The sequence below is a fragment of the Nocardioides marmoribigeumensis genome (assembly GCF_031458325.1).
GTDB lineage: Bacteria > Actinomycetota > Actinomycetes > Propionibacteriales > Nocardioidaceae > Marmoricola_A > Marmoricola_A marmoribigeumensis.
On sequence record NZ_JAVDYG010000001.1, the window covers coordinates 1,408,357 to 1,466,027 of the forward strand.

Here is a 57,671-nt window from a genome sequence, read left to right on the forward strand (position 1 = left end):
CACGACCTCGTCAGGGTGGGGGTCGCGCACCTGTCCCCCGACGCCCGGCAGCGCGTCGAGACGACCGCGCTCTGGGCCCAGTCGGCCGACTACTGGCGGCTGGCCGACCTGCTGCGCCGCGTCGAGGACCAGGCCGAGCTGCTGCTGACCCGGTCCTCCCGCGGCGACGAGCGGACCCTGCTCGACCTGGTCGCCCTGGCGGCTGCGCTCGTCGACGCGCTCGACGCCTCCCCCGACGAGCCCCGGCTGGTCGGCAGCGCCCGGCAGCGCTACGAGCCGGTGTCGGGCATCGACCTGGTCGGGCTCGGCGGCATGGCGTGGGCGCGCACCGGCTACGTCGGGCTCACGTGCCTCTTCTGGCAGCCCGACGAGCTGCGCTTCCTGTCCTGGACCGACGCCCGTCCCGACTCGATGTGGGGCTTCGACGCCCGCAAGAGGTATGACGCCTACGGCCCGTGGACGGGTCTGGGCAGCCCCCGCCGGGCCACGGGCCGCGGGGTGTTCCTCGAGGACGCCCGGATCAGCGAGCAGGGCCGCATCTCGGGGGTCGAGGCCACCCAGGCCCGGATGGGGCCGGGCCGCGGCCGGCTCCGCACCCTCGACGTCGTGTCGCGGTGGGCCGAGCTCGGCCGCCGCGAGCACCGGTCGCTGCTCGACCCCGGCAACCCCCTGCTGGAGTGGGCCGTCCTCCGGCCCGACGAGGTCGGTCCGGCCCGCTTCGACCCCGTGCGCCAGGTGGTGCGCCGCGAGCTGGTCGACGAGGCCGGCGACGTGCTGCCGCTCGAGCTGCGATGGACCCCGGCGACCGCGCACGCCGTGGCCCGGGTGGAGGGGCTCGACCTCCCCGAGGGCGCGTGGCTGGTCTGCCGGGTCCCCCGCACCTCGGCCGGGTTCGTGGCCGAGCCGCTGTCCGTCGTACTCCCCGACGAGGGGCGGGTCGACTGCCTGCACTTCGACGACGCACCAGGCGCCGAGCAGGTGCGCGAGCGCCGCAGCCAGGTCGGCCCGGACCCGGACGACGAGCCGGAGACCGAGGTCGAGGCGCGTGACCGGCTGCGTTCGGGGCTGCCCCGGCCCGCCCAGGTGCTCGACGCCTGGCTGGTGCGCCAGCTCGAGCGGGGCACGGGCGCGACCGCGGCCGGCCTGCTCCGGGCGACGCTCGACGCCCACCACCGGGAGTGCCGCGCGGTCGGCCTGTCGGTCTACCCGGTCGTGGGCGCGGACGCCGACCCCGCGCAGGCGCTGCTGCGCTCGCTGCACGTGACCCGCCAGCTGGCCCAGGTCCTGGCCTGAGCGCACCGGACCTGATCGGTCCGTGGCGGAAAAGGTGACCCCGGGCCCTTGACGCGGTGTGGTCCGCACCACAGACTCAGTGCATCGTCACCGGGCAGATGAATATTTATCACTCATCGCCCCCGCCAGTGCCAGGAGGACCCATGCCGGAGTACAACGTCGAGCCCTTCACCATCCACATCCCCGACGAGGACCTCGCCGACCTGCGGGAGCGCCTGGAGCGGACCCGCTTCCCCGACGACTTCGCCAACGACGACTGGTCCTACGGCTACAACACCGACTACCACCGCGAGATGGTGCGCTACTGGCTCGAGGAGTACGACTGGCGTGACGTCGAGCGCCGGATGAACGAGCTCCCCCACTTCAAGGTCGACCTGATGGGGGTCCCGCTGCACTTCATCCACGTCAAGGGCAAGGGCGACAACCCGATGCCGCTGCTGCTGCACCACGGCTGGCCCTGGACCTTCTGGGACGTCCGCAAGATCATCGGCCCCCTGACCGACCCCGAGGCCCACGGCCTCGACGGGGCCGACTCCTTCGACGTCGTGCTCATCTCGCTGCCCGGCTACGGCTTCTCCTCGCCGCTGCGCGAGACCGGCTGGAACTGGTGGCGCACCGCCGACCTCGAGAACACCCTGATGAAGGACGTCCTCGGCTACGAGAAGTACGCCACCGCCGGCGGCGACTGGGGCGCGCTGGTCGCCCAGCAGCACGGCCACAAGTACGAGGACGACGTCATCGGCGTCTACACCCACTTCCCCGCGCAGATGAGCCACTACCTGCCGACCCACCCCGACCAGCCGCCGGGCGTCGAGTTCGACCCGCACCTCGGTCTCCCTGCCGAGAGCGAGTACGGCGAGGGCGAGGAGGGCTGGTTCGAGCGCGGCAAGCTCTTCGTGGAGAACGAGAGCGGCTACGGCGAGATCCAGCTGACCAAGCCGCAGACCCTCGCGGCCCTGGTCGCGGACTCCCCCGCCGGCCAGCTGGCCTGGATCACCGAGAAGCGCTACTTCTGGGGCCTCGCCGAGCGGGGCACCGGCACCGAGGCCTTCGAGAAGGTCTGGCCCAAGGAGGACCTGGTCACCACGGCGGCGGTCTACTTCCTCACCGGCACCGGCGGCACGTCCTCGCGCTACTACTACGAGTGCCGCAACAACCCCTGGAAGCCCTCGCACGACCGGTTCCCGGTGGTGGGCGTGCCCACGGCCATCGGCATCTACCCCGGCGAGATCTACAAGCCGCCGATGAGCTGGACCGAGAAGTACTTCAACCTCCACCAGTACCGCGTGCACGACGACGGCGGTCACTTCGCCCCGCTCGAGGTGCCGAAGACCTACGTCGACGACGTCTCGACGTTCTTCCGCCAGTTCCGCTGACCGCCCCCACAAGGAGCACCCCCGTGCCTGCCTCCTCCCCCGCGGTCGAGTCCGTCGACGTCGGGACCCTGCTCGCCGAGGTCGACCCCGACGGCACCACCGCGCCGTGCCGCCTGCGCAGCCTGCTGCTCGGCGACGTCGTCGACGAGGTCGTCGCCACCGTCGGCGAGCTGCTCGGCGGGGTCACGTCCGGGGCCCGGGTCGTGCTGCTCGTCGACGCGGTCCCCATCCTGCGCGACGGGACGGACCTCAAGGAGGCCGTCGCCGCGCGGTTGGGGCAGGACCACGACGTGGTCGTCAGGGTCCTCGACGACGGCTCCCCGGAGCTGCACGTCGTGGACGAGGTCCTCGATCGCGCGACGTCGGCGGTCACCGGCGCCGATGCCGTGGTCGCCCTCGGGGGCGGCACGATCAGCGACATCGGCAAGGTGGCGGTCGCCCGCGCTCGCGGCGAGGGCGCGCGCCCGGTGCTGCTGACCCTGCAGACCGCCGCCTCGGTCGACGGCTACACCGACGACGTCTCGGTGGTCCTCCGGGGCGGGGTCAAGCGCACCGTCCCGTCGTGCTGGCCGGACGCCGTCCTCGCCGACTCGGTGACCATCGCCGGGGCGCCCGCGCGCATGAACAGCGCCGGGTTCGGCGAGATGACCTCGATGCTCGTCGCCCCCGCCGACTGGCGCCTGGCGGCCCTGGTCGGGGTCGACCCGACCTTCCAGGAGGGACCCGTCCGGCTCCTGGGCCGCCTCGGCGCCGACCTCGGGTCCTTCAGCCACGGCGTGGCCGCGGCCGACCCCGACGCCGTCGCGCAGCTCACCCGCGCCCTCGCGCTGCGGGGCATCGCCACCGGGATCGCCGGCACCACCGCCGTGCTGTCCGGCATGGAGCACCTGGTCAGCCACATGCTCGACCAGCACCACAGCCAGCACCACCTGCCGATGGGGCTGCACGGCGCCCAGGTGGGGGTCGCCTCCGTCGTCGCCGCCGCGGCCTGGGAGATGCTCGTCGAGCGGCTCGACGCGGGCCGACCGGCCGACGTGCGGGTCGACCACCTGCAGCCCGACGCCGCTCGCGCTCGGGTCGAGAGCGCCTTCGGCCACCTCGACGAGGAGGGCCGGGTCGCCGCGGAGTGCCTGGCCGACTACGGCAAGAAGGCCACCACGATCACCGCGCACCTGGACGACGTACGCCGGCTGCTGGCCGCCTGGTCCGACCACCGCGCCGACCTGACCCGGCTGCTCACGCCGTCCTCCGAGATCGCCGCCGGGCTCCGCGCCGCGGGCACCGCGGTGACGTTCGAGGAGCTCGACCCCCGGGTCGGGCCGGAGCTCGCACGCTGGGCGGTGGAGAGCTGCGCCCTGATGCGCAACCGCTTCACGGTCGTCGACCTGCTCGACCTCCTCGGCTGGTGGGAGTCCGCCGACGTCGACGAGGTGATGGACCGTGCGGAGCGCGCCGTCGCGGCCGCCGACGCCATGGACAGGGTGGAGGCCTGAGATGAGCTACGACTACGTCATCGGCATCGACTGCTCGACGACCGCCGCCAAGGCCGTGGTGTGGAACGCCTGGGGCGAGGCGCTGTCTGAGGCCCGCGTCACCTTCGAGCTGATGCAGCCGCGACCCGGCTGGGGGGAGCAGAACGCCGAGGACTGGTGGGCCGCCACCGCCGGCGCCGTGCGCCGTGCGGTGCAGACCGTGGACGCCTCGCGCATCGGCGCGCTGTGCATCACCCACCAGCGCGAGTCCTTCGTGTGCGTCGACGACTCCGGGCACCCGCTGCGCCCGGCCATGCTGTGGCTGGACACCCGCGCGACGGCCGAGGTGGAGAAGCACGGCACCTCGGAGGTCCACCGGATCACCGGCAAGCCGCCGAACCCCACGCCGGCCTGGTACAAGCTGCTCTGGCTGCTCGAGCACGAGCCCGACCTGTTCGACCGCCTCGACAAGGTCGTCGACGTGGCGGGCTTCCTGGCCCACCGCATGACGGGTCGGTGGGCCACGTCGTGGGCCAGCGCCGACCCGCTCGGCCTGGTCGACATGGCCACCTTCGACTACGACGACGGGTTGCTGGAGGCAGCGGGGCTGTCCCGCAGCCAGGTGCCCGAGCTGTGCGCCCCGGGCAGCGTCCTGGGCGAGCTCCGGCCCGAGGTGACCGCCCAGCTCGGGCTGCCCGCCGGCCTCCCGGTGGTCGCCGGCGTCGGTGACGGGCAGTCCGCGCAGCTCGGCACCGGCATCACCGAGCCCGGCCGCGCCTACCTCAACCTGGGCACCGGCATCGTGTCGGGCACGTTCAGCGAGACCTACTGCTACGGGAGGGAGTACCGCACCCTGGCGGCCGCCGTGCCCGGGGCCTACACGCTCGAGACGTTCATCGGCGGTGGGACGCACAACCTCAACTGGTTCGTCCAGAAGTTCAGCGGCGTGGACACACGTGCGCTCGGCCTCGACCTCACCCCCGAGCAGGTCCTCGAGACGGCGGCGGCCCAGCTCCCACCGGGCTCGGAGGGGCTGCTGGCGCTGCCCTACTGGACCGGCGCCCTCACGCCGTACTGGGACCACAACGCGCGCGGCGTGCTGCTGGGCCTGACCGGTGCGCACGGCAAGTCCCACGTCTACCGGGCGCTGCTGGAGGGCATCGCCTTCGAGCAGCGGTTCCTCACCTCGGGCGCCGAGGAGGCGCTGGGGGCGCCGGTCACCGACGTGATCGCGCTGGGTGGCGGGACCCGCAGCAGGGTGTGGTGCAAGATCATCGCCGACGTCATGCAACGCCGCGTCACCGTCGTCAAGGAGCCGGAGAGCACCTGCCTGGGATCGGGGATGCTCGCGGCGGCCGCCGTGGGCATCCACGAGTCGATCCCGGCCGCGGCGGCCGCGATGAGCGGCACGGCGAAGTCCTACGAGCCGGACCCGGTCAGGGCGCGCACCTACGACCGCCTCTACGAGGTCTACCGCGACATCTACCCCTCGACCCGCGACCTGTTCGCCCGTCTCGCCGAGGCGACCTCATGACCGCGACCCCGGTGCGCCCCGGCGTACGACGGCGTGCCGAGCGGCTCTACGACGGCTACCTGTTCGACCTCGACGGCACGATCTACCTCGGCGACACGCTCCTGCCGGGCGCCTTCGAGCTGGTCACGCGGCTGCGCGAGGCGGGCCGGGAGACGCTCTTCCTCAGCAACAACCCCACGCGCGACCCGCAGATGTACGCCGACAAGCTCGGCCGACTGGGCCTGCCCACCCCCGTGGATCGCATCGTCAACCCGGTCGTCACCATGGCGGCCTGGATCTCGCAGGAGATGCCCGGGGCGACGGTGTTCGTCATCGGCGAGGAGCCGCTGACCCGCGCGATCCGGGCGACCGGCTGCCGGATCTCGGAGGACCCTGCGGAGATCGACCTGGTCGTGGCCAGTTATGACCGCGGGTTCGACTACCGCAAGCTCCAGATCGCCTTCGACGCGCTCTGGCAGCACGGCCGGGCGCGCCTGGTCGCGACCAACCCGGACGCCTACTGCCCGTTCCCAGGAGGCCGGGGAGAGCCGGACGCGGCGGCGATCATCGCGGCCGTCGAGGCGTGCACCGGCAGACGGTGCGAGATCAACGTCGGCAAGCCCGACCCCCTCATGCTGCACACCGCGCTGGGCGCCATCGGGCTGCCCGGCGAGTCGTGCGTCATGGTCGGCGACCGCCTCTACACCGACATCGCCATGGCCGTCGACGCCGGCATCCCGTCGGCCCTGGTCCTGACCGGGGAGAGCACGCCCGAGATGGTCGAGCAGCTCCCCGAGGACCGCCGTCCCACGCTTGTGCTGGATCGCATCGACCACCTGCTCCCACCCGTCTGAGCCCTCCCCCGAGCACCCGGCCGTCCCGCGAGGACCGCCGGGTGCTCGGCGTGCTCCGAGGCCGGGTCCCCGAGGCCCGGGACCCAGGTCACCACTTCGATTCAGGTCTTGAATAAATCCGCACGTGACCCTTGACACATCGGATGACGCGGGCGAACACTAGGTGACATCCCGATTCGGCATCTGAATATTGATGCAAAGGCTCCTCAGGAGCCCGACCCCCAGGAGTCCTCATGTCCCTCACCAAGAGCCGCCGGCGCACGCTGGCCGCCGCGGTCGCGGCGAGCACGGTGCTCGCCCTGACCAGCGCCTGCTCCACCACCTCGAGCGGGGGTGCGGCCGGCAAGCCCATCGACAAGAAGGACCTCGTGATCGTCGCCTCGGTGATCAACACGACGAACCCCTACTTCGCCTCCAACATCGAGGGCGCCAAGCTGCTCGGCAAGAAGCTCGACATCCCGGTCAAGATCGTCGACTCCGAGGGCTCCTCGCAGAAGGAGATCTCGAAGATCCAGGCCATCCTGGCGCAGGGCAAGAAGGCCATCGTCTTCGTCAACACCGTCGCCAGCTCCGACGTCCCGCCGATCATCAACTCCTGCAAGCAGGCCGGCGCCTACTGCACGATCTGGTGGAACAAGCCCGACGACTACGAGCCCTGGGACCAGGGCAACAACTTCGTCGCCTTCCAGAAGCACGGCGGCGTCGACAGCGGCCGCTGCACCGCCAGCACGCTGGCCGAGGCCATCGGCACCGGCGGCATCCTCGCCCTGGGCGGCGTCCAGGACAGCACCACCAGCCAGACCCGCGTCGCCGGGCTCAAGGACGAGCTCAAGAAGTACCCGAACGTCGACCTGCTCGAGGTGCGCCCGGCCAACTGGGACCCGCAGCTGGCCTTCCAGGAGACCCAGAGCGCGATCGCGAAGTACGGCGACAAGATCAAGGGCATCTGGGCCGCCGACGACGGCATGATCATCGGCGCCAAGGAGGCCGTCGACAAGTCCGAGCTCAAGGGCAAGGTCAAGTTCTCCTCCGACGGCCTCTACCCGCCGGTCATCGACGTCATGAAGCAGAAGGACAACCCGATCGTCGGCGAGACCTTCCACCGCGGCTACATGGCCTCCTCCATCGGTCTCTACACCGCCTACCTCGCCGCCACCGGCAAGATCGACCCCTCGAAGCTGCCGCACGAGAAGCGGGACAGCCTCTTCAAGATCAGCTGTGTCACCCCGGAGAACCTGGCCGACTACACGAAGTACGACACCCAGGCCTACAAGGACCAGTTCATCGACGGCCTGATCAAGAACGGCCCCTGGGACGCCCAGCCCGTCCCGCTCGTGGGCGGCGGCCCCGAGAAGCTGCCCAACAGCTGACCACACGTCGGCTGGTCGCACGTCCCCCTCGACGTGCGGCCAGCCGGCCCCTCCCCCTCCACTCGCCACCAAGGGAAAGCCATGACCGACACCAACACCAGGCTCGCGCCGCCGCCGCGGCAGGAGACGAGCCACACCACTGCCCAGCCACGCAGGAGGTTCGACCTCCGTCAGGGCGGCGAGGTCTTCGCCCTGGTCCTGCTCGTCGTGGTCTTCACCCTGATCAACCCCGACTCGTTCCTCACCGTCGTCAACGTGCAGACGATGCTGGACCAGGCCTCGACCCCGCTGATCATCGGCGTGGGAGCGACCCTGGTGATCCTGCTCGGCTGCATCGACCTGTCGGTCGAGGGCCTGATGAGCGCCTGCGGCCTCGCCTTCGTCCTCCTGTCGGCCAACAGCCGTGACACCGCCGACCTCGGCGCCTGGGCCATCCTCATCGGCGTCCTCCTCGGCGCGGCCCTCGGCCTGGCCAACGGTCTCGTGCACACCGTGCTCAAGATCCCCTCGTTCATCGTCACGCTCGGCATGGGCTTCGTCGGCTTCGGCATCGCGACCCTGCTCTTCGGCGACTCCCAGCTGCCCTTCCTCAAGAGCAACGGCCTCAAGGACTGGCCCACCGACAAGCTGCTCGGCCTGACCCACTCCTTCTGGCTCGCCGCCCTCGTCGTGGCGGTCGGCCTGGTCGTCACCCGCTTCACCAAGCTGGGCCGCTACACCTACGCGATCGGCAACAGCGAGCCGATCGCCCGCGACAACGGTGTCGCCGTGGCGCGCTACAAGGTGGCGGTGTTCACCATCGCGGGCGCCTGCAGCGGCCTGGCCGGCGTGCTCACCACCATGCAGCTCGGATCGGCACCCGCCCGCATCGGCATCGGGATGCTCTTCCTCACCATCGCCGCCGTCGTGATCGGTGGCACCTCCCTCGGAGGCGGCAAGGGCGGCATCTTCCGCACCACCATCGGCGTCCTGATGCTCACCGTCATCAACAACGGGCTCATCCAGTCCGACGTCAGCCCCAACGTCCAGACCGCCGTGTCCGGCGGGGTCCTCGTGCTCGCGATCGTCGCGGCGTCGTGGCCCCACCGCAGTCGCCTGAGGATCATGAAATGACCACGCAGCTCTTCGCCCACGGGACCCGCCCCGACCAGGACGCCCCGGCCCTCCGTCTCACCGGCGTCTCCAAGTCCTTCAGCCGCGTGACCGCGGTCCAGGACATCACCCTGGAGATCAAGCGCAACCAGGTCGTCGGCCTGATCGGCGAGAACGGCGCCGGCAAGTCCAGCCTCCTCAAGATCCTGACCGGCATCTACCAGCCCGACTCCGGCACCATCGAGGTCCTGGGCAAGGCCGTGAAGTTCCGCCGCCCGCAGGACTCGGTCGCCGCCGGCATCGGCGTGGTGCACCAGGAGCAGTCGCTGCTGACCAACCTGTCGGTCGCCGAGAACATCGCGATGAACGCGGTGGCGAGCAAGGACGCCGCGGTCAAGCTCGGCTGGTACCGCTGGAAGCGCCTCAACCAGGAGGCGGCCGAGGTCCTGTCCAAGGTCGGCTCGACCGTCGACCCCCGCACCGTCGTGGGCGACCTGCCGTTCGTCGACCGCCAGATGGTCGAGATCGCCCGGGCCCTGCGGGTCGACGAGCACACCCACGCCTCCCCCCTCGTCATCCTCGACGAGCCCACCGCGGTGCTCGAGCGCGACGAGACCGCGATCCTCGAGCGGGAGATCCGGGCGCTCCGCGAGCTGGGCTCGGTGATCTTCGTGTCCCACCGCCTCGACGAGGTCATGCGTGTCTGCGACCGCATCCTGGTGATGCGCCAGGGCCGGCTCGTCGCCGACCGGGCCACCTCCGACGTCACCCAGGAGGAGCTGTTCCAGCTCATGGTCGGCCACGCGCAGCGGTCGCCCCAGCGGTCCGCTCCGCAGCACGAGTCCGAGACCCCCGCCCTCGAGATCGAGGGGCTCGGCCTGACCGGCACCTTCCGCGACGTGTCGCTGACCGTCCACCCCGGCCAGTGCGTCGCCCTCGTGGGGACGATCGGGTCGGGCCGCGAGGAGGTGTGCCGCGCCGTGTTCGGTGCCGGCGACTACGACACCGGCACGGTCCGGGTCGACGGCAAGGAGATCCGCCACTGGCGGATGGGCAAGGCCGTCCGCAGCGGTGTCGCCTACGTGCCGGCCGAGCGCAAGACCGAGGGCATGGTCGGCGGCCTGTCCGGCGCCGAGAACCTGACCCTCGCCAAGCCGGGAGCCGCGGTCTCCGGACCGCTGCTCCGGCCGCGTGCGCGCAAGCGGCTCGCGGAGGAGTGGTTCGAGACCCTCGACGTCCGCCCGCGCGACCCCGATCTGCACCTCGAGCGCTTCTCCGGCGGCAACCAGCAGAAGGTCGTCATGGCCAAGTGGCTGATGGACGAGGACCTCAAGGTCCTGGTCCTCGACCACCCGCTGCGCGGCCTCGACGCCGGCGCCGCGGAGACCGTGAACGAGCAGATCCAGGCAGCCTGCGCCCGCGGCACCGCCGTCCTCCTGATCGCCGACACGATCGAGGACGCGCTGGAGTCGGCCCACGTCGTCGTCGTCATGCGCGACGGCGAGGTGACCGCCACCTACGACCTCTCCGTCGAGTCCGCCACCTCGCTCGACCTCCTCGAAAGGATGGTGTGACCTCCATGAGCACCGACACCAAGCAGCCCGGCACCACCGACACCGGTCAGTCCGGCGCGACCGCGCCCTCCGCGGCCGGCCGTTCCGGGCGGACCGCCCAGGTCTGGCGCACGGCCGGCCCGGTGGCCGTCACCGCGCTGATGATCGTCGTGGTCCTGGTCAGCAACCCGCGGTTCTTCAGCGGTGGTGGCCCCGGCATCCTCGCGATCCAGGCGACCTTCATCCTGCTGGCCGCGCTCGGCCAGTCCTGCGTGCTCAACATCGGCAGCATCGACCTGTCCAACGCCGCGCTCGCGGTGCTCGCGGCCATGATCCTGGCGATGACGCTGGGCAGCATGGGTCCCCTGGCCCTCGTGGTCGCCATCGGGCTGTCCACGGTCATCGGCATGGTCAACGGCTTCGTCATCGCCTATGCCCAGGTGCCGTCCTTCGCCCTCACCCTCGGCACCCTCGGCATCCTGCAGGCGGCCTCGCTGGTGATCAGCAAGGCCACGACGGTCTACGTCAAGGGCAGCTCCGACGTCCTGACGCCGCTGTTCGGCTCGGCCATGGCCGGCCTGCCGACCGCGTTCTGGCTCTCCGTGGTCCTCGCGGTCGCTCTGTGGTTCGTCACCAAGCGCACCCGCTTCGGGCAGTCGATGACCGCGGTCGGGATCAACGAGACCGGGGCGATCTTCTCCGGCCTCTCCAACCGTCGGGTCAAGATCCTCGCCTTCGGCATCTCCGGCTTCTTCTCCGGGGTCGCCGGCGTCATGATCATCGCCCAGGGCGGCGCGGCGTCGTCCTTCGGTCTCGGCAGCGACCTGCTGCTCCCCGGCATCGCCGCGGCCATCGTGGGAGGCACCGCCATCACCGGCGGCGTCACCAACCCGCTGCTGGTCGTGTTCGGCGCCCTCACGATCGCACTGATCCCCATCGCCGCTGCGGTGCTCGGGGTGCCCGCGTCCGCCCAGAGCCTGGTCTACGGCCTGGTGATCATCGTCGCCGCCGCGCTGACCATGCAGCGCAGGTCCAGCCGCACCGTCAAGTAGCGCTCCCCGCTCCACCCACACCTCCTCACACCCGAACGAAGGAAGAAACCGTCATGTCCGTCCTGGAGAACCTGGAGCCCCGCGAGGTGCTGCAGTACTTCGAGATCCTGTCCGACATCCCCCGCGGCTCGTGCAACGAGAAGCAGGCCGCCGAGTGGGTGGTCGACTTCGCCACCAAGCGTGGGCTCGAGGCCGTCAAGGACGACCTGCACTGCGTGCTGGTCCGCAAGCCCGGCCAGGGCGGCCTGGAGGACGCGGAGCCGCTGATCCTCCACGGCCACCTCGACATGGTGTGCGAGAAGTCCGAGGGCGTCGAGATCGACTTCGAGACCGAGCCGATCACGCTCGTCGTCGACGGCGACTTCATCAAGGCCGACGGCACCTCGCTGGGTGCCGACAACGGCATCGGCGTCTCCTACATCCTCGCCCTGCTGGCCTCGGAGGACATCCCCCACCCGCCGCTCGAGGCCGTCCTCACCGCGATGGAGGAGAAGGGCAAGGTCGGCGCGGCCAACTTCGACACCACGCAGCTCAAGGGCCGCCGGATGATCGACTTCAACTGGATCACCGACAAGGAGATCCTGGCCGGCTGCAGCGGCGACGTCACCTTCACCGTCGACGTGCCCGCCGAGTGGGAGGACGTCCCGGCGACCCATTCCGAGACCCGTCTGCTCAAGGTGCGCGGCCTGTCCGGCGGGCACTGCGAGTTCGACATCCAGCTCGAGCGGGCCAACGCGGTCCAGGTGCTCGCCCGTGTGCTCAACGCCGTCGCCGCGCGCGCCGACGTACGCATCAGCGAGCCGCACGGGGGCGCGCAGAACAACGCGATCCCGGCCGACGCCCAGGTGGTGCTCGCGATCCGGCCCGAGGACGTCTCCACCGTCGAGGACGTCGTCAAGCAGCTCGACCAGGACCTGAGCACGGAGTACGCCATCGCCGACCCCGACGTCCGGCTCGAGCTCGACGCCGCCGAGGCGCCCACCCGCGTGTTCTCCGCCGAGGCGGGCGCCCGCCTGTCCCGGCTCACCGCCCTCGTGCCCAACGGCGTGATCAGCTGGAGCCTCTCGGTGCCCGGCATCGTCGAGAGCTCCAACAACCTCGGCACGGTGCGCACCACCGACGAGGGCGCCCGCCTGATGTCGACCATCACCGCGGCGGTCACCTCGCGCAAGCACGAGATCCTCGACCGCGTCCGGGCGCTCGCCGCGCTCGCCGGTGGTGGCGTGACGGTGGAGGAGTACGGCCTCGACGCCCCGGAGTTCCCCTTCCGGCCGGACTCGCCGCTCCTGGCGGTGGCCGCCCAGGCCTACCGCGACGTGATCGGCGAGGAGCCGGAGACGCACGTCTCGCAGTGCAGCCTCGAGCTCGGCATGTTCAGCCGCCGCGTCCCGGTCGAGGACATCATCTCGATCGGCACGGAGCTGCACGCCCTGCACTCCCCCGCCGAGAAGGTGAACCACACGTCCGTGGCGAAGGTCTGGCCCCTCGTCCGGGAGGTCGTCAGCCGCCTGGGCTGACGGGACCTCATGACCACGACGACCTCGGCGACCTCGACGGCCTCGACGGCCTCGTCGGAGAGGCTGCGCCTCATGGCCGTGGTGGCGCGCCTCTACTACGTGCACCGCCTGCGTCAGCGCGACATCGCCGAGCGCCTGGGGCTCTCCCAGGCACGGGTGTCCCGCGTCCTGCAGCAGGCCGTCGAGCACGGCTTCGTCCGCACCGACGTGGCCGTCCCGGTCGGGCTGCTGCCCGAGCTCGAGGAGGAGATGGAGCGGCGCTACGGCCTGCAGGAGGTGCACGTCGTCGAGGTCCCGCCCGGGACCACGGACCTGGCGCCCGTCCTGGGGAGGGCGGCCGCCGGCTACCTGGTCGAGGCCGGCATCTCCGGCCGCACCGTCGGCTTCACCTCGTGGAGCACGACCCTGCAGGCCATGGCGTCCGCGCTCCCCGACCTGCCTCGCTCCGGGACGAGCCACGTGGTGGAGATGCTGGGCGACCTCGGGTCGCCGGCGCTCCAGCACGCGGCGGCGCGCTCGACGCAGCGGCTGGCCCGTGTGCTGGGCGCCGAGCCCGTCTTCCTCCGCACCCCGGGGGTCGCCGCGACCCCCGACCTGCGCCGGCGGGCGCTCGAGGACCCCTACGTCCGTCGCGCGGTCGAGCTGCTGGACGACCTCGACGTCGCGTTCGTGGGCGTGGGACCGGTGGCGGTGCACAGCATGCTGACGCCGGACGACAACTACTTCAGCGACGCCCAGCTCGTGCGCGCCCGGGTCGCCGGCGCGGTCGGGCAGCTCGACCAGCGCCTGCTCGACGCGGCCGGTGAGCCGGTCGTCACCGAGCTGGACGACCTCGTGGTCGGCGCGACCCTCGACCAGGTGCGTCGGGCCGGCCGCCGCGTCGTCGTGGCCGGCGGCGCCAGCAAGCTCGAGGCGATCGCCGCCGCGCTCGCCGGGGGCTGGGTGGACGTGCTGGTCGTCGACCTCGGCACGGCCCAGGCCCTGGCGACCAGGACCACTGACCCCTTGCCGACGGTGGCGCCGGCCGTTTAGCATGGTCATGCGCACTTTGAATAAATACTCGCTACGAACCGAACGAGGACCCATGACTCCCTCCCACGACACGCTGCTCGAGATGCAGCGCCGCATGCTGCGGATCCGTCGCTTCGACGAGCGCGCCTCCAAGATGGTCAAGCGCGGCCACATCCCCGGCACCGTCCACACCTCCATCGGCCAGGAGGCCCAGGTCGTCGGCGCCGCGATGGCGCTGGCCGACGGTGACTACACCGCGGGCAACCACCGCAGCCACGGCCACCCGATCGGCAAGGGGTCCCCCCTCGGCCCCCTGATGGCCGAGCTGGTCGGCAAGGCCACCGGCGTCTGCCAGGGCAAGGGCGGCTCGCTGCACCTCGCCGACTTCGCGGTCGGCAGCCTCGGCGAGTCCGGCATCGTCGGCTCCTCGATCCCGATCGCCACCGGCGCCGCCCTGTCGAGCAAGGTGCTCGGCAACGGCAAGGTCTCGCTGGCCTTCTTCGGTGACGGCGCCGCCAACCAGGGCTGCCTCTACGAGGCGATGAACATCGCCGGCGTCTGGAACCTGCCGATCGTCTTCCTCTGCGAGAACAACCAGTACGCCCTCTCCACCCCGGCGCACACCGTCACCTCCGGCGTCATCGCCGACCGGGCGGCCGGCTTCGGGATGCCCGGCGTGCGCGTCGAGGAGGGCCAGGACGTGCTCGCCGTCTTCGACGCCGTCACCGAGGCCGTCGACCGCGCCCGCCGCGGCGACGGACCGACCCTCGTCGAGGTCGTCACCTACCGCTTCAACGAGCACTCCGAGGGCCTGCGCCTCGGCGTCGACTACCGCAACGCCGACGAGAAGGCCCTGTGGCTCGAGAAGGACCCGATCGTCCTCTTCCGCCGGCACCTCGTCGCCGAGGGCATCGCCACCGAGGAGGAGATGGACGCCCTCGAGGCCGAGGTCCTCGCCGAGGTCGACGAGGCCGTGCGCTTCACCGACGAGAGCCCCTTCCCCGACCCGAGCGTCGCGTTCGCCGACCTCTACACCGACCCCACCCCCGGCCCCAGCGTCGACAACCTGATCGGAGCCACGGCATGACCGTCATGAGCTACCTCGGCGCGATCGGCGCCGCCCAGCGCGAGGCCATGGAGGCCGACGAGCGCGTCGTCATCATCGGCGAGGACGTGGAGGCCAACGTCTACGGCACCACCGGCGGCGCCGGCAAGTCCCGCGCCGACAAGGGCGACTTCCTCCAGATGTTCGGCGCCAACCGCATCCGCAACACCCCGATCTCGGAGGAGGTCATCGTCGGCTCCGCGATCGGCGCCGCGATGACCGGCCTGCGCCCGATCGTCGACCTGTCCTACTCGTCCTTCCTCTACATGGCGATGGACCAGTTCGTGAACCAGGCGGCCAAGAACCGCTACATGTTCGGCGGCCAGGCCTCCCTGCCCGTGGTGTTCCGGTCCGCGATGTTCTACGGCCTCAACACCGGCGCCCACCACTCCGACCGGCCCTACCCGATGTTCATGAACGTCCCGGGCCTCAAGATCGTGGTGCCCGCCTCGCCGTACGACGCCAAGGGGCTGCTGCGCGCCGCCGTCGACAGCGACGACCCGGTCCTCATCTTCGAGGCCTGCATGCTCTGGGGCACGAAGGGCGAGGTCCCCGAGGAGGAGTACACGATTCCCTTCGGCAAGGCCCGCACCGTCCGCGAGGGCACCGACGTCACCGTCGTCGCGATCTCCAGCGCGGTCCCGGAGGCAGCGGCGGCCGCCGAGCAGCTGGCCGAGGAGGGCATCTCGGTCGAGGTGATCGACCCGCGCACGCTCGTGCCGCTCGACCGCCAGGCGATCCTCGACTCGGTCGGTCGCACCGGCCGCCTGGTCGTGGCCGACCCCGCCCACCGCACGTGCTCCGCGGCCTCCGAGATCTCCTCGATCGTCGCGGAGGAGGCGTTCGACGCGCTCCGTGCGCCGATCAAGCGGGTCACCACCCCCGACACCCAGATCCCCTTCAGCCCGTCGCTGGAGAAGCAGCTCTACCCGGCCCGTGCCGGCATCGCCGACGCCGTCCGCTCGGTCGTCGGAGAGCGTCAGCTGGCCCGGTCCTGAGCACCCCACCCCCGACGTACGACACAACCAAGGAGAAATAGTCATGGCGACAATCGAGGTCCTGCTTCCGCAGTGGGGCATGGGCATGAGTGAGGGCACCATCACCAGCTGGCTCAAGGGAGTCGGCGACACGGTGGAGGAGGACGAGGCCCTGGCCGAGGTGGAGGCCGAGAAGGTGGAGGAGACCCTCGAGTCCCCCGCCGCCGGCACCATCACCGAGATCGTGGTCCCCGAGGGTGAGACGGTCGAGGTGCGCACCATCGTGGCGCGCATCGAGACCGCCTGACCCCGAGACCGGACAGGAGCCAGTCATGGGCCAGGTCGACCCGCGGGGACTCGTCTCCGCCGCCAGCGACGGCGGCTACGCCGTCGGCGCGTTCAACATGCACAACCCGGAGACCACCGAGGCGCTCGTGCTCGCAGCGGAGGAGGCCGCCTCGCCGGTGTTCCTCCAGGTGGGCCGCGCGATCGTCCCCCACATGGGGATCCGCAAGGCCTACGAGATGACCAAGCGGATCGCCGAGGAGTCGGAGGCCGACTACGTCATCCACCTCGACCACGGTCCGTGGGACGAGGTCTTCGAGGCGATCAAGCTCGGCTTCACCTCGATCATGTACGACGGCGCGCACCTGCCGTTCGAGGAGAACATCCGCACCACGCGCAAGGTGGTGGAGGTGGCCCACTCCTTCGGCATCCCGGTGGAGGCCGAGCTGGGCAAGATCCCCGACGCCGACGAGCAGGTCGACTGGCAGTCCTACTACACCTCCGTCGACGAGGCCGAGCGCTTCGTCGCCGAGACCGGTGTGGACTGGCTGGCGATCTCGGTGGGCATCGTGCACGGCGTGCCGCTGGCCACCCCGCAGCCGCTGGACATCCAGCGGATCAAGGAGATCAAGGCCGTCACCGGCATCCCGCTGGTGCTGCACGGCGCCTCGGGCGTGCCCGAGGACGAGATCCGGGCGGCGACGGCGGCCGGCGTGCACAAGTTCAACGCCGACACCGACCTGCGCCACGCGTTCCGCTCCGGCATCGAGTCGGTGTGGAGCCAGGGCGACCGCCAGCTCGAGGAGGCCATGGCCGAGGGCCGTCGCCGGATGGTCGAGGCCACGGTCGACAAGATGAAGCTCTACGGCTGCGCGGGCAAGGCCGACGGGCTGGTCCTGGCATGACCGCCACCGCGACCGAGGCCGGCTCGACCACGACGCCGCTCAAGGGCATCCGGCGCACGGCCGCCCGCCGCATGGTCGCGGCTTGGGAGGCCCCGGTCTTCCACCTCAACGTCGAGGTGGACATGACTCGGGCCCTCGCGGTCAAGGAGCGCCAGCCCGGCGCGACCGTGACCGACGAGCTGCTCAAGGCGTGCGCCACCGCGCTCGCCGCGCACCCGGCGCTCAACGCCCACTACGGCGAGGAGTCGGTCACCACCTTCGAGCAGGTCAACCTCGGCCTGGCCGTCGCCACCGACGCGGGGCTGATGGTCCCCGTCATCCACGACGCGGGGTCGAAGGACCTCGCCGAGCTGGCCGACGCGCGTCGCGACGTCACCGGCCGGGCCCGCGAGGGCAAGCTGGCGATGGCCGACGTCACGGGCGGCACGTTCACGGTGTCCAACCTCGGGATGATGGGCATCGACCGCTTCGACGCCATCCTCAACGTGCCGCAGGTGGCGATCCTCGCCGTCGGCAGCACCCGTCAGCGACAGGTCTGGAACGACGGCGACCCCGTCTGGCGACCGGTCGCGGAGCTCACCCTCACCTGTGACCACCGTGCGATCGACGGTGCCACCGGCGCGGGCTTCCTGTCGTCCCTGCGCACCTCCCTCGAGCAGGGCTGACCCATGGTCCCGGCGCCGGGTCCAGCCCGACCCGCCCCTGATGTCCCCCCAGGCGAGTGGAGCGTGGACGAGGAGGTGGGTGGCTGGCCCGGCGCCGCGGGAGTCGCCGTCGTGGGGCCCTCGGGGGTCCTGGCCGCGACCGGTGCCGACGAGCCCTACCCGTGGGCCTCGGTGACCAAGATCCTGTCGGCGCTGACGATCCTGCTCGCCTGCGCCGACGGGGTCCTCGACCTCGACGACCCGGCGGGCCCCCCGGGCGCCACCCTGCGCCACCTCCTCGGCCACACCTCCGGGCTGGCGTTCGACGCCGACCGCACCCTCGCCCCGCCCGGCAAGCGGCGTATCTACTCCAACCGCGGCATCGAGGTGGCCGCCGAGGTGCTCGAGAAGCACACCGGCCGACCCTTCGCGGACCTCGTGACCCAGCACGTGCTGGTCCCGCTCGGCATGACCCGCAGCCGGCTCGACGGCTCCCCCGCCCGCGACGGCTCCGGACCCGTGTCCGACCTCGCCCTCCTGGCCCACGAGCTGCTCGTGCCCCGCGTGCTCGACCCGGCGCTGGTCGCCCTGGCCGGCACGACGTCGTACGCCGGGACCGCGGGGGTGCTGCCCGGCTTCGGGCGCCAGGACCCCAACGACTGGGGGCTCGGGCTCGAGGTCCGCGGTCACAAGTCCCCGCACTGGACCTCGCCCCTCAACAGCCCGTCCACCTTCGGCCACTTCGGCCAGAGCGGCTCGTTCCTCTGGGTCGACCCGGTCGCGCGGCTGGCCTGCGTGAGCGCGGGCGACACCCCCTACGACACCTGGGCGGCCGAGGCCTGGCCCCGGCTCTCGACCCGCGTCCTCGAGACCCACAGGAGCACGTCATGAGCGGACGTCTCGGTCCCGACGAGCACGCCGCGGCCTGGGACCGCCTGGCCGGCGGTCACGTCGAGGTCCTCGTCATCGGTGGCGGCGTCACCGGTGCGGGGGCGGCGCTGGACGCGACGACCCGTGGCCTGTCGACCGCCCTCGTCGAGGCGCGCGACTTCGCCTCCGGCACGTCGTCGCGCAGCAGCAAGCTCTTCCACGGCGGCCTGCGCTACCTCGAGCAGCTCGACCTGCCCCTGGTCCGCGAGGCCCTGCGCGAGCGCGAGCTGATGCTCACCTCGCTCGCCCCGCACCTGGTCACGCCGGTCTCGTTCCTCTACCCCCTGACCCACCGCGCGTGGGAGCGGGCGTACGTCGGCGCCGGCCTCGCGCTCTACGACCGCCTCGGCGGCAGGAGCTCGCTCCCCCGGGCCCAGCACCTGACCCGCACCAGGGCCCGCGCGCTCGCGCCGGCCCTGCGGCCCGACGCCCTGGTCGGCGCGGTCCGCTACTACGACGCCCAGTGCGACGACGCCCGCCACACGATGACGCTGGTGCGCACCGCCGCGGCGCACGGGGCCGTCGTACGCTCGTCGACCGAGGTGGTCGGCCTGCTGCGCGACGGCGACCGCGTCGTCGGCGCCGTGCTGCGTGACGTCGAGACCGACCGGCAGTGCGAGGTCCGCGCCGACGTGGTCCTCAACTGCACGGGCGTGTGGACCGACGACGTGCAGCACCTGTCGGGTGACCGGGGACGCTTCCGCGTGCGGGCCTCCAAGGGGATCCACCTGCTCGTGCCGCGCGACCGGATCAATGCCGACACCGGGATGATCCTGCGCACCGAGAAGTCGGTGCTGTTCGTGATCCCGTGGGGCAGCCGCTGGATCATCGGCACCACCGACACCGACTGGGAGCTCGACAAGCAGAGCCCCGCCGCGAGCCGTGCGGACATCGAGTACCTCCTCGAGCACGTCAACGCCGTGCTCACCACGCCGCTCACGCGCGACGACGTCGTCGGGGTGTACGCCGGCCTGCGACCCCTGCTGTCCGGCGAGTCCGAGGAGACCAGCCAGCTCTCCCGCGAGCACGCGGTGGCGCGCTCCGCGCCGGGGCTGGTGTCGGTCGCCGGCGGCAAGTACACGACGTACCGCGTGATGGCGCGCGACGCCGTCGACGCGGCCGTCGAGGACCTCGACCGTCCGGTGCCGGAGTCGGTCACCGAGCGGGTGCCGCTGCTGGGCGCCGAGGGCTTCCACGCCCTGGAGAACCGGCACGCGGTGGTCGCCGCCGAGCTCGGGATCCCCATGTGGCGCCTGCGCCGGCTGCTCGGGCGCTACGGCTCGCTGGTCCACGAGGTCCTCGCGCCCGCCGCCTCGGACCCCTCGCTGCTCGAGCCGCTCGTGGGGGCGCCGGAGTACCTCACCGCCGAGGTCGTCCACGCCGTCACCCACGAGGGGGCGATCCACCTCGACGACGTCCTCGGCCGTCGCACCCGCGTCGCGATCGAGACCGCCCACCGTGGCACCGACTCGGCCTGGGAGGTCGCCCGCCTCATGGGACCGCTGCTCGGGTGGGACGAGGAGACCGCGCGGCTCGAGGTCACGACGTACCTCGGGCGCGTGGAGGCCGAGCGCGCCAGCCAGGAGGAGTGGGAGGACGTCGCCGCCTCCGCCGCCCGGGTCAGGGCCCGTGGCTCCCGCGGGCCGCGGGTCGTCGAGCCCACCCTCGGCTGAGGCGGTCGCGCTCGTCGGGGTCGCGTCGAGTCGACGGGATACGCCTTCGATTCGTGCAGGCGTCAGGCCGACCAGCGGACCCGAGCGCCGCCGCGTGGCGGGTGCTCCGGACAGTTCGGCGGATCGGGTCCGAGTTCGGCGGACGCCGACGGCATTCCGGGCGTGATGGGTGTCCGGAGCCGCCGAACAGTCGGCCGTCTGACGAGCCCACCGACGCAGCCGGCGAGGCTCACCCAGAAGCAGGTCAACACGGCTCTGCTCGGAGTGCCGGACATGACGTCGGCGACCTTCTTCTCCGGCGGCCTCACCGGCGCCAGTGGAAGCGAGCTGGAGAAGCTGGCCCGAAAGGGCATGGAGCGACTGGAGCCCGTTACCTCCTGAGGGCGCACGGCCCGATCGCGCACGAGCTCAGGCCGACCAGCGGACCGCATCGTCGAGGTGGTCGGCGAACGCGTGGACGCCGAGGAGCTCGGCCTGGCTGGTGCTGCCCGGGTTGTCCGGCATGGTGTCCTCCCGCGATGAGAGGCGTCCGGGCCCGATGGCCGGATCGCCTTGCAGGACTGACGATGCAGCGTCCAGGTCGCGCGCAGGTGGTGACCGTGTGACCGGCAGGTCAACTCTTGCGCACGAGTGCGGGGCTCAGCGGATGTTGTAGAGCGCCCGGGCCTCGTCGTGGGTGGCGATCGGGCGGCCGACGTCCTTGGCGATCTCCATCGCCTGCTGGAGCAGCTCGAGGTTGGTCGGGTTGCGGGCGGGGTCGTAGAACAGCTCGAGCCCGGTCTTGATGTGGCCGCCGAGCTCGATCGCGCGGCGCAGGACGGTGGTGTCGTCGAGGGCGCCCTGGCCCCAGATCGAGATGTACCAGGGGAGCTTGACCTGGGCCTCTTCGATCATGTGGAGGTAGTAGTACAGGCTCTCCAGCGACGGCTTCATGCCGTTGGTGCCGATCGGCTCGAGCGCGGTGAGGCCGTAGTCGCCGATCAGGTAGAAGTCCCACATCGAGCCCTGGGTGACCAGGCCGCGGTTGACGTAGTGCATCGCGTGCCGCAGGTGGCCGGGCTCGTAGACGCCGAAGACCATCGCCAGGTCGCGCTCGCGGAACATCCGCACCTGGCTGGCCACGCGGGCGTAGTTGAAGCCGAACTCGGGGCCGGAGAGGTAGCCCTCCTCGTCGGTGTCCATGGCGAAGAGCGTGAGGCCGGTGTCGACGCAGCCGATGCGGACGTTGGCGCCGTCGTACAGGTAGGGGACGTGCTCGAGGCCGTTCTCGTGCGGCAGGAGGCGCAGGTTGTTGCAGGTGGTGGGGTACCACGTGATGTCGGGGTGCTTGGCGAGCACGTTGTCCCACGTGCGCATGTAGTCCTTGTAGGCGTTCTCGCCGAGCAGGTCGAAGCTCGTGTTGTGCGCGTGGATGGCGCCGGCGCCCGCCTCCCAGCAGCGGATCGCGTCCTCGGCGATCTCCTCGTAGCCGACCGGGGTGTGGGGGTTCATCTCCTTGGTGCGCACACCGTTGATGTGCGACTCGATGACGACCGGGTGGTCCCACGACGGCTTGGCGTCGGCGTACTTGTCGAGAGCAGTGGACATGACGGGCTCCTTCTCCATCGGTTCGACTATCTATTCATGAGTCGAATCCAAATGCAAGGGTCAGTCCTGAATCAGGAACTCCGCCGTCGCGGTGTCGGTGACCATCACGTCGACCCAGCCACCGGTCAGCGCGGCCCGGATCGCCTCGTGCTTGCGCGCCCCTCCGGCCACCGCCCAGCGCCGGCGCGCCGAGCGCAGCTGGTCGCGGGTGACGCCGACGACGAGGTCGTCGAGGTCGCCGGGCACCGGCTGCCCCTCGGCGTCGATGAAGTGCAGGCACACCTCGCCGACCGCGCCCTTAGCGCGCATCGTGGCGAACTGCTCGTCGGTGAAGAAGTTGTCGCCCGACCGCAGCGCCGGGTCGACCTCGCAGGCGCCGATGCCGACCAGGGCGAGGTCGAGGTCGTCGAGCATCTCGAGGGCCCGCTTGGTGTAGGCGTCGCGGCCGACGAGGAAGTCCTTGATGTCGGTGCTGGGCACGACCCCCGGCACGCGGAGGTAGACCGGCTGCCCCCCCGTCAGGCTGGCGAGCCGTTGGGTGGAGCGCGCCGCGTCGTGCTGGAGCTCCGGCGGACCGAGGTCGCCGAGCAGCTCGACGACGTGCTCGGTGCGGGTGCGCAGCGGCTGCAGCGCCTCGACCATCATCCGCAGCGTCTGGCTCCACGAGGTGAACCCCAGCGTCGGGGCGTCGAAGGAGGAGTCCTGGAGCAGCGTCGCCATCGCGTGGGCGAGGTCGCGGTTGAGCTCGGCGGGGTCCTCGCTCACCACGTCGACGACGTGGACCTCGCCGACGGCGTACTTCTCCTCCACCGCCTCCTCGAGCTCGGCGTGGATGTTGGGCGGCACGGCGACGACGGTGCGGACGATGTCGGCGTCCTCGGCCTGGCTCAGCAGCCGGGAGACCCGGGACTGGGAGATCTTGAGCCGCTCGGCGATGTCGGTCTGGCGCATCCCATGGGTGTGGTAGAGCCGCGCCACCTTGATCATGAGTCGCTGCTGGTCCAGGTCTGGCACGCGACTCAGTGTAGGAGCCGGCGGGCTCCCCGGGCTTGAGGCGGGTGGGCCCTTGACACCGACGATGTGACGGCGAACACTAGGAGCATCACAATGCGTTAGTTGAATAGATATGCTTCGCGCAGAGGGAGTCCGGATGAGCGACCTGACCATCCCCTACGACGTCATCGTCGTCGGGGCCGGCATCAACGGCCTCGGCGTCGCGCGTGACGCGGCCTCACGCGGCCTGCGGACCCTCCTGCTGGAGCAGGACGACCTCTGCAGTGGAGTCTCCGCCTGGTCGGGCCGTCTCGTCCACGGCGGGCTGCGCTACCTCGAGCACCGGGACTTCGCGCTGGTGCGCGAGTCGCTGCGCGAGCGCGAGCGGCTCTTCCGCCTCGCCCCGCACCTGGTCAGGCCCAAGCGGCTGATCATGCCGTTCTACTCCCACAACCGGCGCCCCGCGTGGCTGATCCGGCTCGGGATGATCACCTACGACGCGCTGAGCTTCGACAAGAAGACCAAGGGCCGCGAGATCCTCAAGAAGGACGCGATCATCGCGCGCTTCCCCGGCATCGACACCGAGGGTCTTGCCGGCGCCGCGGTGTTCACCGACGGCCAGGTGGAGTACGCCGAGCGGCTGTGCGTCGAGGTGGCGCTGGCCGCGGTCGGCTCGGGGGCCGAGGTCCGCACCAAGTCGCGGGTCGAGGAACCGGTGATGGAGGGCGGCAAGGTGGTCGGCGTCCGCTACCGCGACACCACCACCGGCGAGCTGCACGAGGCCCGCGCCCACGTGGTCCTCAACGTCGCCGGCCCCTGGATCGACCGGGTCTTCCGCCGCAACGCCCCCGAGCAGCCGCGCCTCAACGGCGGCACCAAGGGCAGCCACCTCATCGTCGACCCGTTCCCCGGAGCGCCGGCCGACGTCGTCTACTACGAGTCCAAGACCGACGGCCGGCTCGTCCTGGTGATCCCGTGGATGGGCCGCTACCTCATCGGCACCACCGACCTGCGCTTCGACGACGACCCCGACGAGGCGCGCTGCGACAGCAACGAGATGGCCTACCTGCTCGAGGAGGTCAACACCCTCATCCCGCAGGCCCGGCTCACCGTCGACGACGTGATCTTCACCTACTCCGGCGTGCGGCCGCTGCCCTACGCCCCCGACGTGGAGGAGTGGGAGATCCCCCGCAGCCACGTCCTGCACGACCACGCCCCCGACCTGCCCAACCTGGTGACGGTCGTGGGCGGCAAGCTCACCACCTACCGCCAGCTCGCCGAGGACGCGGTCGACGACGTGTTCGCCCGGCTGGGTCGCAAGGCGCCGAAGTGCGTGACCGCGCAGCTGCCGCTGCCCGGTGCCGCCGGCGACCTGGAGGAGACCCGCCGCTTCCTCCTGCAGCAGGGGCTCTCCCGGCTCAGCGCCGACCGGCTGGTCGCGCTCTACGGCAGTCGCGCCGCCGACGTCCTGGCGATCACCGCCGACGCCCCCGGGCTGCGCGAGGTGCTCCACGCGGCGACCGGCGCGATCCGCGCCGAGCTGCTCTTCGCCGTACGCCACGAACTGGCGCGGACCCTCGCCGACGTGATGGCCCGCCGGGTCCTCCTCGCCTTCGAGCCCGGCCACGGCCTGGAGGTGCTCGACGAGGCCGTCGCCGTCCTCGGCGACGAGCTCGGCTGGGACCAGGACCGGCGCAAGGCCGAGGTCGAGGAGTACGTCGGGTGGCTGAGCCACCTGGCCGTGCCCGGTCGCGACCTGCCCGGGGTGCACCGATGACCCGCTACGTGATGGCCCTCGACGAGGGCACCACCAGCGCTCGCGCCGTGCTCGTCGACGAGGAGCACCGCATCGTCGCCGAGGCCCGTCAGGCCGTCGTGGCCGACTTCCCGCGCCCGAGCTGGGTGACCGTCGACCCCCACCACCTGTGGGACGCCCAGCGCACCGCGATGGCGGAGGTGCTCGCCAAGGCCGGCGCAACGATGGACGACGTCGCCGCGGTCGGCATCACCACCCACCGCGAGACCTGCCTGCTGTGGGACCGCGGGACCAGCGCGCCCGTCTACCCCTTCATCAGCTGGATGTCCAAGCAGAGCGACGCGATCGTCAAGCGGTGGCGGTCCGAGGGCCTCGACTCCGAGTTCCGCTCGCGGACGGGCCTGTTCAACGACTCGTTCTTCAGCGCCCCCAAGCTGGCGTGGCTGCTCGAGGAGGTGCCGGGCGTCCGCGAGCGTGCCGAGCGCGGCGAGCTCGCGTTCGGCACCGTCGACACCTGGCTGCTGTGGAACCTCACCTCCGGCCGCAGCCACCTCACCGACACCTCCGAGGCCTCGCGCACGGCGCTGATGTCGCTGGAGACGCTGTCGTGGGACGACAAGCTCTGCGCCGCGGTCGGCGTGCCCGACGGACTGCTGCCGCCCGTGGTCGCCTCCGACGCGCACTTCGGCGAGATCGACCCGGCCGCGATCGGGCTGCCGGGCACCCGCCGGGTGCCGGTCACCGCGGTGATGGCCGACCAGCAGGCCGGCATGTTCGGGCAGGCCTGCTTCGCCCCCGGCTCGACGAAGAACACGTTCGGCACCGCCGGCGTGCTCACCGCCAACTCGGGCGACCGCACCGACCCGATCGAGGGCCTGACCGCCAGCGTGGGCTGGACGATCGGCGACACCACCGACTACGAGGCCGAGGGCGTGGTCTTCCACTCCGGCCAGACCCTGCAGTGGCTGCGCGACAAGCTCGGCCTCCTCGCTCCCGAGGAGCGCAGCGAGGCCGTCGCGATGACCGTGCCCGACAGCTGCGGCGTCTACGTCGTGCCCGCGTTCGTCGGCATCTGCGCACCGCGCTGGATCCGCGAGGCGCGGGCCGGCATCGTCGGCCTCACCCTCGAGGTCGACCGGGCCCACGTCATCCGCGCCGGCCTCGAGGCGATGGCCTACCAGACCCGCGACTGCGTCGACGCCCTCGTCGCCGGCGGTGTCCCCGTCCCCGAGCTCAGGGTCGACGGCGGTGCCGCGGCGAGCGACCTGCTGTGCCAGTTCCAGGCCGACATCCTCGGCGTCCCGGTGCTGCGGCCCGAGGAGCTGGAGCGCACCGCGCTCGGCGTGGCGCACCTCGCCGGGATGGGGGTGGACCGCTGGCAGAAGCAGGACCTCGCCGACCGCTGGGAGGTCGAGCGCGTCTTCGAGCCGCAGATCTCCGAGGCGCGGCGCGAGGAGCTCTACGCCGGGTGGTGCACCGCGGTCGACTCGGTGTGCGGGAGCCAGGCATGACGGTCTCGACAGGCTCGACCACCGTGGAGCCGGGCGGGCGCCGGCTGCTGCGGTTGGAGGTCCGCAACGCGGCGACGCCGATCGAGAAGAAGCCGGAGTGGATCAAGACCCGCGCCCGGATGGGCCCGGAGTACACCGCGCTGCAGCAGCTGGTGAAGTCCGAGGGACTGCACACCGTGTGCCAGGAAGCCGGCTGCCCCAACATCTACGAGTGCTGGGAGGACCGCGAGGCCACCTTCCTCATCGGCGGCGACCAGTGCACCCGGCGCTGCGACTTCTGCCAGATCGACACCGGCAAGCCCCAGCCGCTGGACCGAGACGAGCCCCGCCGCGTCGCGGAGTCGGTGCAGACGATGCAGCTCAAGTACGCCACCATCACCGGCGTCGCCCGCGACGACCTGCCCGACGGCGGCGCCTGGCTCTACGCCGAGACCGTCCGCGCGATCCACGACCTCAACCCCGAGACCGGGGTGGAGAACCTGATCCCCGACTTCAACGGCCGCCCCGAGCTGCTGGCCGAGGTCTTCGAGTCCCGCCCCGAGGTCCTGGCCCACAACGTCGAGACCGTCCCGCGGATCTTCAAGCGCATCCGCCCCGCGTTCGGCTACGACCGGTCCCTGGACGTGCTGACCCAGGCCCGCGCGTTCGGCCTGGTCACCAAGTCCAACCTCATCCTCGGCATGGGCGAGACCCGCGAGGAGGTCTCCCAGGCACTGCGCGACCTGCACGACGCCGGCTGCGAGCTGGTCACGATCACCCAGTACCTCCGCCCCTCCCCCCGCCACCACCCCGTCGAGCGGTGGGTCCGGCCCGAGGAGTTCGTCGAGCTCGCCACCGAGGCCGAGGAGATCGGCTTCGCCGGCGTCCTGTCCGGCCCGCTCGTGCGCTCGTCGTACCGCGCGGGACGGCTCTACCGACAAGCCCTGGAGCGCCGATGACCCTCACCGTCCTGCGACGACCCGCCCCCGTGGCCGGGTCCGCCGACCTCGAGGGTGTGCTCGCGACCGCGAGCCTGCTGCGCCAGGAGTCGACCGAGCAGCCGGTGCTGCTGCTCTCCCGCACGCGACCGACCGCGGCGTTCAGCCGCCGTGACCTGCTGCTGCCCGGCTACCCCGCGGCAGCGGAGGCCGCACAGGCGCTGGGCTTCGAGCCCGTCGTGCGTCCGGTCGGCGGCCACCTCGCGGCGTACGACGAGGGCTCGCTGGTCGTGCACCTCTGGTCGCCCGACCCCGACCCACGGACCGGGCTCAAGGACCGCTTCCGCGTCGTCGCCGACGCGCTCACCCGCGCGATGACCGACCTCGGCGTCCCGGACGTCCGGGTGGGCGCCGTGCCGGGCGAGTACTGCGACGGCGAGTGGAGCGTCAACACCGGGGGCACCGCCAAGCTCGCGGGCACCGGGCAGCGGCTGTTCCGCCGCGGCTGGCTCTTCTGCGTGGTCCTCACCGTGACCGGGGCCGACCGGCTGGTCGACGTGCTCACCCCGACCTACGCCACGCTCGGCCTGCCCTTCGACCCCGCGAGCGTGGGCAGCGTCGACCGCTGGGTGCCGGGCGTGACCGTCGAGCAGGTGCGCGAGGTGGTCGGCGCACGCCTGGTCGAGGCGACTCGACCCGTGCCGGCTCAGGTGTCGGGCTCGTCCTCGGCGGCCAGCCTCGGCTCGGTGCGGTTCTCCGGCCTGATGCCCCTCTTGTCGGAGTAGAACGCGCGGACCTCGTCCATGTCCTTCCGCACGTCGCCGGACGGCACGAGGGTCGGCCCGATGCCGAGCGTCTTGGTCGGGCCGTCGACGAACCCGAGCCCGATCGGCAGCCCGGTCTGGCCGGAGATCCGGTAGAACCCGGGTTTCCAGTGGTCCTGCTTGCCGCGCGTCCCCTCGGGGGCGATGACGAGCAGGAACGGCTTGTCGGTCGCGGCCTCCGCGAGCAGCTCCCGGATCGTGGCGCCCGGGTTGCCGCGGTCGAGCGGGATGCCGCCGGTGCGACGCAGGATCCACCCCCGCACGCCACCGAAGTAGGTGTGGCTGATCAGGACCTGCGGACGCGCGCCGTTGGCCCACGCGATCGCGAGCATCACCAGCCAGTCCCAGGCAGACGTGTGCGGGGCGCCGATGAGGATGCCTGTGCGCGGCACCTCCCCCGACAGGCGCCACCCGAAGGCTCGGATCAGCGTGCGGGCGAGGGTCCGGCGGACCGGCATGGGGCGACTCACCCCCTGACGCTAGTGCCCCCGGTCCGCTCGGCACAGCACCAGGACCTCCTGGTGACCGGTCTGCGGAAACATGTCGAACACCCGCGCCCTCACCGGCACCAGCGACGGCATCGCGGCGAGGTCGCGGCCCAGCGTGGCCGGGTTGCACGAGCTGTAGAGCAGGTACGACGGCCGCGCGGCCTCGAGCGCCGCCGTCAGGTCCGCGCCGAGCCCGCGCCGCGGCGGGTTGACCACGACGAGGTCGGCCACCTCCCGGCCCTCGATCCAGGCGGTGGCGTCGCCGGCCTCGAAGGTCGCCGCGACCCCGGCCTCGGCTGCGCTCGTGCGGGCGGCCTCGACGGCCTGGGGGGAGACCTCGACCCCGTGCACCGAGCGGCCGGGCCGGGCGAGGTGCAGCGCGAACCCGCCGACCCCGCAGTAGAGGTCCCACACCGTCCGGACCTCCAGCGACGAGGTCCACGCCACGGCCTCGCGGTAGAGCGCCGCGGCGATCCCGGTGTTGGTCTGGAAGAAGCTCCGCGGACCGAGGTGCAGGGTCACCCCGTCGGCGCCGTCGAGCCCGATCGGCAGCGACTCCCCCAGCAGCAGGTCCTCCCGCTCGCCCTCGAGCACGGCCGCGTGCGCGGGCTGGAGGTTGACCGAGAGCACGCGTAGGTCGGGGAGCTCGGCGCGCAGCCAGGGCAGGTGCTTCTCGATCCGCGCCACCGACTCGGTCGACCGCAGCACCAGGCGGACCATGAGCCCGCCGTCGGGCGCGACCGTGACGATGACGTGCTTGAGCTCGCCGCTGCGCTCGGGCACGGAGTACGGCGTGAGCGCGGCCCGGGTGACGAGGGCCGCGAGCACGGGCAGTGCCGCCTGCAGCCGCGGGTCGTGCAGCCCGCACGCGCGCAGGTCGGTGCCTCGTCCGTCGGCGGCCAGGATGCCCAGCGTCGGGGCCTCGACCGTGCCGGCGACGACCATCTTGGCCTTGGTGCGGAAGCCCTCCTCGGGGCCGGTGACCGGTGGCAGCCACTCGACGGCCCACTCCCCCAGGGCGGCGGCGGCGGCACGTTGCTTGGCGGCGACCTGGTCGGCGTACGGCGTCTCGAGCCAGGTGCACGAGCGGCACAGGCCCGCGTCCCAGTAGCCGCACTGCATGCGCCCATTGTCCCGGACGGCGCTGCAAGCGACGGACAAGAGGGGTGCAAGCGGCCGGGGCCACGGTGGGACCACCACCGAGACAGGAGCCTTCGATGACCGAGACCCGCACCGCCCCGCTGACCGACACCAGCGTCATGCCGGTGATCCACACGCTGTTCCGCCGCGAGCTGCGCCTGGCCGCCGGGCTGCTGCGCGGCGTCCCCGAGGGCGACACCGCGCGGGCGGCCGTGGTCGCCGACCACCTCGGGCTGGTCGGCGAGGTCCTGCACCACCACCACACCGCCGAGGACGAGCTGCTCTGGCCCAAGCTGCTCGAGCGCGTGCCGGACGACCTCGCCCCGATCGTGCACCTGATGGAGTCGCAGCACGGCCGGGTCGAGGCGCTGCTCGACGAGATCGGTCCCCTGATGGCCGGCTGGCGGCGGACGGCCGGCGGGGCCGAGCGCGACCGCATGGCGCAGCTGTACGACGAGCTCTACCTCGCGCTCGCCGAGCACCTCGACGCCGAGGAGACCCGGCTGCTCCCGATCGCGGCGCGTGCGGTGACCCAGGAGGAGTGGGAGCACATGGGCCAGGTCGCACGGGCCGGGACGCCGAAGGGCGCCGAGCTGCTCGTGCTCGGCGGCCTCCTCTACGACAGCGGTCCGGAGGGCGCGGCGAAGCTGATGCACGGCGCTCCCCCGCCGGTGCGGTGGCTGGTCCCGCGGCTCGGGGCCCGGGCCTACCGGCGGCACGCGCAGAAGGTCTACGGCACCCCGACGCCCTAGCCGAGCCGCGCGAGCAGCGCGTCGGTCCGCGCCACCCACAGGCCGAGGCCGAGCCGCTCGTGCACCTCGCGGGCCCGCGCCAGGTGGTCGGCGGCCGCGTCCCGGTCGCCGGCCACCAGCGCCAGCTCGCCGAGGGTCTGGTGCACCGACCCCTGGAAGGTGACCGCGATCGTCCCGCCCAGCCACCCGGCGTACGGCGCGAGCTGCGTCCGCAGGTCGGCGACGGCCCCGGGGTCCCCCAGCGCGGCCCAGACCCGGGCCCGCACGACGGTCAGCCCCACCCACAGGTAGTCCTCGTGGATCGGCGGCTGCTCGTCGTAGGCCCCGAGGCGCCGGCGCAGCTCGTCGAGCCGGCCCGTCGCCACCATGGACAGGCCGTGCAGCTCGCGGAAGGCGGGGTGGAAGGGCGCGACCTCGCGCAGCGCCGGCTCGACCTCGGCCATCCGGCCCTGCAGGTCGCGCAGGGTGGCGAGCTGGGCGAGCTCGATCCCCTGGCCGGCCATCGCCATCGTGGCCTGCAGCGACTCGAGCTCGGCGATCGCCTGCTCGGCCTCCTCGAAGCGCTCGTCGACCTGGAGCAGCATCGCCCGGACCCAGCCGACGACGAGCCGGGTCTGCGAGTGGTGGTGGCGCACGGCCAGCTCGTGGGAGCGGTCGGCGTCCGAGCGGGCCTCGTCGAGCTGCCCGAGCGCGGCGCGGTCGGAGGCACGGTGCGACAGCACGGCGGCCAGCGCGGCGTGGTCGCCCCGCGCGGTCGCGAGCTCGACCGCCTCGTCGAGCAGGGCGGCCCGCCGCACCAGGGTCTCCGGACGCATCAGCGCCGAGGTCGCGAGCTGCAGGACGGCCAGCCGGTGGCGCTTGTCCGCGGTGGACCGGCGTACCTCCTCCAGGGCCTCCTCCGCCAGCCGGGTGGACTGCTCGGCCCTCCCGGGCACGAGGAAGTGCTCGAAGGCCAGGGCGGCGGTCAGGTGCGCGTGGGTGACGGGGTCCGCGACCCGCTCGCGCACGGCCTGCCAGAGCAGGAGGGCGTCCTCGTCCCAGTCGGGATAGCCGCGCCAGCCCCACACGAGGTTCTCGGTGACGACCAGGAGCGCGGCGGCCGCCGCGTCGGCGTCGCCGCGACCCAGGGCGGACGTGGCGGCCTCCGCGGCCGGGGCCCAGGCCTCGACCGGTCGCGAGAGCCAGACCAGCGCGCGCGCCCGGGCGAGCGCCACCCGCTCGCGCTCCACGGCCCCGGCCTCGGGATCGCCGGCCTGGAGCTCGGCGGCGGTCACGGACAGCCGCAGCGCCTCGTCGTGGGCGGACCGCGCCGCCGCGTCCTCGGCCCCGGCGACCGCGAAGAGCCAGGCCGAGCGGGCGTGGGCCGGGCCGGCCAGGCGGTAGTGCTCGGCCAGCTCCGCGCTGTGCTCGTGCACCCGCCCCAGGTGGTGGGCCTCGATGGCGGCCGCGACGGCCGCGTGGGTGCGGGCGCGCACCGCCGGGGACAGCGACTCGTGCACCGCGTCGCGCACGAGGGCGTGGCTGAACCGGGCACGTCCGGGACCCACCTCGTCGAGCAGGCCCATCATCAGCAACGGCTCGAGGTGCTCGAGGACCTCGTCCAGCCCGAGGCCGGCGGCCGTGGCGACGACGGCCACGTCGAACTCGCGCCCCGCGACCGCCGCGGTCCCGGCCACCGCTGCCGCCGGCGGGTCGACCTGCGCGAGGCGGTGGCGTACGACGTCGCGCACGCCGGTCGGCACGGAGTCCCACGACCTCGCGGACGGGTCGTTGAGCACGCCCTCGGCCACGAGCAGGCGCACGAGCTCGGTGACGAAGAACGGGTTGCCGCCGGTGCGCTCGATGATCCGGTCCGCGACCGCCTCGCTCACCGCCAGGCCGTGGTGGAAGGAGACCCAGTCGCGCACGTCGCGGGCCTCGAGCCCGGCCAGGTCGACGCGGTGCGCCCCGAGCCTCGCCAGCTGCGCCAGCGTCTCGGCGAGCACCGGACCGACCTCCGCGGGAGCGTCCCGGGTGGCCGGCACCAGGAGCAGGGGCACGTCGGCGATCCCGGTCGCGACCCGCCGCAGCAGCCGCAGGCTCTCGGCGTCCGCCCAGTGCAGGTCGTCGAGGACCACCACCGACGGCGGGCCGGTCCGGAGCGCGCCGAGCAGCGCGTCGGCCTGGCGGAAGCTGGCCGACGAGGCGTCGGTCTGCTCCCCCTCGAGGATCGAGGCGTCACCGAGGAGCTGGCGCAGCGCCCGGGTCCAGCCCCACAGCGGCGGACCACCCTCCGGCTCCCAGCCGCCGCGGCCGACCCGGAAGCCTGCGGCCGCGGCAGTCCCCACCACGGCCTCGGCGAAGCGGGTCTTGCCCAGACCGGGCTGCCCGCTGACCAGCAGCACCCGTCCGCGTCCGGCCGCGACGTCGTCGACCAGGCGGGACGCCTCGGCGAGCGCGGGCCCGCGCCCGAACACCGCGGGGAGGCCGGGGAGGTCGGGCTGGTCGGTCCCCGCCAGGACGACCGGCGGCGCCACGGCCGACCCCCCGGCCGGCCCCACGGCTGGGTCCAGGGACCGGTCCAGGGACGGGTCCTGGCGCAGGACGGCGGTCTCGAGCGCGCGGAGGTCGGGACCGGGGTCCACACCGAGCTCGTCGGCGAGGTGGTCGCGCGCCCGGCGCAGGGCCGCCAGGGCGTCACCCTGGCGCGCCGAGCGGTAGAGGGCGAGCGCCAGCAGCCCCCACAGCTGCTCGCGCAGCGGGTGCTCGCGCACGAGCTGCTCGAGCTCGGCCACCGCCTCGGTGTGCTCGCCACGGTCGAGCCGCAGCCGCCACAGGCGCTCGACCGCGCCCATGCGGAGCTCCTCGAGGCGCGTCGCCTCGGCGTCGAGGGACGGGCAGCCGAGCCCGAGGTAGGCCGTGCCGCGCCACGGCGCCAGCGCCTCGGTCAGCAGTCCCAGCTGGTCGGCGGCGCCGTCGCGAGCCTCGCCCAGCAGGCGCGTGAACTCCCGGGCGTCGACCGCTCGGTCGTCGACGTGGAGGGAGTAGCCCCCCGCATGGGTCCGGAGCACCTGGGCCGGGGACCGCGCGTCGCGGCCCGGCTCGAGCACCCGGCGCAACCGGGCGACGTAGGACTGCAGCGAGGCCTCGACGCGAGCGGGTGGCGCATCGCCCCAGATCTGGTCGACGAGGTGCTCGAACGGCACGGGCCGCCCGCCGGCCGCGAGCATCAGCCCGACCAGGGCCCGCGGCTTGGGGCCACCGAGGTCGAGCACCTCGGTGCCGACCTCGACCTCGAGCTCCCCCAGGACGCGCGCCCGCATGACGCCCACTCCCGACCGGCGACCTGTCGCGACGACCGCTGTCAGCGCGCGGCCCGGATGCGGGCCCGCTGGGAGTAGGAGAGCGCGAAGCCCTTGGAGGCGGCGGCGCGGGCGACGAAGAGGTGCGAGCCCGTGCGCGGGGAGCTGAGCCGGACGCGGTAGCGCCCCCGGGCGTCGGTGAGCGGAGCCGCGAAGCGGACCCACCTGCAGGCCTTGCAGGTCTTGCGCAGCACGACCACCCGCTGGTGGCCGTAGCGCGGAGCCACCGACCCGACCAGGTCGATGCGGGAGGGCTTGGGCTGCGCGAGGCGGATCGGCATCCGGCGGTGCACCCGGACCCTGACCGGGTCGGCCGTCCCGTCGTCGGAGAGGGACCCGGCGATCGCGTCGGAGTCGGCGTTGCCGGAGTAGCGCACCCGGTAGCTCGCCGTGCGGTCGGCCACGCGGTTGAAGACGTACATGACGTGCTTCTCGCCGTTGGGCAGCGTGGTCTCCATGGTCGTCGTCTGGCCGACCGTCGTCCAGGGGTCGGTCGACGTGGTGCGTCGCTCCAGCGTCACGACCTGGTTGGGCAGCGGCGCCGGGGTGTCACCGAAGAGCAGGAAGACCTGTCCGACGATCTTGAAGCGCTGCCCCGCCAGCGGGTCGGGATTGCTGGTGTAGCTGGTCGTCGCCGAGGCGAACAGCGGCTCGGCCGCCGCGGGCTGGGCCATCGCCGGCAGGAGGGACGCGACGAGGGCGAGGACGACGACGCTCGCGCGACGGAGGACCGGCGCGGACAAGCGAGGGCGGCTGCTCATGCGCCGCAGTCTAAGCGCACAAATCGTGCTATTGCGGAACTGCGGGACCTCTGCTCAGGAAGGGGGACGTTGGACCCGCTGGTCCTGCAGCGCACAGTCGTTCCGACGCAGGACGGGCGCCGCGGAGCCGTCGAGGACGAGCCCGAAACGCGCCCCGGAGCAGGTGTTGCCGGACGCCGCTCCCCGCGAGCTCCCCATGAAGACCAGCCCGGCAGACCCGTTGTCCCTGAGCACGTTGTCCTCGACGCGCGGCGTCGCCCGCCTCGTCACGTCGAGCAGGACCCCCGCCTGGCGGTGCCCCGTGATCGTGTTGGCCACGATCACCGGCGATCCCGAGGAGTAGACCGCGACGCCGATGTTCCCGTTGTCGGTGATGACGTTGCGACGCAGGACCGGGTGGGCTGTGCCCTCGATCACCAGCCCCGCCTGCTTGTTGCGAAGGATCCGGTTGTCCGCGAGGACCGGGGCGCTGCGGTCCCCCAGCAGCAGACCGGAGCCGTTGCGCGTCATCACGTTGCGGGTCAGCCGACCCGCTGACCTGCCGAGGAAGCAGACGCCGCACGCGGTGTTGTCGTGGAAGGTGGCGGCGCGCACGGTCGGCACGCCGGTCGCCACGAGGAGTCCCCCGACCGCGTTGTCCGACAGGGTCGAGCGGCTCAGGGCGATCCGTTGACCGCCCGCGAGGACGATGCCGCTGCCACCGGTGAGCATGGCGCGGGAACCCGCGCCGGCCGAGCCCTCGCGGGTGGCTCCGGTGATGCGGACACGGTCGAGCGTGGCCCTTCCTGCCCGCAGGACGATCACGGAGGCCGTGCCTCCGCCGCGGTGCCGGAGACCAACCCCCGCGATGCGCAGCGAGACCTGTGAGGCGAGCAGCACCGCGGCACCCGGAGCGGTGGAGGTGATCGTGGTCCGTCCGGGTCCGGCGCCTCGGACCGTCAGGTCCTGGACGACGGCCACGGGACGGTCCAGTGCGAACGTGCCGGGAGGGAGCACCAGGGTCGCCCCGGACGGGAGGCGCGACAGGGCCGCGGCGAGGTCCTGCCCCTTCGCGAGCCGGTGGAGCACCGGCCTCGTCGTCCCGCTGACCACGTCGAGCACGTTGGCGGCCAGGGCCGTGCGGACGGCCTCCGCGAGCGGGCCGGATGCCTCGGCGTCGTCACGCCACGCCACGACGGCCCGCCGCGCCTGGGAGGCGCGGCAGTCACCCTGGTCGAGCGCCTCGGCGAACGACCCCGCCTCGGTCCGCAGCTGACGCATCGACGGCATCGGAGGGACCTGGCGTGCGTCCATGCCGCTCAGCCCGTCGAACTGCCGGGTGAAGGCGCCGAGCGCGCTGACCAGCCGCTCCACGAGGCGCGTGCACCCGACCGCAGGCGCGTCGTCGGCCGCCGTGGCGTGCTCGTCCTGGCGGTTGAGCGCGCTGCTCACCAGGAACGCTCCCGGCACCATCATCAGGAGCAGGACGAAGCCGGCGACGTACTTGATCCCCCGCGGTGACCACACCGGGTCAGGCTATCTGGCGCAGCACCAGGACCAGGTCGTAGTTGGTCGGGTCGGTCGACGGCACCCAGAGCATCTCGTAGGTCATGCCGCTGAAGTAGGTGTAGGAGAAGGAGAGCTTTCCCGTCGTCGAGCGCGGCGCGATCGAGATCGTCCCCAGCGTGGTGAGCTGGTCGTCGAGGTCGGCGGTCTGCACCAGGATGCGGTAGGTCTCGGCACGCTTGGCCGACAGGTTGACCGTGAGGTTCGCCGACTTGGTGCCGCGGGCCACGGTCGCCGACTCCACCGGCGAGGTGGTGGTGCTGCTGAAGGTCGTGTTCATCGACGTGCCCGTGCTGTTGTAGACCGTGGTGCCGGCCGTCGCGAGCGTGTCGTCGAAGGTGCCGCCGTTGCCCGGCTGCGGGTCGCCCGGCGCGCCGTGCTGGTCGCCCCACTCGGCGTCGGCCGAGCTGGTCGCCGCGATCTCGCCGTAGGGCTCGCCGTTGCGCGTGCCGAGCGGCGCCCGGGTCTGGTCGGCACCGTCGGCCTTGGACAGGTCGTAGAGGAACTGCCGCACCGCCGGGGACGACGCGCGCCAGACCGTGGAGGCGCCGAACGGGTTGAACGGCACGAGGTAGGAGTTGAACTCGCCGATCCAGTCGATCAGCCGGTCGCTCTTGGTGTTGGCGATCAGCACGTCGCGTCCCGCGCCACCGAAGGCGTAGTCGGCGTTGCTGTCGGAGTCCGGCTTGCCGTTGGACCCGTTGCTCGTCGTCTTGTCGTCGTCGACGTCGAGCAGGTCGTTGCCCCAGCCACCGAAGAGGTGGTCGACCCCGGTGCCACCCGACATCCAGTCCGAGCCGCCGTCACCGAAGAGCGCGTCGTTGCCGTCGTTGCCCGTGGCGTCGGCCGTGGTGAGGAAGGACTGGCACCCCCCAGCGGTGGAGGTGGACCTCGGGCACGCCTTGACCAGGCGCATCGGGTCGTTCTCGTCGTAGTAGCGGAACTCCTCGGGGTCGGAGTAGCCGAACTGCAGCGGGTTGTCGTCGACGTAGTAGAGCGCCAGGGTCGCCAGCGGGTCGGAGGTGTAGTAGACCGCGAGCGCCTCGCCGCCGGAGATCGCGTCGTCGCCCTCGCCGCCGTGCACGAAGTCGTTGCCCAGGCCGCCGTACATCACGTCGTTGTAGCCGACGTAGAACGGCTCGAGGTCGGCCGCCTTGGTGAGCGCCCCGGTCACGTTGACGGTGACGACGTGGTGCGGGCCGTTGCTGGTGATGACCTGCTGGACCGTCGCGGTGTCGACGTAGTTGAGCGGCTCGGTGCTGCCGTTCCTGCTGGTCAGCAGCAGCCCGTCGTCGCCGATGAGACCGTCGGTGCCGGTGCCGCCGGAGAGCCAGTCGTTGCCGGCCTGGCCGTAGAGGTCGTCGTCGCCGGCCTCGCCCCAGAGCGCGTCGTCGCCGCTCAAGCCGTGGATGACGTCGTTGCCGCCCTCGCCGTGCAGGAAGTCGGCCGCGCCGATGTTGGTGCCGGTGCCCTGGACCAGGACCGGGTGGGCCTTGTCGGTGGTGGTCTGCCAGTACGTGCCGGCCTCGCCGGTGGGGCTGTAGTCGAGGTGCTTGACGACCCGCGGGATGACCAGCGCCGTGTGGGTGAAGGAGAGGAACTGACCGCCCGAGCCGATGATCTTGTAGATGTTGCCGTTGTCGCCGACGATCACGTCCGCGTCGTTGGAGGCGGAGGTGTCGGCGCTGGTGTTGCGCGTGATGTCGTTGCCGGTGCCACCGTAGATCGTGTCCGACCCGTCAGGGCGCCGGGCCGGGGTGGTCAGGCCGAACAGCTCCGAGCTGCCGCCGATCAAGTCGTCCTGCCCGAGACCACCGTAGATCGTGTCGTTGCCTCCGTTGCCCTCGACGTAGTCCGCGCCGTCGCCGCCGTTGAGGATGTCGTTGCCGAGCTGACCGAAGACCAGGTCGTTGCCGGCGCCCGAGTCGACGACGTCGGCACCGAACAGACCGGCAGCCGTGTCGCGGGCGTGGTCGAGGATCGTGATCGCGCGGACCTCGGTGCCGGTCGGGTCGAGCTGCGAGGCCGCCGTGACGCTGGAGCCGGTGTAGTAGGTCTGCGTGGTCGGGTCGAGCAGGTAGAGCCGGCCCCCGACGAGCACCCGGACCAGGGTGCTGAGGGTCGAGCCCGTGCGGAGCACCTCGCCGTTGTCGCCGACCACCACGTCATTGCCCGTGCCGCCGCCGATGAAGTCGCCGGTGTCGAGACCGCCGGCCACGTTGTGGCCGCCGATGATGTCGTCGTCGCCGTCACCGCCGCGGATCGTGTCCGCACCCTGCTGGCCCAGGAGGATGTCGCCTCCCGCGTCGCCGTAGAGGCTGTCGTTGCCGCCGTTGGCGTCCCTGCTGTCGACCGAGACGAAGGCGAACGGGTGGACGGCCATCGACAGGGGCAGCTGCGCGGTGTTGACGTAGGACGTGGCGCTCAGCGCACCCACCCAGCCGAAGTCGCCGAAGACCAGGTCGTTGCCCGCGTCGCCGTGGATGGTGTCTCCGACGGCGGTGGCGCTGCGGCCACCCAGCAGGATGTCGTTGCCCGCGCGTCCGGAGAGGGTGTCGTCGCCCCCGACGGACGTCCCGGCAGTGCGGAGGACGTCGACGGTGGTGAAGGCCGCGTCGCCCGGGACCGCGGTGCCCGTGCGCGGGTTGAGCAGGTGCGCCGGCACCGGGGCCCCGCCGAGGACGACCTGGTAGGCGCCCACGACGCCGACGGGCACGAGGTAGTAGACGCGGCCGGTGTCACCGAAGACCAGGTCGTCACCGGCACCGCCACCGAGCGTGTCGTTGCCGGCACCGCCGAACAGCACCAAGGGCTGCGTCGCCGTCGTGGCGGCCATGATCGTGTCGTCGCCGCCCTGGCCGTGGACGACCAGCTTGGCCGCGCCGCTCCCCGGGAGGTTGGCGTTGATCGTCACCGAGTCGTTGCCCTCGCCGGCGTAGAGCGTGGTGGTCGTGGCGCCGAACGGCGAGGTGCTGAGCGCACCCCCGCGGACCGAGTCGATCCGACCCGTGTTGCCGCCGGAGCCGAGGAAGACCGAGATGCCGCGCCCGAAGAGGCCGGAGTCGGCCGACGTCGTCCAGACGCCCTGACCGGCCAGGTCGCCACCGGTGCTGGTGTAGCCGATCACGCCGGCCGAGAGGCCGCTGATCGAGCTGTTGGTGATGACGAACGAGGGGTCCTTGTCGGCGTCCCCGCGGTCGCTGACGGCCAGGGTGTTGCTGCCCGCGCCGGTGTCGATGGCGAGGGCGCCCTGGATCTGGTCGAGCGAGCCGGTGTAGGTGCGGTCGTCGTTGGTGACGGTGCCGTGCAGCAGAGCAGTGAACAGCGTCTCGACGTCGCGGTCGGCGTGGGCGGCCAGCCAGTCGGCGAGCCCGCTGAGGTCGACGGCGTCAAGCACGTCGGCCCGGTTGCCGAGGTTGGCCGCGTCGGACACGAAGACCAGGTCGTCTCCCGCACCGGTGTCGATGCTGGTGGAGGCGCTCGTCCCGCGGACGTTGACGCCGTCGTTGCCGCTGCCGAGATCGACGTGGAGGTTCTCCAGGCCGAAGTAGCTGATGCCGTCCAGGCGAGCCAGGTCGGTCTGCGACGAGGTCAGGGCCGGGGCGCCGGCACCGGCGACCTCACCGGTGAAGCCGATGAAGAACGTCGAGCCCTGCTTCCAGACGTAGACGCTCTGCGCGCAGCGACTGTCCTGGTCGGGCGTGCTCGCGTCGGGGTCACCCGCGGGCTTGCCGCACGAGGTCGCGTCGGGGAACAGCAGGTTCTGCAGCGCCGCCTGGACGGTGGCCGCGCTCGCACCTGCCGAGAGGGCGGCCGTGGTGCCGTAGCCGGCGAGGGTGATCGTGAAGGTCGCGGAGCTCCAGACGTTGACGGAGTACATCCGGTCGATGCCGTCGCGCGCCACCATGTCGAGCCCGGTGAGGCTGTCCCGCGTGAGCGTGGCCAGCTGGTCCTGGGTCTCTGCGCTGTCGTCGACGTGCACGGTGTCGGTGCCGTCGCCGCCGTCGATGAGCAGCAGGGCGTTGACCAGGTCGACCAGGCCGGCACCACCGACGGTGAAGGAGTCGTTGCCGAGCCCGCCGTCGATCCGGGTGTGACCGGCCGTGCTCCTGACCGTCACCTGGTCCGCACCGGCACCGGTGGTGATCTCGGTGCGCCCGTGGTGGGTCGACCCGACGGTGAACGTGTCCACCCCGCTGCCGAGCTGCACCTGGAGCGCCTCGAGTCCGGTGTAGGTGATGCCGGCGTTGAAGGTCCGACCACCGATCGTGCGCGGTCCACCCATGCCGAGCCCGGACAGCTGGGTCGCGGTCAGGGTGCCGCTCTCGGCCGCCACGCTGTTGTGGTTGTCGACGACGAGGGTGTCGACCTGGTCCGCCTCGACCACGTCGAAGGCCGGGTTGGGCGTCGTCACCGGGGCGTCGGTGAACTCACCGGGCAGCATGACCGGGTCGGGGAAGCTGCGGTCGCCCTCGGGGTCGTCGCCGCCGAAGACGTAGAGCGGACCCTGGATCTGGTGCGTGCGGCCGAAGGAGCCGCCGGTCGAGGCGAAGGCCTGGTAGTCGCTGCCGTCGATGTAGGTGTCGTCGACCGCCTTGACCAGCACGGTGCGGACGTCGTCCCAGTTGGTCGAGTCGAAGGTCACCGACGTCGAGTAGTGCCAGGTCGCGCCGTTGTCGACGCTGACCATGACCTGCTTGTCGTCGTGCTCGACGGCGCCGTCGAGGGTCTTGGTGTCCTTGGCGTCGATGTGGACCGTGACGGTGTTGCCCGCGCCCGGGTCGGAGGTGAGGACGATGCCGTAGGAGTCTGTGGCGAACGGGCCCGACGAGCCCTCCGCCAGCACGGTGTCGCCGCCGCTCTCGATGATCCGGACCGTCGGGGTGTCGTTGTCAGCGACCAGGACCGAGACCGGCTCGATCTGGGTCGAGGTCGGGTAGGCGGCGCCGTCACCGGTCGTGACGGTGTGCGTGATCTCGGAGAACTCGTAGCCCTCGACCCTGGTGTCGTCGACCGCGCGGACGTAGACGGTGACCGGGGTGCTCCAGTTGGCCGTGGTGAAGGTGACCGTGAGGCTGTCGGACCAGTCCGTGCCGTTGAGGCTCACCTGGAGGTCACCGCCCGGGTTGACCGCGACCTTCACGGTGCCGGCCGGCGCCTTGTCGAGCTCGAGGGTGTACGACGCCGGGGTGCTGTCGCCCTCGGTGACCTTCTCGGGCTTGTCCGCGACGACGGTCACGCCGGCCTCGTCGTTGTCGACCAGGCGGACGACGGCGTTGAGCACCGGAAGGCCGTTGTAGGCGCCACCCGGCTGCTGCACCAGGTGCTGCAGGACGACGAAGCGCTCGCCCTCGGCCGCGAGGTCGTCGATCGCGCGGACGTAGACGGTGCGGGTCAGGTGCGTGGCGTCGAAGGACAGCGTCGCCGACTTGGCCCAGTGGATGCCGTCGTAGGAGACCTCGACGTTGCGCGAGCGGGAGGCGAGGTCGTCGGGGGTGAGGTTCGGAGCCACGACCGTGACCAGCACGGTGCTGGTGGGCACCTTGTTGAGGGTCACGGTGTAGGTGGCCGTCCCACCGCTCTCACGGACGAGAAGACCGCCGAGCGGGCTCAGGATGACCGACGGCTCGTCGTTGTCGCCGATCTCGGCGACCACGCCGTCCACCGCGATGCCGGCCCAGTTGCCGAGGTTGGACTCCACGCTGTGCTCGATGATGCCGCTGTGTCCGCGCAGGTCGTCGGCCACCACGATCGGCGCGGCGCTGCCCACCAGGATCGTGTCGCTGCCGAGGCCGCCGAAGACTCGCGTGAGCACGTCGGGGCTGGTGGAGACGACCACGAAGATGTCGTCGCCCTCGGCGCCGTCGACGTCGACCCGCTCGATCCCGACGAAGGAGATGAAGCGACCGGCGCCCCAGATGCCGTCCTTGCTGATCACGAAGACGTCGTCGGCCTCGGTGCCGACCAGGACCAGGGTGTCGAAGCCGGTGCCACCGTCGATCGAGACGGGCGCGTTGACGACGTACTGGACGACGTTGGTGCCACCGCCGGAGTTGATGCCGGTGCTGGCGTCGCTGGTGTCGTCGCCCTCCTTGAGGAAGGTGCGCACGATGAAGGCGTCGTCGCCGCTCTCGCCGTTGAGCTGGAGCACCGCCACGTTGCGGAGGATCTGGAAGGTGTCGCCGCCGCTGCCACCGTTGATGGTGGTGGAGTAGCTGACGCCGTTGCTCAGCATGCCGCGGGTGGTGTCGGTGAGGGTCGGGGTGAAGGCCGAGTCGAACGAGATGTGACCGTCGCCCTCGCCGTAGAGCTGCCCGACGTTGAACTTGTCGTCGCCGGCGCCACCGTTGAGCGTGGTGACCGTGGAGTTGTCGTCCACCGCGAAGAGGTCGTTGCCCTCGAGGCCGTTGACCACGAGCCCGGCGTTCATGTCCGCGCCGTAGGTGACCATCTCGGCGTACAGGAAGGACTGCTGCTCGCCGTGGGCAAGCGGGTCGGGGGTGTTGAGGGCCGCGACGAGGCCGCTGCGCAGCAGGAACGTGTCGGCTCCGGTGCTGCCGTTGATCGTCAGGGTGTTGCTGCCACCGTCAGAGGCGCCGACGCCGTCGACCACGTCGATGCGCGAGCTGCCGTTGGAGAAGAGCTGGATGGTGTAGTCGTCGGACCCGCCACCGCCGGTGAGGGTGAGCCTGCCACCGATGCCGTTGGTGGCGTTCGGGAGGCCCGGGAGGGCGTTGACGCTGATGCTGTCGTTGCCGGCCTGGCCGTAGACCGCGGTCGGGCCGGAGATCGTCTCGACGGTGAGGACGTCGTCGCCGCCACCGGCGTTGAGCGTGGTGGTCGAGCCGGTCGGCGTGGAGTCCACGTCGAACAGGTCGTGACCGCCGCCGAGGCCGAGGGTCAGGGTCTCGAAGCCGAGGTGCTCGATGTAGCCGGAGCTCATCTGCTGGATCGACACGCTGCCGCCGGTGCTGGTCAGGGTGCTGTCGGCGTTGACGCTGATGGCTGGGGGCGCGCCGGTGAAGGCACCGATCCAGCGGATGAGGTACGTCGTGCCGAGGCCGCGGGTGAGCGGGGAGCGGCTGACCGACACCGTGCCGGCGCCCAGGATCGCGTTGATGGCGTCCTCGACCACCTTGGGGCTGGCGTCGAACGCGATGGCAGCGGTCGTCACTCCCCTGACGGTGAGGGTGAAGGCACCGTCGGCACCGCCGAGCACGGTGACGGCCCAGGCGGGCTTGGCCGCCGTGTGCCCCGCGTCGACGGTCATGCCGAGACCCGCGATGCGGCCGGCCGTGAGGTAGCCGATGTCGCCGGTGGAGTCGCCGGTGTCGTCGACCTGCAGGCTGTCGGTGCCGGCGCCGCCGTCGAGCTTGACGTAGGCGGCGATCTGGTCGAGCACGCCGCCGAGCGTCGGCGCGATGCTGCCGACCAGGAAGGTGTCGTTCTCGGTGCCGCCCTCGACCACGAGCGGGGCCGACACGGACTGGATGCGCACGATGTCGGCACCGGCGTCGCCGTAGACGAAGGTCGGGCCGGAGACCGACACGATCGTGATCGTGTCGTTGCCCGCCCCGGCACGCAGGGTCGTGGTCGTGGACGAGGAGGTGGAGGTGACCGTGAAGGTGTCGCCACCGCTGCCGAGCCGGATGTCGAGGAGCTCGACGGAGGTGTAGCCCAGGCCCTCGCCGTGCAGGCCGAGACCCTTGAGCTCGTTGTTCGTCAGGGTGCCGGTGTTGGCCGCGGTGTCACCACTGTCGTCGGCGTCCACGGTGTCGCTGCCGGAGCCGCCCGCGATGTCGAGCGGGGCCGCGACGCCGTTGAGCGTGCCGTTGGTGTGGGCGCCCGAGGCGTTGCTGCCGACCTTGACGACGTCGTTCCCTCCGCCGAGGTCGAACAGGCTCGCGATCTGCAGGCTGGTCAGCTTGAGCAGGTCGTCTCCGCCGAGCATGTTGACGTCGAGCTGGTCGCGCTCGCCGGTGGCGAGGCTCGAGCCGCTGAGCTTGATGGTGTAGCCGCCGGCCCACGACATCACCGTCGTGGCCACCGGGGTCGGGGTGTCGGTCGGGTCGTCCTCGAGGACCAGGCCTCCGGAGCCGCGCGACAGGACCGCCAGCGGTGTTGCCATGCTCCCGCTCACCGTCAGGATGTCGCCGGTGTCGAGCAGGTTGACGGTGACCGTGTCCGAGCCACCCAGGACCGTGACCTGGTCGGTGCACGCGGTCTGGTTGGGGTCCGCCGCCCGCATGGCGTCGGTGCACACGGTCGCCTCGTTGGGAGCCTGGTAGGTCATCCCGAAGCCGATGTTGACGTTCTGGATCCCGACGGTGCTCAGGTTGCCGCTCATGGTGAGCGAGTCGCCGCCCTGGGTGCGGAGCGTGAGGTTCTCGAACGCCGTGAGGTCGAGGTTCTGCCCGCTGTAGCCGATGCGGACCGCGGTCCCGTTGGTGCCGACCGAGATGGTGTCCGCACCGGGGGTGCCGACGAGCTCGAGGCTGTCGGTGCCCGCACCGGCCGAGATGGTCTCGCCCATCACGTCGGTGATGTAGCCGTAGAACGTGTCGTCGTTGTCACCGCCGATGAGGGTGTCCACCCCGGCGCCGCCGTCGAGGTAGTCGTTGCCCGTGCCACCGTCGAGGTAGTCGCTGCAGCTGCCGCCACGCAGGTCGTCGTTGCCGGCGTCGCCGTACAGCGTCGCCTGGAAGCCGGAGGCGGGGCAGCTCGCGGTCGTGCTGGAGAAGGCGAGGAAGTCGTTGCCGATGCCGCCGTGGAGCAGGACCGGCACGTTGAGCTCGTTGAACGCGGTGAACGAGTCGTTGCCGGACCCGAAGTCGCCCTCGATCCGGGTGACCCCGCTGAAGCGCTCCTCGTAGCCGAACGCCGAGACCACGATGTCGCTGCCGTCGCGGCGGACGACGTACTCCTCCACCGTCTCGGTCTGGTTGACCCCGCGCTCGTCGCCGTCGGCGCCCACGTTGAGGTGCAGCACGCCACCGCTCCCGAGCGTGGCGAGCTTGGGCGGCGGGGAGTCGCTGTTGACCAGGGAGACCGGGAGGTAGAAGTCGGCGATCGTGATCGTGACGGACTTCTTGACGAACAGGATCTTGACGGTGAACTTCGCCTTGACCGTGATCCGACCGCCGAGGGTGCCCTCGCCGTAGAAGGCGATGTCAGCACCGGCCAGCGTGATGCCGAAGAGCTTGACGTCGACGCCGCCGGTCAGGGTGATCCGGAACGTGCGCGTGTTGCCGTTGGCCCCGAAGTCCGCGCTGGTCGGGTCCTTCTCGTCGGTGCAGGTGTTGTTGTCCGAGGTCAGGTCACCTGCGTGGTGGCAGAACGAGGCGTGGGCGTTGAGGTAGCCCTTGATGCCCGTGCCGGCGATGGTGAGGTCGATGTTGCCACCGAGGTCGAAGCTGAACGTCCCGGTGGACAGGATGAAGCCTTCGGCGTGCATCGACAGGGGACCGAACGACGCCCCGAGGCTTGCCTGGACCGCCCACTTCTTGTCGGAGACGGCGATGTCGAGGCTGCCGCTCAACGAGATCAGCCTGAGCACCTTGACGCTGCCGTTGAGGTTCAGGTGGAAGTAGGCGTCCTTGGTGTCGGTGGCGGTGTCGTTGCCGTGGGTGGTGTCGATGACCAGCAGCCCGTTGACGTCGAGGTCGAAGATCGAGAGCAGGTTGGCCTTGACGCTGACGTTGACGCTGAGGAACACGCCGTCGCTGTAGAGGCCGAGGATGCCCTCGGCGTTGACGTTGATCGAGGTGTTCTGGCTGGCACCGAGCTGGAACCTGAGCGAGACGACCATCTCGAAGGCGCCGCTGCGCAGGGACACCGCGACGAGGCCGTAGGCGTCGGCGAACCCGGCGATGGTCAGCCTGCCGGTGAGGACCACCGCCAGGTAGGCGCCCGGGGTCGAGGACAACGTGATCGTGCCGCCGTTGCCGAGGAGGCCGTTGATGGTGCCCTCGTCCACGTTGGATCCCGCGATGAGGCGCGGTCCGTTGCCGGAGATGACGTAGCAGCGGTCGTCGTCGGGGTTGCTGTCGGGAGCGCCGCAGTCCTTGAGCCGGCCGAGGAACTCACCGGTCATCGAGCCCGGGCCGTCGAGGAGGGCGGCGCTCACCGTGCCACCGGTCGGGCTCTTGCCCGCCTGGAGGTCCTGGAAGAAGCCCCACAGCGTGTCCGGGATCTCCAGGCTCATGTCGACACCAGCGGTGTTGAGCAGCAGCCGCGCCTCGGCGGAGAGCTCGAGCCCGATGCTCGAGTTGCCGATGGTCATCTCGACATCGAGGTCGGCGGCGATGCCGTCCCCGTTGATGATGACCACGCCGATGGCGCCGATGTCGAACAGCGGGTCGCCGGCCGTGATGTCCGGCCCGATGCGGAGGTCGGCGAGGACCAGCAGGTTGAGGCCCTGGTCGCTGATGTCGAGGAAGAAGACACCGTTGGCGACCATGTACTGACCCAGGGTCAGCACGCCGGCGACCTGCACGCTGACGAAGGTCTTCTCGAAGTCGATGATGTGCGGGTTGGCCGGGTTCCCGGTCGGCACCGCCAAGCCGGCGACGTCGTCACAGTCCGGGTCCTGGCCGGCCCAGTCCGGATTGGTCGGGGTGCACCCGTCCACGGGGTCGCCCTGCTCGCCGTCCGGGTCGTAGTGGAAGCTCTTCTTGAAGTCGATGGCCGACAGCGAGGACGAGGCACCGACCACGAGGCCGAGGTTGAGCGCGATCGCGAGGGTGCCGCCGAGGGTGAAGCCGTCGGGCAGTCCGACCAGGCCGAAGGCGTCGACGTGGACGTCGGCCGCGACGTAGACCGCCGGGTTGGTCGGGTCGGCCTTGACCCCGACGAAGATGCCGAAGTCGAGGTCCTCGATCGCGATGCCGATGGCGTCGGGGTTGCGCTTGGCCTTGCAGTCCACGGTCGCGCTGGGGGTGCAGGGCGTGACGCCGTCGTCCTGGACCCAGATCACGTCGCCGTCGGAGTCGGTCTGCCAGGAGGGACCGTCGATGCCGACGAAGCCCAGCAGGTTGGCACCGCCGATGGTCATCGTCGTCACGCCGAGGACCTTGGTGCCGTCGGCCAGCGTCACGTCGGCCGTGCGTCCGAGCTCGAAGGCGATGCTGCCGCGCAGGGCCAGCACGCCGAAGACGTCGAGGTTGATGTCCGCGGCGGCCGCACGGATGAGCGGGGTGTCGTAGGTGAACGGCACGACGATCGGGGCGCCCCCGAACTCCGCCGGCGCGCCGACCTTGACCGAGAACGGGTCGTCGGCGCCGTTGGCGTCGTCGTAGGCACCGAAGTCGACCACGGGAAGGACGGGCAGCCCGTAGAGGAGGGGCGTCGAGATGTTGAGCTCGACCTCGATGTTCTTGGCCTCGACGGTCAGGCCGTCGATGCCGACCAGGGCGACGTAGGCCGCGCTCGCCTTGAGGGCGATGTAGCGGATCGGGTCGATCCGGTTGGTCGGGGTCATCATCGCCAGTGCGAAGTCGACGTCCTCGAGCACCAGGCCGACGGCGTCCGGGTTGGTGTCGGTCTCGTCGTCGTCGATCACGCCGTTGTCGTTGGCGTCGACCCAGTAGGGGCCGTTGAGGCCGACGAACGCGTGGACGTTCTGCGCACCGATCGTGAAGAACTGGAGCTCCTTCTCGGACTCGCCGAGGAAGTCGCCGAGGCCGGGGATCCCGCTGTTGTCGATGACGGTCTGCAGGAGGTCGGTGCTGACGATGCCGTCGGTGAGCGGCATGGTCTTCACCGCGCCGTACTCGAAGTAGAAGCTGCCCGAGAGGTAGATGAACTCGGAGATCTGGAGCGTGAACTGGTTGGCGCCACCACCGATGATGAAGCCCTCGGCGTCGAGGTAGACCGACGGGTTGTCGCCACCGGTGGGGATCTCCAGACCCACGGGGGTGTCAGCGTCGCCGGGCAGACTGGTGGCCCAGTTGATGGCGGGTGGTGACGTCGCGCCCGTGCCGCCGCTCCACTTCTTGGTGGAGGAGTTGACGTTGACCTCGGCGCCCTTGGCGAACAGGTCGATGCCGGGCACGCCGACCAGGCCGAGCTCGTCCACGTGGGCCTTGATCGTGTAGAACGACGGCGCGTTGCCCTCGCCGAGGCCCTGGGCGAACGGACCGCGCACCAGTGTCGCGAAGACGAAGCCCAGGTTGATGCCACCACCGAGGAAGCCGATCGCGCCGGGCGACAGCTCGGCCTTCTGGAGGATGCCGTCGGCGCCGGTGTCGAAGACCGGGCAATTCGCCGAGCCCTCGGGACACACCGGGTTGGGGTTGTAGCCCACGAAGAGACTGGCGTTGTAGACGCCGACCTTGATCGTCTCGACGGTCACGCCGGTGAGCTTGGTGCAGTCGCCGCTCAGGGCGACGTCCTCGCCCTGGGCGGCGGCGCTGGTCGCGGCGGTCCCGAGCAGCGCGCACGCGCCGGCGTCCGGGCCGAGCAGCACGAGGCCGGTGTTGATGTCGACCGTCTCCTGGCCGCCCTTCTCGAAGGCGAACCCACCGGAGATGTGCACGAAGTTGTAGATCGAGATGACCACGCGTCCGGCGGAGATCCCGAAGATGGGGTCCTCGAAGGCGATCCAGATCGGCGGGTTGTCCTGCCCGGTGGGCACCGCGATCCCGGCCTGGAGCGGCCCGCTGCCGTCGGGGTCGGGAAGGCTGTGCGCCCAGTCGATCCAGGCGTTGCCGGTCCCGTTGACCGGGCCGCCCTTGTTGAGGGTCAGCGCGACGTCCTCGAACCGGAACACCAGCTCGGAGGGGAGTCCGACCGGCGTGAGCAGGCCGATGTTGGCCTGGACGGCGTAGAACGACGGCAGCTGGTCGTCCCAGCTCGCGCCCGCGATCGGCTCGACCTTGGCGAGCACGATGCCGATGTTGATGTTGTTGGCCAGCAGGCCGATGGCGTCATCGGAGAGCTCGTCCTCGTCGAGGATCGAGTCGTCCCCGGTGTTGAACGAGGTGCCCTCGGTCCCCGGCTCGTTGGGGTTGTAGCCCACGAAGATCGAGGCACCCGAGACCCCGATGAGGGTGGTGACCACCGGGACGTTCCAGATCGTCGAGCCGTTGGTGGTGGCCTTGGTGCTGCCGTTCGTCGGGTCGGTCGCCGAGCCGACGGGGCCGCCGTTGACCTGCGCGGCGAAGGTCGAGCCGCCCAGGCCCAGGCCCGAGGTGCGGATGTCGGCGTCGACCCGACCGCCCTTCTCGAAGGCGAAGCCGCCGGAGATGAAGACGAAGTCGGAGATCGCGATGGTCACCCGTGTCGCGGAGATCCCGAGGATCGGGTCCTTGAAGTCGACGTAGACGGGGGCGTTGCCGGTGCCGGTGGGCACGGCCAGGCCCGCCGGCACTGCCGGGTCGGCCTCGGTGTCCTCGGGGAAGCTGGACTCCCAGTTGACCCAGACCTCCCCACCAGGGGCGCCGGTCACGGCTCCGCCCTTGTTGATGGTGAGCATCACGCCGACGAACTCGAGCTTGAACTCCGAGGGGAGGCCGATCGGCTTGAGCAGCCCGACGCTCGCCTTGAGCGCCCAGAACGAGTCGGGGAGCTGGTTCATCCAGGCCTTGGTCGGGTCCTTCTCGACCGAGGCGAAGACCAGCCCGACGTTGATGTGGTTGGCCAGGAAGCCGATGGCACCGGGGCCGAGGTCGGCCTCGTCGAGGATCGTGTCCGAGCCGGTGTTGAACGAGGTGCCGCTGGTGCCCTGCAGGTTGGGGTTGTAGCCGACGAAGATCGAGCCGTCGGCAATCCCGAAGGTCGTGGTCGAGATCGGGACGTTCCAGATCGTCGTGGCGTTGGCCGTCGCGCCGGTCGACCCGTCCTCCGGGTCGGTCGCCTGCGCACCGCCGAGGCCGTTGATCGCGTTCGCGAGCTGACCGCCCGGCGAGGTGAGACCGCTGCCGAGGCTGCCGGTGTCGAGGTCGACGTCGTGACGCGCGCCCTGCTCGAACGCGAAGCCACCGGAGAGGTAGATGAAGTCGGAGATCGCCAGCACCACGCGGGTCGCGGAGATGCCGATGATCGGGTCCTCGAAGTCGAGGTAGATCGCCTCGTCGGGCGCCGTGGCGACGCGCAGGCCCGGCGGGACGACCGTGTCGGCGCCGGCGTCACCTGGGAACGTCTTGGTCCAGTTGATCCAGGCCGCGGACTTCGGCGCGCCGGTGATCGGGCCGCCGCGGTTGACGGTCAGCTCGACGCCCTCGAAGCGCAGCACGAACTCGCTCGGCAGGCCCACCGGGACGAGCACGCCGATGCTGGCCTTGAGGGCCCAGAAGCGGCGGGGCAGCTGGTTCGCCCAGGCTCGGCCCGGGTCGGGGATCACGCTGGCGAAGACCATCGCGATGTCGATGTTGTTCGCCAGGAAGCCGATCGCTCCGTCGCCGAGGTCGGCCTCGTCCAGGATCGTGTCGGAGCCGGTGTTGAACGACGTGCCGTCCGTGCCCTGCAGGTTGGGGTTGTAGCCGATGAAGACCGAGCCGTGGGAGATGCCGAACATCGTCGTGCGGACCGGCAGGTTCCAGATGGTGCTGGCGTCCTCGGTGGCCCCCACGGAGCCGTCGGCCGGGTCGTCGGCCTGGGCTGCGCCGCCGCCGTTGATCAGACCAGCGAGGGTGCCCGAGGTGGCGGCCGGGATGCCGGCGGTGTCGATGTCGGCGTCGATCTCGGTGCCGAGCTCGAGGGCGAACCCGCCGGAGAGGTAGATGAAGTCGGAGATCGCCAGCACGACCCTGGTGGCGGAGATGCGCAGCAGGGGTGCGGAGAAGTTGATCCGGACCGAGGTGCCGGAGGAGTCGTCGCTGCGACCCGCCGGGATCAGCAGGCCAGGGGTCCCGCCGGGGAACGAGGCAGCCCAGTCGACCGTCGCGTTGGACGTCGGGGAGCCGGTGACCGCCCCGCCACGGTTGAGCTCGAGCCGGATCCCCGTGAAGGAGAGGACGAACTCGCTCGGCAGGCCGATCGGCGTCAAGGACGCGAGGTCGGCACGCAGCGCGGTGAAGGTGGGCAGCAGGTTGGCGCCGGTGAACGCCGTGCGGATCGGGGTGGCGACGACGAGACCGAGCGTGAGGCCGCTGGCCAGGAGGCCCACGGCGTCCGCGTCGAGGTCCGCCGCGGTGAGCGGGAGGTCGGTGTCCGGGTCGAGCCCGCCGGGGTTGTAGCCCACGAAGACGCTGGCGTCGGAGAGGCCGACCAGGAGCGTCTTGACCGGGAGGTTCCAGATCTTGCTGGTGTCGCTGTTGCGACCGGTGGTGATGCCGCCGGGGTCCGTGGCCGACACGGCGGAGAGTGCGCTCTCGAGCTGGGTCTTGGCCGGGGCGGAGAGGTGGTCGAGGTTGACGTCGACGTACTCGGTCTTGCCCTGCTGGAGGGAGAAGCGCGCGCCGATGTGGACGAAGCCTGCGATGGTGAGGACCGCGCGGGTGGCGGAGACACCGAAGGCCGAGCTGGTGGAGTCGAAGATGATGACCGGTGGGCTGGGTCCACCGATGAAGGGGTGCCATCCGGCGGGGGTCGGATCGGTCGCGTAGGGGTCCGCGGGGTCGTCCGAGGTGTCCGCGTCCGGGAAGGACGCGACCCAGTCGACGACCGCCATGCCCGCGCCGGTGACCAGGGTGGGCCCCCGGTTGACGTCGAACTCGAGCTGGTCGACGTCGAGGGTGAGCACGTCGTCGAGACCGACCAGGCCGATGCTGCCGACCGTGCCCTTGACGGACAGGAAGCGCTGCGAGAGCGGCATGCCGCCGAGGGGGGTCAGCAGGACCATGATCAGGTTGATCCCGCCGGCGAAGATGCCGACCGCGTCGGAGCCGACCTCGGCCTTGGACAGGACGCCGTCGGCGTCGGTGGTGGAGTTCCAGCCGAAGCCGTTGCCGATGAAGGCGTTGGCGCCGGTGAAGGCGAACTGCAGCGAGGAGACCTTGAGGTTCCACAGCGTGGCGTAGTCGTCGGAGCGGCCGATGCTGCCGTCGGTCGGGTCCTCGGTGACCACCGGCACCTTGGTGGCGTCCTTCAGGCCGGCAGGGATGAGTGAGGGGTCGGTGCTGCCGAGACCGGTGCTGATGTCGACCGACGTGGGGCCGCCCTTGGTCAGGGTCACGTTGCCGTTGACGAAGAGGAAGCCGCCGAGGTCGAGCAGCACCGGGACGGTGGCCGAGACGAGCTTGCTGTTGAAGGCCAGGGCGACCGCGCTGTGGGTGCTGGTGACCGGGTTGGCCGACAGGTCGAGCCAGGAGTCGTTCTTGGAGGAGCTGTTGACCGAGACCGAGAGCGTCTTGAGGTGCATGTCGAGGTCGAGCCCGGCGACCCCACCGATGGTCGGGGTGGTCACGGTGCCGGTGAACGCGTGCCAGGCCTGGTCGCTGGCGGTGATGACGGCGAGCGTGAAGCTGCTCAGCACGCCGGAGATGCCGATGGAGGATCCGAGGACCTCGACGCCGACGAAGCCGTTGCCGGTGGTGCCGCCGAGCGTGAGCAGGTTGGCGGTGACGGTGCTGCTCGAACCGCTGACGGTCGCGTCATAGGCGTCGTCACGCTCGAAGCCGTAGTCGCCGACCACGCGCACGAACCCGGCGACGGTGACGGTGAGCTGACCGGCTCCGTCGTCGACGGCACCGGTGAGCCCGGCCTGGTCGTCGAAGCGGAACTCGTCGGCGGCCGTGGTCGCACCGGTCAGGCTCTCGACGTGGGTGAAGGCGACCTTGGCGCCACCTGCCAGCTCGAGGGTGCCGGCGTTGATGCCGGTGATCTTCCAGACGCTGGCCACGTCGGGGCCGACGAGGAGGTCGGTCCCGTCGAGCCCGTCGAGGGTGAAGGTGTCGCTGCCGGACACGGTGCCGACCTCGGCGCCGCGGACCCGGATGCTGTAGGTGCCGGGGCCGGTCTCGACGACGGTGATCACGTCGTCACCCGCCGTGCCGGTCGGCGTCGACAGGACCCCGAGGCCGGCCGTCGTGAGGGGGGCGGCGAGCGAGCCCGTCGAGAGGGTCGGCAGGGCGACCCCCTCGGTCGACAGACCACTGTCGGTCGTGCCGCCGACGGGCTCCGGCATCGTCATCGGCTCGGTGGTGCCAGGGTCGGTGGTCGACCCGGACGTCGAGCCGCCGGTGGAGCTCGTGTCCGCGGTGGCACCGGAGTCGGTCGAGCCGGTGGTCCCGGTCGAGGAGCCGGCCGAGTCGGTGGTCCCGGTCGAGGAGCCGGTCGAGCCGGAGTCGGTCGACGAGTCGGTCGAGCCGGTGGCCCCGGTCGAGGAGTCGGTCGAGCTCGAGGTGGTCGAGGTGTCCGTCGAGGAGGTGGTGCTGTCGGTCGACGCCGGGTCCGGAGCGGCTTCGGCAGGCTGCTCGACCACCGGGGCGGGCTCGGCGTAGTCCGAGCTGACACCGAAGGACGCGCCCGGAGCCAGCTCGGCGCCCATCAGGCCGCTGCTGTGGCCCAGGCCGAGCACGTGGCCGATCTCGTGGCGGACGACGGTGGTCAGGTCCATCGCCTGCCAGCCCCAGCCGGCAGCGTCGACGTCGATCGTCACGCTGTCGCCGGCCTGGTCGCCGAGCGTGAGGCCGGGCAGGTCGGCGATGGAGACCGCGACGGACGACAGGTCGGCGGACGGCCGCACGGCGAGCCAGTCGGACTTGGCCTGGGCCACCGCGCCGGCCAGCTGACCGTCGGTCAGCGCGGCATCCGCACCGACCGGGTCGGTGGGGGCGGAGGTCGCGACCAGGTGCTCCGACAGGGATCCGGCTCCGCCGCTGAGGGCGAGCGCGAGGTTGCCCCCGGACCATGCCAGCGAGAGGAGCAGGAGGAGGACGACGCCTGCGGCGTCACGCACGGCATCGCCTGTCCGGGTCGATGACCCGGACCCAGACGTCCCGGTAGCACGTGACACGTGACTTCCCCTCCAGGGCGGAACTGTCTCCCAGTCCCGCAGCGTCGCCGCACAGAGCGGAACGACAAGACCTGATCATTCGGGACGCGGGCCCGATGGCGATAGGGACGATCGGCCCTCATCTCGCGGAAGGGTCCCGCACTGGTCTAGTCGGGGATGACTACGGGGAAATGACCGGACGGGCGATTGAGGCCCGATCGCCAGTCGACACAAAGGTGCTGAGCCGGCCGGCCTGCCTCGGAGGGCTCACAGCCGGATCATCGCGAGCTGGGTGGACTGCCCCACCAGCCGGCCCTTCGTGTCCCACACGAAGCAGGCCTCGTCGAGCCGGTCGTCCCGGACCAGACGGGCCTTCTGCTGCACGCGCAGGGGACCCGGGGCGGGGAGGCCGCGGACATAGGTGGTGAGCTCGAGGGTCGGCACCCAGCCCGACATCTGCACGTCGAAGGTCGCCGGCGGGAAGGCGTCGAGGGCGAAGTGCAGCGAGACCGGGTCGAAGTCCTCGCCGCCCGACAGCGCGAGCCAGCCCCTCAGCTCACCGCGGTCGCTCGGCTCCCCGCGCATGAACCCGGCGGTGTCGGGGTCGATGCGCAGGTCGACCTGGTCCATCATCGCCACGCGGAAGTCGGTGGGCTGCAGCCGCACGCTGTCGTCGTACGACGTGGTGCCCGGCTCGGGCACGCCCCCGGCCCAGCGGTCCTCGGCGGACGGGTCGATCGGACCGATCGTCATCAGCGCCTCGACGAAGACCCGGTCCTCGCGGCGCAGCCGGACGCGGCTCTGCCCGGTGGAGCGGCCCTCGCGCAGCGGCTCGACGTCGATCTCGACCGGCCCGGGGTCGGGCGAGGCCAGGAAGTGGCTGCTTGCGGCGAGGACGTGGTCGTGGGTGCTGACCTCCGCGGCAGCACGGGCCATGAGGGCCACGAGGTAACCGCCGTTGGGCTTGCCCAGCACCGACCACTCGGGGTCGACCTCGGCGGCGAAGCGGTGGTCGTCGGTGCGGGTGACGGCGGAGACCTCGGAGAACGCGCGCGGGGTGGTCACGATCAGAGCCTAGGAGTTCGACCCCTTGGGGTGAGGTTGGGACCCCCAGACTGCGGTTACCTGGAACCCAGCCCGTCACTCACGCCCCGTCCCTCACGCAGCGGCGGGGCGTGAGTCGGGTTCCGGTCCCGGCCCCGCGGGTAGCGTCCCGACGTGGTTGCTCCCCTCCGTGTCGGTGTCCTCGGCGCCGCCAAGATCGCCCCCAAGGCCCTCCTCGCCCCCGCGCTGCTGCACCCGGACGTCGAGGTCACCGCCGTCGCGGCCCGCGACGAGGCGACGGCCCGGGCCTATGCCGAGCGGCACGGCATCCCGCGGGTGCTGCCCGACTACGAGGCCCTCGTGGGCGACCCCGACCTCGACGTGGTCTACAACCCGCTCCCGATGGCGCTGCACGGCCGCTGGACCAAGGCGGCGCTCGGGGCCGGCAAGCACGTGCTCTGCGAGAAGCCGTTCACGGCCAACGGCGACGAGGCCGCCGAGGTCGTCGCCGTCGCCGAACGCACGGGCCTGGTGGTGATGGAGGCGTTCCACCACCGCTACCACCCGCTCGTGGAGCGGCTCGTCGAGCTGCTGGAGCGCCGGGAGATCGGTGAGCTGCGGTCGGTCGACGCGTGGTTCCGCGCGCGCATCAACCGGCCCGACGACATCCGGTGGAAGCTCGAGCTCGCCGGAGGCTCGCTGATGGACATCGGCACCTACCCCCTGCACCTCATGCGCACGGTCGCCGGCGAGCCGGAGGTCGTCAGCGCCGAGGCGATCGAGCGCACGCCGGCGGTCGACCGCACGATGCTGGCGCACCTGCGCTTCACCGACGGACCGTTCCACCGCGGGACCGTCGAGGGCCGCATGGCCTCGGCGATGCTCTCGCGGCGCGGTCGCGGGTCCGGGGCGCTGGTCGTCGGCACGCAGGGCTCGATCCGCGTCGAGGGGTTCGTCCAGCCGACCGTGCACAACCGGATCGAGGTCGTCTCCCCCCGCGGCCGCCGCGCGAAGAGCTTCCCCCGCACCCCCACGACGTACGACGGCCAGCTGGCCGCGTTCGTCCGCGCTGTCCGCGAGGGGGCGCCGGTGCCGACCGACGGGGCGGACGCGGTGGCCCAGATGCGGGCGATCGACGCGATCTACACCGCGGCGGGCCTGCCGCTGCGACAGCCCGCGTGACGCCGGGGACCGACGTGGCGCTGCTCACCGGACGCCCCATCGGCCACCGCGATCTGCCACGCTCGAGGAGCACCCGTCCCCGGAGGAGGAACAGATGAGGATCCACGCCGACCACACCGTCTGCGAGGGCATCGGCATGTGCGAGGCCACCGCCGACGACTACTTCGAGGTGGGCGACGACGGCTTCGTCAAGGTCCTCGACGACTCCCCCGAGGAGTCCGAGCGCACCTACGTCAAGGCAGCCGTCGAGGCGTGCCCCGTCTCCGCCCTGCGCCTGGAGGGCTGATCCCCTCCGCGCTGCTCCCCCCACCACCGGGCGGGCCCACGGCGGCCTGGCTCGACGAGGAGGGCGCGCGCCTGCTCGGGTCCGCGCGGGACTCGCGCGTGCCCGCGGGCTTCGGCTGGCTCGGCCCGTCCGGGCGGCCCGACCCGGCCCGGGTGGAGCTGTGGGTGACCTGCCGGATGACCCACGTCCTGGCCCTGGCCACGCTGCGTGGCTCCGGCGACGAGTCCCTGGTGGACCACGGGGTCGCGTCGCTGTGGGGTCCCCTGCGCGACGCCACCCACGGCGGCTGGTTCAGCTCCGTCGAGCCCGCCTCGCGCACCAAGGAGGCCTACGGTCACGCGTTCGTGGTCCTCGCCGCCGCCTCCGCCACGGCCACCGGCCGCCCCGGGGCCCGCGCGCTGCTCGACGAGGCGCTGGACGTGCTCGACCGCTTCTGGGACCCGGCTGCGCAGATGCTGGTCGACGAGTGGGACGAGGCGTTCACGACCATCGACCCCTACCGCGGGCTCAACTCCAACATGCACGGCGTCGAGGCGCTGCTCGCCGCCCACGACGTCACCGGCGACACCGCGCTGCTCGACCGCGCCCGGGCGATCACCGAGCGGGCGCTGGGGTTCGCCTCCGCCCACGGGTGGCGGCTGCCCGAGCACTTCACCGAGGGCTGGGAGCCCTTGCTCGACTACAACCGGGACGACCCCGCCCACCCCTTCCGTCCCTACGGCGGCACGGTCGGGCACTGGTTCGAGTGGGCGCGGCTCGCCCTCCAGCTCGGCGCGACGGCCGGGCTCGACCTGGTGGCGCCGGCCGCCGCGCTGTTCGGGTCCGGGGTCCGGGACGGGTGGCACGCCGACGGGGCACCCGGCTTCGTCTACACCGTCGACTGGAGCGGGCGGCCCGTCGTACGCCAGCGGATGCACTGGGTCGCGGCCGAAGCGGTCGCGTCGGCCGCCGCGCTGTGGCGGGTGACCGGCCGGGAGGACTACGCCGCGCACCACGCGGACTGGTGGGCCCACGTCCGCTCGTCGTTCGTCGACCTCGAGGGCGGGT

General features: G+C 71.6%; 35 protein-coding genes (2 of these 35 only partly in view). 26 read left to right on the plus strand and 9 right to left on the minus strand.

Features of this window, described 5'->3' with window-relative positions; all coding sequences use genetic code 11:
* The 18 genes from J2S63_RS06745 to J2S63_RS06830 all read left to right on the plus strand — a co-directional run.
* A protein-coding gene (locus J2S63_RS06745; RefSeq protein WP_310300273.1) for a YehQ C-terminal OB-fold domain-containing protein crosses the window boundary here: on the plus strand, window positions 1–1,293 show its 3' portion. 81 nt of this gene lie to the left of the window's left edge; only the last 1,293 of its 1,374 coding nucleotides appear in the window; its start codon lies off the left edge, out of view; it ends in the stop codon at window positions 1,291–1,293.
* Between the two features lie 143 nt (window positions 1,294–1,436).
* Entirely contained in the window at window positions 1,437–2,669 is a 1,233-nt protein-coding gene (locus tag J2S63_RS06750; protein WP_310300276.1) for an epoxide hydrolase family protein, read from the plus strand.
* Window positions 2,670–2,692: 23 nt separating this feature from the next.
* Window positions 2,693–4,162 (plus strand): iron-containing alcohol dehydrogenase, encoded by a 1,470-nt coding sequence (locus J2S63_RS06755; RefSeq protein WP_310300278.1) that lies wholly within the window; start codon window positions 2,693–2,695, stop codon window positions 4,160–4,162.
* Window position 4,163: 1 nt separating this feature from the next.
* Window positions 4,164–5,675, plus strand: a complete 1,512-nt coding sequence (locus J2S63_RS06760) for a xylulokinase (protein ID WP_310300281.1) — start codon at window positions 4,164–4,166, stop codon at window positions 5,673–5,675.
* Complete coding sequence (locus J2S63_RS06765; RefSeq protein ID WP_310300284.1) at window positions 5,672–6,508, plus strand: HAD-IIA family hydrolase; 837 nt, start codon at window positions 5,672–5,674, stop codon at window positions 6,506–6,508. The genes J2S63_RS06760 and J2S63_RS06765 overlap by 4 nt, the downstream gene beginning before the upstream one ends.
* A gap of 233 nt (window positions 6,509–6,741) precedes the next feature.
* A complete protein-coding gene (locus J2S63_RS06770) occupies window positions 6,742–7,878 on the plus strand; it encodes a sugar ABC transporter substrate-binding protein (protein ID WP_310300286.1) in 1,137 nt (378 codons plus the stop codon).
* Between the two features lie 81 nt (window positions 7,879–7,959).
* Window positions 7,960–8,991, plus strand: coding sequence for an ABC transporter permease (locus J2S63_RS06775; protein ID WP_310300289.1), 1,032 nt, complete (start codon window positions 7,960–7,962; stop codon window positions 8,989–8,991).
* Window positions 8,988–10,544: a sugar ABC transporter ATP-binding protein gene (locus J2S63_RS06780; RefSeq protein WP_310300292.1), complete on the plus strand. Its 1,557-nt coding sequence runs from the start codon at window positions 8,988–8,990 to the stop codon at window positions 10,542–10,544. The genes J2S63_RS06775 and J2S63_RS06780 overlap by 4 nt, the downstream gene beginning before the upstream one ends.
* A gap of 5 nt (window positions 10,545–10,549) precedes the next feature.
* Window positions 10,550–11,575 (plus strand): ABC transporter permease, encoded by a 1,026-nt coding sequence (locus J2S63_RS06785; protein ID WP_310300294.1) that lies wholly within the window; start codon window positions 10,550–10,552, stop codon window positions 11,573–11,575.
* A 53-nt stretch (window positions 11,576–11,628) separates the two neighbouring features.
* On the plus strand, window positions 11,629–13,092 hold the full coding sequence (pepD, locus tag J2S63_RS06790) for a beta-Ala-His dipeptidase (RefSeq protein ID WP_310300296.1): 1,464 nt from the start codon (window positions 11,629–11,631) through the stop codon (window positions 13,090–13,092).
* A gap of 9 nt (window positions 13,093–13,101) precedes the next feature.
* Window positions 13,102–14,124, plus strand: coding sequence for a sugar-binding transcriptional regulator (locus J2S63_RS06795; protein WP_310300299.1), 1,023 nt, complete (start codon window positions 13,102–13,104; stop codon window positions 14,122–14,124).
* Between the two features lie 52 nt (window positions 14,125–14,176).
* The gene (locus J2S63_RS06800) at window positions 14,177–15,190 is read left to right on the plus strand and encodes a thiamine pyrophosphate-dependent dehydrogenase E1 component subunit alpha (protein ID WP_310300301.1); all 1,014 of its coding nucleotides are present in this window, start codon (window positions 14,177–14,179) and stop codon (window positions 15,188–15,190) included.
* A complete protein-coding gene (locus J2S63_RS06805; protein ID WP_310300303.1) occupies window positions 15,187–16,206 on the plus strand; it encodes an alpha-ketoacid dehydrogenase subunit beta in 1,020 nt (339 codons plus the stop codon). Before J2S63_RS06800 ends, J2S63_RS06805 begins: the two co-directional genes overlap by 4 nt.
* Before the next feature lie 43 nt (window positions 16,207–16,249).
* Window positions 16,250–16,492: a biotin/lipoyl-containing protein gene (locus J2S63_RS06810; RefSeq protein ID WP_310300306.1), complete on the plus strand. Its 243-nt coding sequence runs from the start codon at window positions 16,250–16,252 to the stop codon at window positions 16,490–16,492.
* A gap of 25 nt (window positions 16,493–16,517) precedes the next feature.
* On the plus strand, window positions 16,518–17,375 hold the full coding sequence (locus J2S63_RS06815; protein WP_310300311.1) for a class II fructose-bisphosphate aldolase: 858 nt from the start codon (window positions 16,518–16,520) through the stop codon (window positions 17,373–17,375).
* Entirely contained in the window at window positions 17,372–18,040 is a 669-nt protein-coding gene (locus tag J2S63_RS06820) for a dihydrolipoamide acetyltransferase family protein (protein ID WP_310300314.1), read from the plus strand. Before J2S63_RS06815 ends, J2S63_RS06820 begins: the two co-directional genes overlap by 4 nt.
* A 63-nt stretch (window positions 18,041–18,103) precedes the next feature.
* Window positions 18,104–18,910 (plus strand): serine hydrolase domain-containing protein, encoded by an 807-nt coding sequence (locus tag J2S63_RS06825; protein ID WP_310300317.1) that lies wholly within the window; start codon window positions 18,104–18,106, stop codon window positions 18,908–18,910.
* Window positions 18,907–20,622, plus strand: a complete 1,716-nt coding sequence (locus tag J2S63_RS06830; RefSeq protein WP_310300320.1) for a glycerol-3-phosphate dehydrogenase/oxidase — start codon at window positions 18,907–18,909, stop codon at window positions 20,620–20,622. Before J2S63_RS06825 ends, J2S63_RS06830 begins: the two co-directional genes overlap by 4 nt.
* 639 nt (window positions 20,623–21,261) lie before the next feature.
* Here J2S63_RS06830 and J2S63_RS06835 read toward each other — a convergent pair.
* Complete coding sequence (locus J2S63_RS06835) at window positions 21,262–22,209, minus strand: beta-keto acid cleavage family enzyme (RefSeq protein ID WP_310300323.1); 948 nt, start codon at window positions 22,207–22,209, stop codon at window positions 21,262–21,264.
* Between the two features lie 60 nt (window positions 22,210–22,269).
* On the minus strand, window positions 22,270–23,223 hold the full coding sequence (locus tag J2S63_RS06840) for a sugar-binding transcriptional regulator (RefSeq protein WP_310300326.1): 954 nt from the start codon (window positions 23,221–23,223) through the stop codon (window positions 22,270–22,272).
* A 136-nt stretch (window positions 23,224–23,359) separates the two neighbouring features.
* Here J2S63_RS06840 and glpD point away from each other — a divergent pair, with 136 nt between their 5' ends.
* Genes glpD through J2S63_RS06860 form a run of 4 tightly spaced genes read left to right on the plus strand, consistent with a single transcriptional unit; the run spans window position 23,360 to window position 28,171 of the window.
* Entirely contained in the window at window positions 23,360–24,979 is a 1,620-nt protein-coding gene (gene glpD, locus J2S63_RS06845) for a glycerol-3-phosphate dehydrogenase (protein WP_310300329.1), read from the plus strand.
* Window positions 24,976–26,469, plus strand: a complete 1,494-nt coding sequence (locus J2S63_RS06850; RefSeq protein ID WP_310300331.1) for an FGGY family carbohydrate kinase — start codon at window positions 24,976–24,978, stop codon at window positions 26,467–26,469. Before glpD ends, J2S63_RS06850 begins: the two co-directional genes overlap by 4 nt.
* Window positions 26,466–27,407 (plus strand): lipoyl synthase, encoded by a 942-nt coding sequence (lipA, locus tag J2S63_RS06855; protein WP_310300334.1) that lies wholly within the window; start codon window positions 26,466–26,468, stop codon window positions 27,405–27,407. Before J2S63_RS06850 ends, lipA begins: the two co-directional genes overlap by 4 nt.
* A complete protein-coding gene (locus J2S63_RS06860; RefSeq protein WP_310300338.1) occupies window positions 27,404–28,171 on the plus strand; it encodes a lipoyl protein ligase domain-containing protein in 768 nt (255 codons plus the stop codon). The genes lipA and J2S63_RS06860 overlap by 4 nt, the downstream gene beginning before the upstream one ends.
* On the opposite strand, the gene J2S63_RS06865 is transcribed toward J2S63_RS06860, so the two are convergent.
* Together J2S63_RS06865 and J2S63_RS06870 are read right to left on the minus strand one after the other, a co-directional pair.
* Window positions 28,093–28,680 carry a 1-acyl-sn-glycerol-3-phosphate acyltransferase gene (locus J2S63_RS06865; protein ID WP_310300342.1) on the minus strand — a complete coding sequence of 196 codons (588 nt, stop codon included), beginning with the start codon at window positions 28,678–28,680 and terminating at the stop codon, window positions 28,093–28,095. The genes J2S63_RS06860 and J2S63_RS06865 overlap by 79 nt on opposite strands.
* Window positions 28,681–28,689: 9 nt before the next feature.
* A complete protein-coding gene (locus tag J2S63_RS06870; RefSeq protein ID WP_310300346.1) occupies window positions 28,690–29,820 on the minus strand; it encodes a methyltransferase domain-containing protein in 1,131 nt (376 codons plus the stop codon).
* A gap of 95 nt (window positions 29,821–29,915) precedes the next feature.
* Between J2S63_RS06870 and J2S63_RS06875 the strand changes: the two genes are divergently transcribed.
* Window positions 29,916–30,590 (plus strand): hemerythrin domain-containing protein, encoded by a 675-nt coding sequence (locus J2S63_RS06875; RefSeq protein ID WP_310300349.1) that lies wholly within the window; start codon window positions 29,916–29,918, stop codon window positions 30,588–30,590.
* Here J2S63_RS06875 and J2S63_RS06880 read toward each other — a convergent pair.
* From J2S63_RS06880 to J2S63_RS06900, 5 genes are all read right to left on the minus strand, one after another.
* Window positions 30,587–33,892 (minus strand): ATP-binding protein, encoded by a 3,306-nt coding sequence (locus tag J2S63_RS06880; protein ID WP_310300351.1) that lies wholly within the window; start codon window positions 33,890–33,892, stop codon window positions 30,587–30,589. The two genes, J2S63_RS06875 and J2S63_RS06880, sit on opposite strands and share 4 nt — an antisense overlap.
* Window positions 33,893–33,933: 41 nt before the next feature.
* On the minus strand, window positions 33,934–34,692 hold the full coding sequence (locus tag J2S63_RS06885; RefSeq protein WP_310300354.1) for a hypothetical protein: 759 nt from the start codon (window positions 34,690–34,692) through the stop codon (window positions 33,934–33,936).
* 54 nt (window positions 34,693–34,746) lie between these two features.
* Window positions 34,747–36,198 (minus strand): right-handed parallel beta-helix repeat-containing protein, encoded by a 1,452-nt coding sequence (locus tag J2S63_RS06890; protein WP_310300356.1) that lies wholly within the window; start codon window positions 36,196–36,198, stop codon window positions 34,747–34,749.
* Between the two features lie 4 nt (window positions 36,199–36,202).
* Window positions 36,203–54,076 carry a hypothetical protein gene (locus J2S63_RS06895; protein ID WP_310300358.1) on the minus strand — a complete coding sequence of 5,958 codons (17,874 nt, stop codon included), beginning with the start codon at window positions 54,074–54,076 and terminating at the stop codon, window positions 36,203–36,205.
* A 303-nt stretch (window positions 54,077–54,379) separates the two neighbouring features.
* Window positions 54,380–55,177: a thioesterase family protein gene (locus J2S63_RS06900; RefSeq protein WP_310300362.1), complete on the minus strand. Its 798-nt coding sequence runs from the start codon at window positions 55,175–55,177 to the stop codon at window positions 54,380–54,382.
* Window positions 55,178–55,330: 153 nt separating this feature from the next.
* Between J2S63_RS06900 and J2S63_RS06905 the strand changes: the two genes are divergently transcribed.
* The 3 genes from J2S63_RS06905 to J2S63_RS06915 form a co-directional block, all read left to right on the plus strand.
* Window positions 55,331–56,338 (plus strand): Gfo/Idh/MocA family protein, encoded by a 1,008-nt coding sequence (locus J2S63_RS06905; RefSeq protein ID WP_310300365.1) that lies wholly within the window; start codon window positions 55,331–55,333, stop codon window positions 56,336–56,338.
* Between the two features lie 94 nt (window positions 56,339–56,432).
* The gene (locus J2S63_RS06910; RefSeq protein WP_310300368.1) at window positions 56,433–56,624 is read left to right on the plus strand and encodes a ferredoxin; all 192 of its coding nucleotides are present in this window, start codon (window positions 56,433–56,435) and stop codon (window positions 56,622–56,624) included.
* A protein-coding gene (locus J2S63_RS06915) for an AGE family epimerase/isomerase (RefSeq protein ID WP_310300371.1) crosses the window boundary here: on the plus strand, window positions 56,591–57,671 show its 5' portion. It continues 590 nt past the right edge of the window; 1,081 of the gene's 1,671 nt are visible here — the first part of the coding sequence; its start codon is at window positions 56,591–56,593; its stop codon lies beyond the right edge, outside the window. Before J2S63_RS06910 ends, J2S63_RS06915 begins: the two co-directional genes overlap by 34 nt.

What these genes read in the sequence shown, in the direction of transcription:
- J2S63_RS06800 (WP_310300301.1), top strand. Translation starts at nt 14,177, where the DNA reads ATGACTCCCTCCCACGACACGCTGCTCGAGATGCAGCGCCGCATGCTG.
- J2S63_RS06820 (WP_310300314.1), top strand. Translation starts at nt 17,372, where the DNA reads ATGACCGCCACCGCGACCGAGGCCGGCTCGACCACGACGCCGCTCAAG.
- J2S63_RS06795 (WP_310300299.1), top strand. Translation starts at nt 13,102, where the DNA reads ATGACCACGACGACCTCGGCGACCTCGACGGCCTCGACGGCCTCGTCG.
- J2S63_RS06770 (WP_310300286.1), top strand. Translation starts at nt 6,742, where the DNA reads ATGTCCCTCACCAAGAGCCGCCGGCGCACGCTGGCCGCCGCGGTCGCG.
- glpD (WP_310300329.1), top strand. Translation starts at nt 23,360, where the DNA reads ATGAGCGACCTGACCATCCCCTACGACGTCATCGTCGTCGGGGCCGGC.
- J2S63_RS06910 (WP_310300368.1), top strand. Translation starts at nt 56,433, where the DNA reads ATGAGGATCCACGCCGACCACACCGTCTGCGAGGGCATCGGCATGTGC.
- J2S63_RS06805 (WP_310300303.1), top strand. Translation starts at nt 15,187, where the DNA reads ATGACCGTCATGAGCTACCTCGGCGCGATCGGCGCCGCCCAGCGCGAG.
- pepD (WP_310300296.1), top strand. Translation starts at nt 11,629, where the DNA reads ATGTCCGTCCTGGAGAACCTGGAGCCCCGCGAGGTGCTGCAGTACTTC.
- J2S63_RS06885 (WP_310300354.1), bottom strand. Translation starts at nt 34,692, where the DNA reads ATGAGCAGCCGCCCTCGCTTGTCCGCGCCGGTCCTCCGTCGCGCGAGC.
- lipA (WP_310300334.1), top strand. Translation starts at nt 26,466, where the DNA reads ATGACGGTCTCGACAGGCTCGACCACCGTGGAGCCGGGCGGGCGCCGG.
- J2S63_RS06870 (WP_310300346.1), bottom strand. Translation starts at nt 29,820, where the DNA reads ATGCAGTGCGGCTACTGGGACGCGGGCCTGTGCCGCTCGTGCACCTGG.
- J2S63_RS06875 (WP_310300349.1), top strand. Translation starts at nt 29,916, where the DNA reads ATGACCGAGACCCGCACCGCCCCGCTGACCGACACCAGCGTCATGCCG.
- J2S63_RS06830 (WP_310300320.1), top strand. Translation starts at nt 18,907, where the DNA reads ATGAGCGGACGTCTCGGTCCCGACGAGCACGCCGCGGCCTGGGACCGC.
- J2S63_RS06750 (WP_310300276.1), top strand. Translation starts at nt 1,437, where the DNA reads ATGCCGGAGTACAACGTCGAGCCCTTCACCATCCACATCCCCGACGAG.
- J2S63_RS06810 (WP_310300306.1), top strand. Translation starts at nt 16,250, where the DNA reads ATGGCGACAATCGAGGTCCTGCTTCCGCAGTGGGGCATGGGCATGAGT.
- J2S63_RS06765 (WP_310300284.1), top strand. Translation starts at nt 5,672, where the DNA reads ATGACCGCGACCCCGGTGCGCCCCGGCGTACGACGGCGTGCCGAGCGG.
- J2S63_RS06775 (WP_310300289.1), top strand. Translation starts at nt 7,960, where the DNA reads ATGACCGACACCAACACCAGGCTCGCGCCGCCGCCGCGGCAGGAGACG.
- J2S63_RS06780 (WP_310300292.1), top strand. Translation starts at nt 8,988, where the DNA reads ATGACCACGCAGCTCTTCGCCCACGGGACCCGCCCCGACCAGGACGCC.
- J2S63_RS06835 (WP_310300323.1), bottom strand. Translation starts at nt 22,209, where the DNA reads ATGTCCACTGCTCTCGACAAGTACGCCGACGCCAAGCCGTCGTGGGAC.
- J2S63_RS06760 (WP_310300281.1), top strand. Translation starts at nt 4,164, where the DNA reads ATGAGCTACGACTACGTCATCGGCATCGACTGCTCGACGACCGCCGCC.
- J2S63_RS06850 (WP_310300331.1), top strand. Translation starts at nt 24,976, where the DNA reads ATGACCCGCTACGTGATGGCCCTCGACGAGGGCACCACCAGCGCTCGC.
- J2S63_RS06860 (WP_310300338.1), top strand. Translation starts at nt 27,404, where the DNA reads ATGACCCTCACCGTCCTGCGACGACCCGCCCCCGTGGCCGGGTCCGCC.
- J2S63_RS06785 (WP_310300294.1), top strand. Translation starts at nt 10,550, where the DNA reads ATGAGCACCGACACCAAGCAGCCCGGCACCACCGACACCGGTCAGTCC.
- J2S63_RS06880 (WP_310300351.1), bottom strand. Translation starts at nt 33,892, where the DNA reads ATGCGGGCGCGCGTCCTGGGGGAGCTCGAGGTCGAGGTCGGCACCGAG.
- J2S63_RS06815 (WP_310300311.1), top strand. Translation starts at nt 16,518, where the DNA reads ATGGGCCAGGTCGACCCGCGGGGACTCGTCTCCGCCGCCAGCGACGGC.